At 68.2% G+C, this 55,913-nt stretch carries 52 protein-coding genes and 2 tRNA genes (2 of these 54 only partly in view); 18 read left to right on the forward strand and 36 right to left on the reverse strand.

All coding sequences use genetic code 11. The annotated features are described in order from the left end of the window. Both LC068_RS04380 and LC068_RS04385 read left to right on the forward strand, forming a co-directional pair. Positions 1-623 carry the 3' portion of a stage II sporulation protein M gene (locus LC068_RS04380; protein WP_226634831.1) on the forward strand. 382 nt of this gene lie to the left of the window's left edge, so the window shows 623 of its 1,005 coding nt (coding positions 383-1,005); its start codon lies beyond the left edge, outside the window; it ends in the stop codon at positions 621-623. Continuing rightward, on the forward strand, positions 620-1,486 hold the full coding sequence (locus LC068_RS04385) for an RDD family protein (protein ID WP_226634832.1): 867 nt from the start codon (positions 620-622) through the stop codon (positions 1,484-1,486). Before LC068_RS04380 ends, LC068_RS04385 begins: the two co-directional genes overlap by 4 nt. Before the next feature lie 12 nt (positions 1,487-1,498). Here the strand turns inward: LC068_RS04385 and LC068_RS04390 are convergent, their stop codons facing one another. From LC068_RS04390 to LC068_RS04405, 4 genes are all read right to left on the reverse strand, one after another. Beyond that, positions 1,499-2,374 (reverse strand): hypothetical protein, encoded by an 876-nt coding sequence (locus LC068_RS04390; protein ID WP_226634833.1) that lies wholly within the window; start codon positions 2,372-2,374, stop codon positions 1,499-1,501. A 165-nt stretch (positions 2,375-2,539) separates the two neighbouring features. Further along, on the reverse strand, positions 2,540-3,886 hold the full coding sequence (locus LC068_RS04395) for an alpha/beta hydrolase (protein WP_226634834.1): 1,347 nt from the start codon (positions 3,884-3,886) through the stop codon (positions 2,540-2,542). A 14-nt stretch (positions 3,887-3,900) separates the two neighbouring features. Then, the gene (locus tag LC068_RS04400) at positions 3,901-6,981 is read right to left on the reverse strand and encodes a TonB-dependent receptor domain-containing protein (protein WP_226634835.1); all 3,081 of its coding nucleotides are present in this window, start codon (positions 6,979-6,981) and stop codon (positions 3,901-3,903) included. Positions 6,982-7,019: 38 nt separating this feature from the next. Continuing rightward, entirely contained in the window at positions 7,020-8,375 is a 1,356-nt protein-coding gene (locus LC068_RS04405) for a dicarboxylate/amino acid:cation symporter (RefSeq protein ID WP_319002476.1), read from the reverse strand. A gap of 238 nt (positions 8,376-8,613) precedes the next feature. Between LC068_RS04405 and LC068_RS04410 the strand changes: the two genes are divergently transcribed. Both LC068_RS04410 and LC068_RS04415 read left to right on the forward strand, forming a co-directional pair. After that, a complete protein-coding gene (locus tag LC068_RS04410) occupies positions 8,614-10,419 on the forward strand; it encodes a sensor histidine kinase (RefSeq protein ID WP_226634836.1) in 1,806 nt (601 codons plus the stop codon). After that, the gene (locus LC068_RS04415) at positions 10,416-11,753 is read left to right on the forward strand and encodes a sigma-54-dependent transcriptional regulator (RefSeq protein WP_226634837.1); all 1,338 of its coding nucleotides are present in this window, start codon (positions 10,416-10,418) and stop codon (positions 11,751-11,753) included. Before LC068_RS04410 ends, LC068_RS04415 begins: the two co-directional genes overlap by 4 nt. 21 nt (positions 11,754-11,774) lie before the next feature. Here the strand turns inward: LC068_RS04415 and LC068_RS04420 are convergent. From LC068_RS04420 to hppD, 12 genes are all read right to left on the reverse strand, one after another. After that, positions 11,775-11,859 (reverse strand) — tRNA-Leu (locus LC068_RS04420). Positions 11,860-11,918: 59 nt separating this feature from the next. Beyond that, positions 11,919-12,740: a hypothetical protein gene (locus tag LC068_RS04425; RefSeq protein ID WP_226634839.1), complete on the reverse strand. Its 822-nt coding sequence runs from the start codon at positions 12,738-12,740 to the stop codon at positions 11,919-11,921. Between the two features lie 30 nt (positions 12,741-12,770). Beyond that, positions 12,771-13,556, reverse strand: coding sequence for a hypothetical protein (locus LC068_RS04430; protein ID WP_226634841.1), 786 nt, complete (start codon positions 13,554-13,556; stop codon positions 12,771-12,773). 33 nt (positions 13,557-13,589) lie between these two features. After that, positions 13,590-14,327 (reverse strand): hypothetical protein, encoded by a 738-nt coding sequence (locus tag LC068_RS04435; RefSeq protein ID WP_226634844.1) that lies wholly within the window; start codon positions 14,325-14,327, stop codon positions 13,590-13,592. Next, positions 14,324-15,334: a fumarylacetoacetate hydrolase family protein gene (locus LC068_RS04440; protein ID WP_226634846.1), complete on the reverse strand. Its 1,011-nt coding sequence runs from the start codon at positions 15,332-15,334 to the stop codon at positions 14,324-14,326. The genes LC068_RS04435 and LC068_RS04440 overlap by 4 nt, the downstream gene beginning before the upstream one ends. A 37-nt stretch (positions 15,335-15,371) precedes the next feature. Then, positions 15,372-16,094 (reverse strand): hypothetical protein, encoded by a 723-nt coding sequence (locus tag LC068_RS04445; RefSeq protein ID WP_226634848.1) that lies wholly within the window; start codon positions 16,092-16,094, stop codon positions 15,372-15,374. 48 nt (positions 16,095-16,142) lie between these two features. After that, on the reverse strand, positions 16,143-16,412 hold the full coding sequence (locus tag LC068_RS04450; RefSeq protein ID WP_226634850.1) for a hypothetical protein: 270 nt from the start codon (positions 16,410-16,412) through the stop codon (positions 16,143-16,145). Continuing rightward, positions 16,409-16,903, reverse strand: coding sequence for a methyltransferase family protein (locus LC068_RS04455; protein WP_226634851.1), 495 nt, complete (start codon positions 16,901-16,903; stop codon positions 16,409-16,411). Before LC068_RS04455 ends, LC068_RS04450 begins: the two co-directional genes overlap by 4 nt. Then, positions 16,903-17,265, reverse strand: coding sequence for a cupin domain-containing protein (locus tag LC068_RS04460; protein ID WP_226634852.1), 363 nt, complete (start codon positions 17,263-17,265; stop codon positions 16,903-16,905). The genes LC068_RS04455 and LC068_RS04460 overlap by 1 nt, the downstream gene beginning before the upstream one ends. A gap of 3 nt (positions 17,266-17,268) precedes the next feature. Continuing rightward, the gene (locus LC068_RS04465; RefSeq protein ID WP_226634854.1) at positions 17,269-18,324 is read right to left on the reverse strand and encodes an isoaspartyl peptidase/L-asparaginase family protein; all 1,056 of its coding nucleotides are present in this window, start codon (positions 18,322-18,324) and stop codon (positions 17,269-17,271) included. A 23-nt stretch (positions 18,325-18,347) separates the two neighbouring features. Continuing rightward, complete coding sequence (locus LC068_RS04470; RefSeq protein WP_226634855.1) at positions 18,348-18,521, reverse strand: hypothetical protein; 174 nt, start codon at positions 18,519-18,521, stop codon at positions 18,348-18,350. Continuing rightward, complete coding sequence (hppD, locus tag LC068_RS04475; RefSeq protein ID WP_226634857.1) at positions 18,514-19,617, reverse strand: 4-hydroxyphenylpyruvate dioxygenase; 1,104 nt, start codon at positions 19,615-19,617, stop codon at positions 18,514-18,516. Before hppD ends, LC068_RS04470 begins: the two co-directional genes overlap by 8 nt. Positions 19,618-19,837: 220 nt before the next feature. Here hppD and LC068_RS04480 point away from each other — a divergent pair, with 220 nt between their 5' ends. From LC068_RS04480 to LC068_RS04490, 3 genes are all read left to right on the forward strand, one after another. After that, complete coding sequence (locus tag LC068_RS04480) at positions 19,838-20,413, forward strand: YqaA family protein (protein WP_226634859.1); 576 nt, start codon at positions 19,838-19,840, stop codon at positions 20,411-20,413. 42 nt (positions 20,414-20,455) lie between these two features. After that, positions 20,456-20,992, forward strand: coding sequence for a disulfide bond formation protein B (locus LC068_RS04485; RefSeq protein WP_226634861.1), 537 nt, complete (start codon positions 20,456-20,458; stop codon positions 20,990-20,992). Between the two features lie 85 nt (positions 20,993-21,077). Continuing rightward, positions 21,078-21,602 carry a demethoxyubiquinone hydroxylase family protein gene (locus LC068_RS04490; RefSeq protein WP_226635460.1) on the forward strand — a complete coding sequence of 175 codons (525 nt, stop codon included), beginning with the start codon at positions 21,078-21,080 and terminating at the stop codon, positions 21,600-21,602. Here LC068_RS04490 and cobT read toward each other — a convergent pair. Both cobT and ppa read right to left on the reverse strand, forming a co-directional pair. Then, positions 21,599-23,473, reverse strand: coding sequence for a cobaltochelatase subunit CobT (gene cobT / locus LC068_RS04495; RefSeq protein ID WP_226634863.1), 1,875 nt, complete (start codon positions 23,471-23,473; stop codon positions 21,599-21,601). The genes LC068_RS04490 and cobT overlap by 4 nt on opposite strands. Positions 23,474-24,382: 909 nt before the next feature. Beyond that, the gene (ppa, locus tag LC068_RS04500) at positions 24,383-24,931 is read right to left on the reverse strand and encodes an inorganic diphosphatase (protein ID WP_226634865.1); all 549 of its coding nucleotides are present in this window, start codon (positions 24,929-24,931) and stop codon (positions 24,383-24,385) included. 125 nt (positions 24,932-25,056) lie between these two features. Between ppa and LC068_RS04505 the strand changes: the two genes are divergently transcribed. Beyond that, a complete protein-coding gene (locus LC068_RS04505) occupies positions 25,057-25,767 on the forward strand; it encodes a DUF599 domain-containing protein (protein ID WP_226634867.1) in 711 nt (236 codons plus the stop codon). Between the two features lie 238 nt (positions 25,768-26,005). On the opposite strand, the gene LC068_RS04510 is transcribed toward LC068_RS04505, so the two are convergent. Then, a complete protein-coding gene (locus LC068_RS04510) occupies positions 26,006-26,887 on the reverse strand; it encodes an N-formylglutamate amidohydrolase (RefSeq protein WP_226634869.1) in 882 nt (293 codons plus the stop codon). A gap of 137 nt (positions 26,888-27,024) precedes the next feature. Between LC068_RS04510 and cpdR the strand changes: the two genes are divergently transcribed. Further along, positions 27,025-27,381 (forward strand): cell cycle two-component system response regulator CpdR, encoded by a 357-nt coding sequence (gene cpdR / locus LC068_RS04515; protein WP_209116704.1) that lies wholly within the window; start codon positions 27,025-27,027, stop codon positions 27,379-27,381. 75 nt (positions 27,382-27,456) lie between these two features. After that, positions 27,457-27,531 (forward strand) — tRNA-Val (locus LC068_RS04520). Positions 27,532-27,647: 116 nt separating this feature from the next. Here LC068_RS04520 and cydX read toward each other — a convergent pair. From cydX to LC068_RS04535, 3 genes are read right to left on the reverse strand one after another with little or no spacing between them, the layout of a single operon-like run. Further along, entirely contained in the window at positions 27,648-27,794 is a 147-nt protein-coding gene (gene cydX, locus LC068_RS04525) for a cytochrome bd-I oxidase subunit CydX (RefSeq protein ID WP_209116706.1), read from the reverse strand. A gap of 17 nt (positions 27,795-27,811) precedes the next feature. Further along, positions 27,812-28,960 (reverse strand): cytochrome d ubiquinol oxidase subunit II, encoded by a 1,149-nt coding sequence (gene cydB, locus LC068_RS04530; RefSeq protein WP_226634871.1) that lies wholly within the window; start codon positions 28,958-28,960, stop codon positions 27,812-27,814. 26 nt (positions 28,961-28,986) lie between these two features. Then, positions 28,987-30,558: a cytochrome ubiquinol oxidase subunit I gene (locus tag LC068_RS04535; RefSeq protein ID WP_226635461.1), complete on the reverse strand. Its 1,572-nt coding sequence runs from the start codon at positions 30,556-30,558 to the stop codon at positions 28,987-28,989. A 133-nt stretch (positions 30,559-30,691) separates the two neighbouring features. Here LC068_RS04535 and cydD point away from each other — a divergent pair, with 133 nt between their 5' ends. Both cydD and LC068_RS04545 read left to right on the forward strand, forming a co-directional pair. Next, a complete protein-coding gene (cydD, locus tag LC068_RS04540; RefSeq protein WP_226634873.1) occupies positions 30,692-32,296 on the forward strand; it encodes a thiol reductant ABC exporter subunit CydD in 1,605 nt (534 codons plus the stop codon). 8 nt (positions 32,297-32,304) lie between these two features. Continuing rightward, the gene (locus tag LC068_RS04545; RefSeq protein WP_226634876.1) at positions 32,305-33,981 is read left to right on the forward strand and encodes an amino acid ABC transporter ATP-binding/permease protein; all 1,677 of its coding nucleotides are present in this window, start codon (positions 32,305-32,307) and stop codon (positions 33,979-33,981) included. Here LC068_RS04545 and LC068_RS04550 read toward each other — a convergent pair. Continuing rightward, positions 33,916-34,653 (reverse strand): Crp/Fnr family transcriptional regulator, encoded by a 738-nt coding sequence (locus LC068_RS04550; RefSeq protein WP_209116714.1) that lies wholly within the window; start codon positions 34,651-34,653, stop codon positions 33,916-33,918. The genes LC068_RS04545 and LC068_RS04550 overlap by 66 nt on opposite strands. A gap of 90 nt (positions 34,654-34,743) precedes the next feature. Between LC068_RS04550 and LC068_RS04555 the strand changes: the two genes are divergently transcribed. Together LC068_RS04555 and scpA are read left to right on the forward strand one after the other, a co-directional pair. Next, complete coding sequence (locus LC068_RS04555) at positions 34,744-36,141, forward strand: methylmalonyl-CoA mutase family protein (protein WP_226634878.1); 1,398 nt, start codon at positions 34,744-34,746, stop codon at positions 36,139-36,141. Further along, positions 36,138-38,285 (forward strand): methylmalonyl-CoA mutase, encoded by a 2,148-nt coding sequence (scpA, locus tag LC068_RS04560; protein WP_226634880.1) that lies wholly within the window; start codon positions 36,138-36,140, stop codon positions 38,283-38,285. The genes LC068_RS04555 and scpA overlap by 4 nt, the downstream gene beginning before the upstream one ends. 9 nt (positions 38,286-38,294) lie before the next feature. Here the strand turns inward: scpA and LC068_RS04565 are convergent, their stop codons facing one another. The 5 genes from LC068_RS04565 to LC068_RS04585 are packed head-to-tail and all read right to left on the reverse strand — an operon-like array spanning position 38,295 to position 42,047. Next, positions 38,295-38,696, reverse strand: a complete 402-nt coding sequence (locus LC068_RS04565; RefSeq protein ID WP_226634882.1) for a hypothetical protein — start codon at positions 38,694-38,696, stop codon at positions 38,295-38,297. A 21-nt stretch (positions 38,697-38,717) separates the two neighbouring features. Next, the gene (locus tag LC068_RS04570; RefSeq protein WP_226634884.1) at positions 38,718-39,110 is read right to left on the reverse strand and encodes a hypothetical protein; all 393 of its coding nucleotides are present in this window, start codon (positions 39,108-39,110) and stop codon (positions 38,718-38,720) included. Positions 39,111-39,148: 38 nt separating this feature from the next. Continuing rightward, entirely contained in the window at positions 39,149-40,930 is a 1,782-nt protein-coding gene (gene mnmC / locus LC068_RS04575; RefSeq protein WP_226634886.1) for an FAD-dependent 5-carboxymethylaminomethyl-2-thiouridine(34) oxidoreductase MnmC, read from the reverse strand. Between the two features lie 48 nt (positions 40,931-40,978). After that, positions 40,979-41,485, reverse strand: coding sequence for a DUF421 domain-containing protein (locus LC068_RS04580; RefSeq protein ID WP_209116726.1), 507 nt, complete (start codon positions 41,483-41,485; stop codon positions 40,979-40,981). A gap of 22 nt (positions 41,486-41,507) precedes the next feature. Then, complete coding sequence (locus tag LC068_RS04585) at positions 41,508-42,047, reverse strand: type 1 glutamine amidotransferase domain-containing protein (RefSeq protein WP_226634888.1); 540 nt, start codon at positions 42,045-42,047, stop codon at positions 41,508-41,510. A 141-nt stretch (positions 42,048-42,188) separates the two neighbouring features. Here LC068_RS04585 and LC068_RS04590 point away from each other — a divergent pair, with 141 nt between their 5' ends. After that, the gene (locus LC068_RS04590; RefSeq protein WP_226634890.1) at positions 42,189-43,292 is read left to right on the forward strand and encodes a glycosyltransferase family 4 protein; all 1,104 of its coding nucleotides are present in this window, start codon (positions 42,189-42,191) and stop codon (positions 43,290-43,292) included. Between the two features lie 45 nt (positions 43,293-43,337). Continuing rightward, positions 43,338-45,482, forward strand: a complete 2,145-nt coding sequence (locus tag LC068_RS04595; protein ID WP_226634891.1) for an amylo-alpha-1,6-glucosidase — start codon at positions 43,338-43,340, stop codon at positions 45,480-45,482. 2 nt (positions 45,483-45,484) lie between these two features. Here the strand turns inward: LC068_RS04595 and ligD are convergent, their stop codons facing one another. The 7 genes from ligD to LC068_RS04630 all read right to left on the reverse strand — a co-directional run bounded on the left by ligD (position 45,485) and on the right by LC068_RS04630 (position 53,794). Beyond that, positions 45,485-48,028 (reverse strand): DNA ligase D, encoded by a 2,544-nt coding sequence (ligD, locus tag LC068_RS04600; RefSeq protein ID WP_226634894.1) that lies wholly within the window; start codon positions 48,026-48,028, stop codon positions 45,485-45,487. 3 nt (positions 48,029-48,031) lie between these two features. After that, the gene (gene ku / locus LC068_RS04605; protein WP_226634896.1) at positions 48,032-48,883 is read right to left on the reverse strand and encodes a non-homologous end joining protein Ku; all 852 of its coding nucleotides are present in this window, start codon (positions 48,881-48,883) and stop codon (positions 48,032-48,034) included. 147 nt (positions 48,884-49,030) lie between these two features. After that, positions 49,031-49,282: a hypothetical protein gene (locus LC068_RS04610; protein ID WP_226634898.1), complete on the reverse strand. Its 252-nt coding sequence runs from the start codon at positions 49,280-49,282 to the stop codon at positions 49,031-49,033. A 146-nt stretch (positions 49,283-49,428) separates the two neighbouring features. Continuing rightward, positions 49,429-50,301, reverse strand: a complete 873-nt coding sequence (motA, locus tag LC068_RS04615; RefSeq protein ID WP_226634900.1) for a flagellar motor stator protein MotA — start codon at positions 50,299-50,301, stop codon at positions 49,429-49,431. A gap of 83 nt (positions 50,302-50,384) precedes the next feature. Beyond that, complete coding sequence (locus tag LC068_RS04620) at positions 50,385-52,184, reverse strand: long-chain-acyl-CoA synthetase (protein WP_226634902.1); 1,800 nt, start codon at positions 52,182-52,184, stop codon at positions 50,385-50,387. Between the two features lie 159 nt (positions 52,185-52,343). Next, positions 52,344-52,886: a lipocalin family protein gene (locus tag LC068_RS04625; protein ID WP_226634903.1), complete on the reverse strand. Its 543-nt coding sequence runs from the start codon at positions 52,884-52,886 to the stop codon at positions 52,344-52,346. A gap of 59 nt (positions 52,887-52,945) precedes the next feature. Further along, positions 52,946-53,794 carry a DUF1206 domain-containing protein gene (locus LC068_RS04630; protein WP_226634904.1) on the reverse strand — a complete coding sequence of 283 codons (849 nt, stop codon included), beginning with the start codon at positions 53,792-53,794 and terminating at the stop codon, positions 52,946-52,948. A gap of 129 nt (positions 53,795-53,923) precedes the next feature. Between LC068_RS04630 and LC068_RS04635 the strand changes: the two genes are divergently transcribed. Both LC068_RS04635 and LC068_RS04640 read left to right on the forward strand, forming a co-directional pair. Beyond that, a complete protein-coding gene (locus LC068_RS04635) occupies positions 53,924-54,886 on the forward strand; it encodes an ABC transporter ATP-binding protein (RefSeq protein ID WP_226634905.1) in 963 nt (320 codons plus the stop codon). Next, a complete protein-coding gene (locus LC068_RS04640; protein ID WP_226634906.1) occupies positions 54,883-55,650 on the forward strand; it encodes an ABC transporter permease in 768 nt (255 codons plus the stop codon). Before LC068_RS04635 ends, LC068_RS04640 begins: the two co-directional genes overlap by 4 nt. A gap of 10 nt (positions 55,651-55,660) precedes the next feature. On the opposite strand, the gene LC068_RS04645 is transcribed toward LC068_RS04640, so the two are convergent. Continuing rightward, positions 55,661-55,913 carry the 3' portion of a hypothetical protein gene (locus LC068_RS04645; RefSeq protein ID WP_226634907.1) on the reverse strand. Its footprint extends 134 nt past the window's final position, so only the last 253 of its 387 coding nucleotides appear in the window; its start codon lies off the right edge, out of view; the stop codon is at positions 55,661-55,663.

The following is a 55,913-nucleotide window of genomic DNA, read 5'->3' on the forward strand; positions in this document are numbered from 1 at the left end:
TCGTCGCCAGTGGACTGGTGTGGGCCGAGCCCGACTGGTTCCACGCCTTCATCCCGGCGGACATGTCACAGGGGCGTGGGCCCGAGGCCTCCACCGAGGCGTTGCGGGAGACCCTGGCCGGAACCGAGAGCGGCGAGGGGCTGTCCGCCTTTGCCGCCTTCCTCTTCACACACAATGCCCAGGTGGCCCTGCTGGCCTTCGCCTTGGGTTTCGCCCTCGGCCTGCCGAGCGCCATGCTGATCCTCTACAACGGCGCAATACTGGGCGCTTTCGCGGCGCTCTTCATCAGCCGTGGCCTGGGCGTCGAGCTGGGCGGCTGGCTGGCCATCCACGGGGTCACCGAACTCTACGCCGTGACCCTGGCCGGGGCCGCCGGCCTGCGGATCGGCTGGACCGTGGCCTTCCCCGGGGCCCGTCACCGGCTGGATGCACTGGCTGCATCAGGGCGGTCCGCCGGTCTGGCGATGGGCGGGGTGATCGTCATGCTGATCGTCGCCGGCCTGCTGGAAGGCTTCGGCCGCCAGCTGATCGCCGATACCGGTCTGCGATATGCCGTGGGCGGTGCCTCTGCCCTGTTCTGGCTGGCGTATTTCTACATCCCCCGACCGGGGGCCAGACGATGAAGACCCCTTCCGCCCAGCGCGTCTTCATCACGCCGGAAGGGGTCGATCTGCGGCTCCAGATCGCGTCCGTGGGTCAACGGGTCGGCGCCCTGGTGATCGACGTTGCGATCATTCTCCTGGTTCTCATCGCGCTGACCATCGGCGCATTACTGCTGGGCGTCGGCGCGGCCGTCGGTGCGGGACAACTGGGCACCGAGATAATGGCGGTCATCTGGCTGCTCGGCGCCTTCCTGCTGAGGAATTTCTACTTCTTTGCCTTCGAGCTCTCCGCTGCGGCGGCCACGCCGGGCAAGCGCATGCTCGGTCTGCGCGTAGCGTCCCGCGACGGGGGTCCGCTCAAGGCGGAATCCGTCTTCGCCCGAAATGCCATGCGCGAGCTGGAGCTGTTTCTGCCGATAACCCTTCTGCTTTCAGGGGTCGGAGGGGATCGGGTCGACGGCTGGACAGCCTTGCTGACCCTCATCTGGGTGTCGGGTTTCGTCCTGCTGCCCCTTCTGAACAAGGATCGCCTGCGCGCCGGCGATATCGTCGGAGGGACCTGGGTCATCCGGGCGCCGAAGCAGAAGCTGGTCAGGGACATGGCGGACGAGAGCATCCAGCATCGCGCCGCCTATGTGTTCACCACCGCCCAGCTCGACGCCTACGGGGTGCACGAGCTTCAGGTTCTGGAGACCGTCCTGCGCCAGAACCAGCCTGCGACGCTGAGGGTCGTGGCCGAGCGGATCGAGGCCAAGATCGGCTGGAAGCGAACCGCTGACCACCATCCGCGTGACTTCCTCAGCGCCTATTACGCGGCTCTGCGCGAGCGGCTGGAGCAGCGGCTGCTGATGGGCGTCAGACGCCGTGACAAGCACGACGTCTGACGGCGGCTCACCCTAGTCGAAGATCGAGGCGATCTGGTCCGGCACCATGCCTTCCTTGCTGGACCGCAGCTCGAAGTAGAGCGCCGAGACGCCGGCTGAACTGAAGACGCTGACGAGGATCGCCACGACCGTATCGACCAGCGCAAACAGCGCGAGCTGGTCGGTCGCGCCTGCCGCGCCGCCAGCCATACCCAGGAAGGTCGCTCCCAGGCCCAAAACCCACGCGACGATGAGATAGACGATGATCAGGACAAGGATCGCCCAACGATGGTTGCGCGTCAGGTCGCGGCTACGCCCCATGCTGGAGAGCACATCCCGCTTCTCGCCGACGATCACCGGAGCGGTCACCACCCAGATGATGCTCAGGATGATGCCGGGCACGACCAGCAGGATAAAGCCGAGCATTGTGCCGATGCTGATCAGGATCCCGGCGCCCAGCAGCGGCAGAAAGCGGCCAAATCCGGTCGCGAGGGCATCCCCGAAGCTGGTCTTCTTGCCATTGAATCCATTGATCGCTGCCTTGAGCACCGTGCCCTGCAGAAGGATGCTGCCGACCCATGCCACGACGGCCCCCAGGATATTCGCCAGAACGGACATGCCCGTGGGGAACCCGTAAGGGTTGCTACCTGCAATCTGCAGATTCCACAGGCCCAGGAACAGGTTCGGAATGCCCACCAGAAGGATGGCGGCACCGAAAAAGATCACAGCGTTATTCCCGATCGCCGAGAAGGTCAGCTCCAGCACATTGCTCATCTCGAAGCGTCTGCGCGAGGACGCCGGCAGGGGCTCGGCCGTCGACATGATCTGGACCGCGCGGTTGTTGTCGCCGACGAGGAACACCACCCTCTGTCCGACTTCAGGCCGCATGCCGACCTCAAGGTCGGCCATGCCGAACCCATAGACGACCTTGTCGTCGCCGCGGATCTCGCCTGTGTCCGCGTCCAGTCTCTCGATCGTACCCTTCAACTTCAGTCCCCCTCCACGTTGATGGAGGAAGCCTAGACTACCCGGACTTGCGGTGGCTAGCCGTGCCGCGACACCCCAAGGGGAATTCTAGCCTTGGGGGACGAACCGGCACGAACGGGCGCTGAAGCGGTCGCGGCAGGCCTGCTGGAAGCCGGCGGGGTCCGGCCGCTCTCCGGTGTCAATCCAATGCTCCAGCGCGGCCAGCACGGTCAGATAGCCGGCGTCCTCAAGCTTGCTGTGCTGGTCCTCGTCGGTCGCGACCTGCACCAGCAGATCCGAGCGCCCCGCCGTGGCAACGGTCTCCGCATAGACGGCCTCGGCGGCATAGGCGACCGTCGGGTCGTGCAGGGCATGCAGCGTCAGGGTCGGCGCCACGATCTGGCCGGTCAGGTCGGCATCGTGGGCCAGCATGGCCACGGCCTCCGGATCGGCGGTGAACCGCTCGACCCCGGCGTTGAGGGCGGCATCATCCGAAGACCCGCTGTAGACCGTCTGGCTGTTGTCGAACGGATTTCGACCCCCCAGCCGGACCTGCACCAGATCCTGAAAGGTGAACGTCGCCCAGTTCATATGGGAGATCAGCTCGTCTTCCTCGAGACCGGTGATGGCCAAAAGCTCGCGTTTCCGGCGGCTCTGCTGGGCGGTCCGGTCCCGACCCGACAGGCCGATCCCGGTGCAGTCGACGATGCGACGGCGCAGCTCGGCGCGGGTCATGCGTGCCCCGGCCGGCAGGCCCTGCCACACCGGATACTGCGGGTCCGTCACCGCCGGGTGGTTGCCGCAGATGTACTGATAGACGGCCCGGAGGTCCGCGCGGAACTGATAGGCCCGGGTGCCCCCGTTGAGCACCCCATTGGTCAGCAGCACCCCGTCATAGATCAGCGCCCCGGTCTCGTCGGTGCCGTACAGTTCGGCGGTCTTGGCGGCGACATTGCCGCCCCAAGACTGGCCGTGCAGCAGGGTCCGCTCCGGACGCCCGTACAGGCTCCAGAACAGGGCGCGGCTGCGATCCACATCCTCGGCCGCCGACCGGACGCCGTATCCGCCGCGGCGATAGGACGAGCCGATCCAGGCGTAGCCTTCGCGCACCATGGCCGAGAACCGGTCCAGATCCTCGAGCGAGTCGCCCTGCTCCGGCTCGCCCAGCCGCGGGCCGCCGTGGGCATGCACGATCAGATGGCCGTTCCAGTCGTCGGGCCGGGCGATGATCAGCCACGCTCCCGCTTCATCGCGCACTGAAAGACAGGTGACGCCCGCCCCGACCGACCGCGGACAGTCGATGGAGGTGGGCTGCGGATCCTGTGCCGGATGCGAACCGGCCGCTACCGGCGCACACCCCAGGGTCAGCCCGACAGCCAGCGCCGCCCCGGCCAGCCGACGCCCCCACCCGAAGGGGGAACGCCGACCGACAGGAGAGACGTCAGGGGAGGACATGACCGGCACCATGATCAGAAGGTCTTCGACACGCTGGCGTACCAGTAGCGGCCATAGGGGCGATAGACCGACCCCAGATAGCCGCCCTCGGCCAGCGGCGGGCCTTCATCCGTCAGATCGCGGACACCCAGCCGAACCCGTGCGCCCGAGGCCGGTCCGAAGTTCTCGAACTCGTACTGGCCATAGAGGTTGAAGGTCAGCTGGTCCTCGACCACCCACGGCTCGCCCGTGTCGCTCAGCAGGGCCGGCTGCTCGATCTCCGACGTGTAATGCGCCGTGACGCCGACGCGCCAGGGCCCCTTGCTCCAGTTGACGTTGGCCATGGCTCGCCACTCCGGGCGACCATCCACGGCGATCAGCTGGCTGGTCAGGGGCAGCGGCGTCAACGGGTTGATGGTCCCGGCCTCGCGCGCGGCCACCAGTTGATCCACGATCGGACCGGCCGGTCGCGAATACTCCAGCATCTTTGAGGCATTGAGGCTGAAGTTGAAGGTGCCCCACGCCGTCCGGCGCTTGGACCAGCGAATGCCGAAGTCGACCCCTTCGACCGTCTGCGGCAGCAGATTGACGAAGCTGTCGTTGATCGACACGACCGAGCCTGCGGAGGCCAGCCCGGTGCCGTCGAACAGGGCGTCGTCATCCGCGTCCGGCGCAGCGCGCACGACGTTCGGGTTCGAGCTTCCCTGCACCCGCAGCAGATAGTCCAGCGCCAGCGCGGTCTGGGCGCCCAGCAGGCCGACGATCTTCTCCTGCTCGATGCTCCAGTGGTCGACCGTGAAGGTGAAATCCCCCCATTCGAGCGGCACGAAGGTGGGCTGGAAGACGAGACCGACGGAACGGTTGGTGCTCTCCTCGGGCTCAAGGTCCGGGTTGCCGGCGATCAGCAGCGAGGCGCTGGCCGTGCGGCCACAGTCGTTGAAGTTGGCGATCGTGTTCTGCCGCAGGTCGGCTTCACAGCGGATGTAGTCGGTGTTGGTGGCAAGGCGCGCGTACTGGGTGGCGTTGACCTGCTCCAGGTTCGGCGCCCGGAAACCTTCCGAATAGGAGGCCCGGATCCGCACCCCGTCGACGATGTCCCAGGCCAGGGCGATCTTCGGCTTGGCCACCGAGCCGAAGTCCGAATAGTTCTCGAACCGGCCGGCCAGCTGGACATCCAGGCTGCGCACCAACGGGATGTTCATCTCGGGCGATACGACCGGCACCGCGAACTCGATGAAGGCGCCGAACACGTCGCGGCTGCCCTCGGTATCCGGGTTGGGGCTGACGGCGGCGACATTGGACTGGTTGACCTCGCCCGACACCATGTCGGTAAAGGTGAAGGTGCCGTCCAGGTTCTCGTCCCGGTCGTCCATCTGGGTCTCGTGGCGAAACTCGACGCCGAAGGCCACGCCCACATTCCCGCCCGGCAGGGACCACAGGTCGCCACGGCTCATCTTGAAGTCCGCCAGCGTCAGGGTGGTCTCGGACACCCGCTCCATCTGGAAGACGATGGCGTTGATCGCCGCGGGCGACGACACCCTGCAGTCGCCATAGCTGGTCGTGTCCACACAGCCGCCGTTGAACGGGTTGTAGGCGTCGGGCGTGGACAGGGCGAGCGACTGCTGCAGCGCCGTCGAGTTGATGTTCGGCGAGCTGTCCTTGGCGCGGGCGGCGGAATACAGCACGGCCGTCTCCCAGTCATAGCCGGCCCATTCCCCGCGCAGACCGCCCAGCAAGCGGGTCTGATAGTTCCTGACCGTGACCTCCTGGAAGCCGGCGTCCACGAAGCGGTAGTTGCCCATGTAAACGGGCAGGCCCTCGTTCGGCACAAAGGTCAGGCCCGGCAGGCGGTTGGGGTTGGGCGATCCGTCGGCGAAGGTCACCGGCCCGAACGGATTCCAGTAGTTGCTCGCCGGAATCCACAGGTCGTTGAGGTTGATGACGGGCGGCTGCACCGCACGGCTTTCGGCGACATAGAGTCCCGCCTCGCCGAAGAATTCGATCGAGTCCGTCAGCTCGTAATAGCCCGAGGCGAACAGGTTTACCCGCTCGATCGCCGACCGCACCGTGGTGTCGACCCGGGTGTCATAGCGCATCTCGCGGTTGGTCGAGTTGTAGGCGGTGACGCCCGAGACCAGACACAGGCCTCCTGGCAGCGGGGCCCCGTCACAGCCGAAGGCGGCCGGCTGGATACGGAAGGTGCCGGAAGTCGCGGCGATGCGCGTGCCGAAATAGCGGGGGCGGGTCGAGGAGGTGAAGCCCGGCAGCTGGAACCGGCCCCACGGCGTGTGAGAGGAGCGTCCGTCCGGCACGTCCGTGGTCTCGAAGCCCGGATACTGACCGAACAGGGGGCGCAGGTCGTCCGTCCGCGTGAAGTCCTGCTCGTCGGCCCACAGCTCTGACCGGTCGGTGTAGCTGGCGTAGAGCGAGATGTTGCCGCGATCGAGGTCCTTGCCAGCGAACAGGTTCAGTTCCAGCTCGGTAAAGCCGGTGCCCTCGGCCCCGCCGTACTGGCTCTCGAAGGTCACGCCGTCGAAGTCGTCGCGCATGACGGTGTTGACCACACCGGCCACGGCGTCGGCGCCATAGATGGCGGCCGCGCCATCCAGCAGCACCTCGACCCGCTCCAGGCCCGCGACCGGAATGGCGTTGGAGTTGTAGCTCAGCACCGGCACCGTGCCCGTGTCCGATGTGCCCTGGCTGGTCGGGTGCTGGACCATTCGGCGCCCGTTGATCAGCACCAGGGTGTTGCCGACGCCCAGCGAGCGCAGGTTGACCGAGTTGACGTCGCCCCGGGCCGAGTTGCTGGTCTGGGGATTGTTGGCGGCATCGAACAGCACATCGCCCATCTGCGGGATGGAGCGGAACAGGTCGTCGCCCGACACCACGCCCGCGTCCTGGATGGCCTCGCGGTCCAGGACGACCACCGGCAGGGCCGCCGTCGTCGAGGCCCCGCGGATGTTCGAGCCGACCACGACAATGTCGTCGACCTGGGTCACGGGGTCCTGCGGATTCTGCGCGGCCGGGGCCGACTGGGCCAGCGCCCCCGTCGCGAACAGCGATGCGGTCAGCAGGGCCGAGCCTGCCATCAGCACCTGGCGTGTCGTCTTCAACATGGTGTCCTCCCTCGATTTTCTTCTTGTTTCTTCGGCGGTCAGTCGTCCGCCAGAACCAGATCGTCGCCCGGCCCCGCGGCCGGATCCGGCGCAGCGGCAAGCGGCTGTGGCCGGCCGTTCAGCGCCTCTCTCAGGGCGTCGGCGTCCAGCGCCTTTTCCCAGCGGGCGACGACGACGGTGGCCACGGCATTGCCGATGAAGTTGGTCAGGGCCCGGCACTCGCTCATGAAGCGGTCGATGCCCAGGATCAGCGCCATGCCGGCGACCGGCACGTCGGGCACGACCATCAGGGTCGCCGCCAGGGTGATGAAGCCCGCGCCCGTGATCCCCGCCGCACCCTTGGAACTCAGCATGGCGACCAGCAGCAGGGTGATCTGCTGCCACAGGCTCAGCTCGATGTTCAGCGCCTGGGCGATGAACAGGGCGGCCAGCGTCATATAGATGTTGGTGCCGTCGAGATTGAACGAATAGCCGGTGGGCACCACCAGACCGACGACCGAACGGGCCGCGCCGGCGCGCTCCATCTTGGCGATCAGACTGGGCAGGGCCGCTTCAGAGCTGGAGGTGCCGAGCACCAGCAGCAGTTCTTCCTTCAGGTAGCGGATCAGCTTGAAGATCGAGAAGCCGTTGGCGATCCCGACCAGTCCCAGAACTCCCAGCACGAACACCAGAGAGGTCAGGTAGAAGGTCCCGATCAGCGCCGCCAGATTGGCGATCGAGGCGATGCCGTAAGCCCCGATGGTGAAGGCAAAGGCCCCGAACGCCCCGATGGGCGCAGCCTTCATCACTATGGCGACCAGCTTGAACACCGCGAGGCTGATGGTCTCGAACAGGTTGATCACCGGCTGGCCGCGGTCGCCGATCAGCGCCAGGGCAATGCCGAACAGGATGGCGATGAACAGCACCTGCAGGATGCTGCCCGAGGTGAAGGCCCCGACCAGGCTGTCGGGGATGATGCCCATCAGGAAGCCGGTCACGGTGCTTTCATGCGCGGCCTCGGCATATTGGGCGACGGCGCCGGAATCGAGGGTCGCCGGATCAATGTTCAGTCCGTGGCCCGGCCGGACCGCATTTGCGACGATCAGGCCGATGATCAGGGCGAGGGTCGAGAAGACGAAGAAATAGCCGAACGCCTTGGCGGCAACCCGACCGACCCGGCCGATGTCCCGCATCCCGGCAATGCCCAGCACGATGGTCAGGAAGATCACGGGGGCGATCACCATCTTGACCAGCTTGATGAAGCCGTCGCCGAGGGGCTTCAGGCTCTCGCCGGTCTCCGGCCAGAAATGGCCGATCAGGGCCCCGAGCGTGATGGCGACCAGCACCTGGAAATACAGGTGCTGCCAGAAGGGGCGACGATGCACGACCGGCGCCGAATCCTGATGGATCTGGATCAAACCTCAACCTCCCTCGACGGATCATTGCCGCCGCTACGCCCGGACCCCGTTGGTCGGGATCACAGGCCATGAGTATCGAAAGCGATGGCCCGCCCCGGCAAGCGTGACGGGCCGCCGCAATAAGGACATGATTTGGCTTGGTTTTCGATGGGGCACGCCACGAGGGGGTGCGATTTTGTGCGAAAACTTGCACACGACCTGTGGCCATTTGTGCGAAAATCCGCATGCTTGAGCCATGCCCCTGTCCCGACTGTCGGTCGCAAACCAGTGGCGAGTCTTCGCGCTCGCATGGATCGTGCTGGGCGCCGTGGCGGTGGCCGTGGCCGGCTCCATTGCGCGGCTGGATGCGGAGGCGGCGACGCAGCGTCAGGCGGAGACCGCTGCGATCCTGCACGGGGCCGTGCTGAAGAGCGAACTGGAACGGCAGCAGGCCGTGCCCGCCGTCCTGGCCATGGACCCCGAGCTGCTGGCGCTGGTCACCGCGCCGTCGGCCGAGCGCCGCGACCGGCTGAACCCCAAGCTCGAACAGCTGGCCGGGGAGGTTCGCGCCGCGGCCCTCTATGTGCTCGACGCCGACGGCACGGCGTTGGCCGCCAGCAACTGGCGCGAGCCGACCAGCTTCGTCGGGTCCAACTATCGCTTCCGGCCCTACTATGGCGAGGCCATGCGCGACGGCGATGCCGCCTTCTTCGCCCTGGGCACGGTCAGCGGGCGACCCGGACTCTATCTGGCGCGCCGCATCGACGATGCCGACGGCGCGCCAGCCGGCGTGATTGTGGCGAAGGTGGAGTTCGATGCGCTCGAGGAGACGTGGCGCAGCTCGGGCGAGCCGACCTATGTGACCGACGCGGACGGCGTAGTGCTCATCACCACCACGCCTGAATGGCGGTTCCGCACCACCCGACCCCTCAGCGAGGCGCGCCGGCGGCAGCTGGCCGAACAACAGACGATCGGCGAGCCCCTGCAGGACATGCCGTTCGCGGCCCTGGAACCTGACCTGATCCGCATCCGGCGCCCCGAGGGCACGCGGCTCTATGCCCATGAGATCGACACCAGCATGGGGCTGGGCTGGACGCTGCACCTGTTGTGGCCGGCGGACCAGATGATGTCGCGCGCGGTCGGGGCAGCTCGCGTCTTGGCCCTTCTGAGCGTCGCCCTGCTGGCGGGTCTCAGCGGGATCCTGCTGCGACGGCGACAGCGGGCCCGCAACCGGGCGGCCGAGGAGGAGGCGGCCCGGATCGAGCTGGAGCGTCAGGTCGCCCTACGCACGGCCGAACTGAGCGCTGCCAACCATCGCCTGAACCATGAAATGGAAGAGCGCCAGAATCTGGAGCGCAACCGCCAGATCCTGGAGGAGGAGCTGGTGCAGGCCAACAAGCTGGCGACCGTGGGCCAGATCGCCGCCGGGGTGGCGCACGAGATCAACCAGCCCCTGGCCGCCATCCGCACCCAGGCCGACACGGCCGGCATCTATGCCGAGCGGGGCGATGCCTCGGCCGTTCGGCGATGCCTCGACGCCATCGCCGGCCTGACCGAGAGGGTCGGCACGATCACGGATGAGCTGAGGGCCTTCTCCCGCAAGACGCGCTCCGAGGTGGTGGCGGTGGATGTCGAGGACGCCATCGACGGCGCCCTCCTTCTGGTGTCTGCCCGTCTGAAGGAGCGCGGCATCCGGCTGGATCGATCCGGCCTCACCCCCGGCCTGCAGGTGAAGGCCGAACGCAACCGGCTGGAACAGGTCGTGCTGAACCTGCTCCAGAATGCCATCGAGGCGCTCGCCGGGGTGCCCTCGCCCGCCATCGTCCTGTCGTCGCGCCGGCAGGGGCGGAAGGTCGTTGTGCGCCTGACCGACAATGGGCCGGGCCTCAGCGACGAGGTCCGCGAGCGCCTGTTCACGCCTTTCGTCACCAGCAAGGCCTCGGGTCTCGGGCTGGGGCTGGTCATCAGCCGGGACATCGTGGCCGGCTTCGGGGGTGAGCTGACCCATGAACCGGGGCCGTCCGGCACCGTGTTCCAGATCGTGCTGAAAGCCGCCTCATGAGCTTTACGTCCCTGAATGCCGTAGCCCTGGTCGAGGACGACGATGCCTTCCGCGCGGCCCTGGCCGAGCGGCTGGAGCTGGCTGGCTTCGAGGTCTCGGCCCATCCCTCGGCCGAGGCGGCGCTAAGGTCCGTCGGGGCGGGCTTCGAGGGTGTGGTCGTCACCGACCTCAGGATGCCGGGCATGGACGGCCGCCAATTTGCCGACCGGCTGAATGCGCTCGACCCCGATCTGCCGGTCGTCCTGATCACCGGCCATGGCGACATCGCTGATGCCGTCGAGGCGATGAAGCGCGGAGCCTATGACTTTCTCGCCAAGCCCTTCGCCCCCGAGCGGTTGATCGAAACCCTGCGGCGCGCGCTGGAGAAACGCGCCCTGATTCTCGACAACCGGCGCCTCGCCACCCTGGCCGCCGAGACCGAGGAGTCGATCCCCCTGAGCGGCGACAGCCCTGCCATCATCGCCCTGCGCGGCGCGATCCGTCAGCTGGCCGACGCCGAGGTGGATGTGCTGATCGAGGGCGAGACCGGCTCGGGCAAGGAAGCGGTGGCGCGGGCAATTCACAACGCCGGACGACGGCGGCCTCGGCCCTTCGTCGCCGTGACCTGTGCCGCCCTGACGGACGCCGGGGTCGAGGCCCAGCTGATGGGGCAGGATGCCGGCTATGCCGCTGGCGTCACGCGGCGGCGCGAGGGACAGATCGAGCAGTCGCATCAGGGCAGCCTGTTCCTCGACGAGATTGATCTGGCGCCCCGACTGGCGCAGCTGACCCTGCTGCGGGTGCTTGAGGAACGCGAGGTCCTGCCGCTGGGCGCCACCGAGCCGAGGGCGCTGGACCTGCGGGTCCTGGCCGCCACCCAGAACGATCCGGCCAAGGCCGTCGCGCGCGGGGACCTGCGCGAGGACCTCTATTATCGCCTGAATGTCGTCCAGCTGCGCGTGCCGCCTCTGCGCGAGCGCGCCGATGACGTCCAGACCCTGTTCGCGCGGTTCCTGTCGCGCGCAGCCGCCCGGATGGGGCGCCCCCTGCCCCCGATCGACCACGCCGTGCGGCGGCGCCTGATCGAGCATGACTGGCCCGGAAACCTGCGCGAACTGTCGAACTTTGCCAATCAGGTCGCCGTGGGCCTGACCGACGGGCCCGGAGCGGACGAGGTCGACGAGGGCCTGGCCCAGCGCGTCGCGCGCTATGAGGCCGAACTGATCCGCGAGGCGCTGAGCACCCACCAGGGCGACATCCGCAAGGTCACGGAGGCGCTGCACCTGCCGCGCAAGACGCTCTACGACAAGATGGCCCGCCACGGCATCCAGCCCGCCGACCACCGGCCGCGCTGAGACGCTCATTCATCTGTCAAATGGTGCGGGTGGTCGGGCTCGAACCGACACTCCTTTCGGAACCGGATTTTGAGTCCGGCGCGTCTACCAATTCCACCACACCCGCGTGAGGTCCGGCGGATTTAGCGGATCACCGCCGGGTGCGCCACACCGTTCTGGGCCTGCCTACCGGAGGATTTCGACCCGTTCCACCACGATGACGGGCCGTACAAAGCCCTGCGGCATGTAGATGATGCGGCCGTCCAGTGCTTCAGCTGGACCATCATACTCGTACCGGGCGCGTCCCTGTCGTGCGACCAGCCTCGCCCCGAGGCCACCATCTGCAGGGCGTTCGAAATCGATCTGGCAGTCGCGCACCCCGCCCTGGGCCGTGAGAATGCAGCTGTAGAGAATCCTGGACTCCCGGGTTGGGCGCCCGCCGCTGTAGTCGAAGCCTCCAATCTCCCATCCGGGCAGAAGAAAGGCGTCGGCCATCGGCAAACTGTCGCGCGGATCTTCGGTGCGCCTTCCGCAGGCGGTCAGAACATGGTCGATGCCTGAACTGTCTGACGGCAAGGGGATAGCCATGCGCCGCGGAGCCCTGCCCTCGCTCGCAGGAATACGCACGATGTAGGCCTCTGCCCCCTTCAGGCTGCGGGCGAAGCGGTCCGGATAGACGCTCGTTGCCCCGGGCGACCCTGCCACAGCCTTCCAGCTGGATGTGACCAAAGAATCCGCCGACGTGCCCGTGTCCAGCACGCGATGGCCGTAGTCGCTGATCTCGCTCTCGTCCGGCGCAGGGACGCCGAGGACAACAAAATCCAGATCATCGTCACTACACTGAACCGCGATGCCGACCCCACCCTCATAGATCACGCTGGCGACGGTGATGCCGCGTTCGGTATCGGTCTCAACGTCCCAGCCGTCCTGGGCCGTGGCCGGCGCGGCCGTCGCAAGGACGGCGAGGGCTGCGGCCACTCCAGAACACCCCCGCTTTTCACCCGTCATGCCTGCTCTCCCCGCCAGCAAAGGCCAAGCCTAGTCGATACGAACACTGGCCGAAAAATGGATTCGCGCACGCGGCACCGAAGCATCGGGATCTCCGTCCACCTGCACCCTCCAGCGCCGCGCCACGTAACGCCCGTATTCACCCGCCACAGACGACCCGCTGGGATGCTCGGACTCGACCTCACAGTCTTCCAGACGGCCGTCGGGGCGCGTGGAGCAACTGATGACGGCGACACCGGAACCGCGCATGTCATCCCGGGGCGGCGGAAGGGGCCGGTCACGCCAGTCCAGAGGCGTATCCAGGTCGATGCCTTCCAGCAGGAGGTCACGCGGATCCTCCAACGGACGCCCGCAGGCTGTGAGAACCTCGTCCAGGTTGCGGGACGTGGACGGCAGCTCGACCTCGTAGGCGCGAACAGGCCCGTCTGCTTCGTCTTCCAGAATTGCCAGCTGGAGTGCACCCCCGGCGCGCAGGCTGCGCGCAAACGGGGCCGGCAACAGGGCCACGGCCGTGGTTTCGTCCGTGCCGACTGCCCACCGCTGGAAATCCTCTTCGCCTCCCCGGAGGGCCACGCGGATGGGACGCTCTCGAAGCATGGCCTCCTCGAACGTGAGGCCCGGTTCGGGAAGTCCGCTGATCACGGCATTGAAGGACCCGTCCTTGCACTGGAACATCATGCCGAGGCCGTTGCTGAACTGGACATAGGCCATTTCCGCCCGGCCGCGCCGGTCACGGACGATATCCCAGTCATCGCCGGTATCCTGGGCCAGAGCGGGTGTGGCCTGGGCCGATCCCAGGCAAAACGCGAGGGCCACGAGCCACGGCCGTGACGCTGTCGGGCCCATCGCCTATTCCACCATCGTCGTCAGGCGTATGGCCACCAGGCGGCCCGGCGGTACTTCCCCGCGGACACGCGACTCTTCCAGCGAACGGACGCTGGCCTCTCCATAGCCGTAGCCAGCGGGGCTTTCCGCCTCGGCTTCGCAATCGGTCAGACGACCGCCTTCAGCGGTCATGCAGGTGACATAGGCCCAGCCCGACACCCGGTCGCGCGCCGCGCGAGGCGATATGATCACCCGGCCCTCGCGCAGGAAATCGTCTTCCTGGGACAGGCGCAGGGGTTCGGCCTCGTCCCTCTCGTGGAAGAGAGGCTGTCCGCAGGCCGTAAGCACGCCCTCCATTCCGGAGGTATCCGCAGGCGGGGTCAGGGTGAACTGGACCGCGCCGTCGCCCTCTCCGAACTGCAGCGTGGCCGACCGGGTGTTGACGAACCCCCGCATCAGTTGGGCCGGGCGCTCGGCGATCAGGTAGCGGCCATTGTCAGACGGGGTCCAGGCGGCCCAATGAACGCGACCGTCCCCGAACTTGGTGGCAACGTCGATCTGCGGCGCCCGGATCTGCAGCCCCTGAACCAGCAACTCGGGCGTGCCGGATTGACAGCGCGCGATCACGGCGATGCCCTCGGGGAACACGGCATAGGCCAGTTCCAGATCATCCGTGCTCTGATGGGTCCAGGTCTCTGGCTGCTGCGCCAGCACTGTCCCCGCCATGAGCGAGGCCATCAGGGCACCGACGATCATTTTCATCCCAGAGGCTCCACGGTCTGCTCGATCGTTCCGAAGATCGAATGATGTTTTTCGTCCAGCATTTCGATGCGAACGGTGTCGCCGTGCTGAAGGAAGGGGGTCTCGGCCTTGCCGCGCAGGATGGTCTCGACCGTCCGCACCTCGGCGATGCAGGAATAGCCGAGGCCGCCGTCGCTGATCGGCTTGCCCGGACCGCCGTCGGCGTCACGGTTCGAGACCGTGCCCGAGCCGATGATCGAGCCCGCCACCAGCGACCGGGTCTTGGCCAGGTGGGCGATCAGGGTGCCGAAATCGAAGGTCATGTCCTCGCCGGCATCGGCCTGGCCGAAGGGTTTGCCGTTCAGGGTGACGGTCAGGGCGCCCTTCAGCTTGCCGTCCTGCCACCGGTCGCCGAGCGAGTCGGGGGTGACGAACACGGGGGTGAAGGCGCTGGCGGGCTTGGACTGGACGAAGCCGAAGCCCTTGCCCAGTTCGGCCGGGATCAGGTTGCGCAGGGAGACATCATTGACCAGTCCGACCAGCCGGACATAGCCGAGGGCCTCGTCGCGGGACACGCCCTGGGGCACGTCACCGGTCACGACCACCACCTCGGCCTCAAGATCGCAACCCCAAGCCGGGTCGGCCAGCGGAATGGGATCACGCGGGCCGAGGAAACCGTCGGATCCGCCCTGATACATCAAGGGATCGGTCCAGAAGCTCTCGGGCATTTCGGCGCCGCGCGCCTGCCGGACAAGGGCGACGTGGTTCACATAGGCCGAGCCGTCGGCCCACTGATAGGCGCGTGGCAGGGGGGCGGCGGCCTCCCGCTCGTGGAAGCGGCCGCGCGGAACGGCCTCGTGCTCCAGACTTTCGGCCAGGGCACGCAGGCGCGGTTCGCACCGCTCCCAGTCGTCCAGTGCGGCCTGCAGGGTCGGGGCGATCAGGAAGGCGTCGGTGAACCAGTTCAGGTCTTTCGACACCACGACGAGGCGGCCGTCACGGCCATGTTTCAGGGATGCGAGTTTCATGAGCCACGATTAGGCGGTTTGGGACGCGAGGAAAACCTCAGTCTGCCGACAGCTCGCTGTGCGCCGCCCGCATCTCGCCGGTCCGGGCGTCCTTGTCCCGCCACCAGTCGTTCAGGTCCGCGATGGCGGCGCGGATGGCATGGTCCCGTTCACGAGGCGACAGCTGGCCTCCCGGGGGATGAGTGTGGTGGCCGCCCCCGCCGTGACCGGTCCCGCTTCGACGCGCGTCCCGGTTGCCGTTGATGACCGTGATCTGGGTGACCGTGGGCGACGATGACTCCTCGACGTCATGGTCATCGTCTGCGTGATCGTCATGGTCATGGTCGCCATGATCCTCATGCGATTCCGGGCAGGCATGGGCATGCGGAACATGGCGGCGCCCTTTCAGCGCGCACTCGAGGCTGTCGAGCCCCGGATTCAGGCCTTTTGCGATCGAAAGGGTCGCGCCCAGCCGCTTGTGAATGACGCGCTGGACCTCCTCGGCCTTGCCCACGAGGGAGCCCCCGTCTGCCTTCATCGCTGCCTTGAGCGCATCGTCGATGGCTTTCCAGATGCTGTCGGCGGCGTCGGGGTCGCGACGGGTCTGGCCGTTGCGGAGCATCCAGCCGAGGAAGAACAGCAGCGCCCCGAGCGCGACCAGCAGCGCGAGGAACAGCGGTTCCAGCCCCAGGAATACGGGCGGATCGACGGGCTCGAAGACCCCTCCCCCCTGAAAGTCGCTCGCATAGACAGCCACGGTCGCCTCCTCAGCCCGGGCCATGATGGCAGGGTCAGCCCGGTTGGCAACGGGAAAGGTTAACGGCGGGGATCAGCGATCCGGTTCGACCACCGCCCGGGCCTCGGCGCCGTGGCGGGTGCCGGGCAGGCGCACCTCGACCTCGATGGCGATCGCGCCTTCGGGCTGGTGCGCCCAGATGTAGCGACGCTCCACCTCGACCTCGAGGCCCCCGGCGGTCAGGCCGCCATAGGTGTCCCCCCAGGGAGCGATCCGCTTCATCTCGGCCCAGCTGAGGGCGCAGGCGGCGTCCAGCTCCTCGATGGCCAGGGCGGACAGGTCGTCGGTTCGATGATCGGTCACAGCCAGCGCCTCACGCGTTTACAATAGGCCTCATAGTCGGCGCCGAAGGTGCGGGCCAGATAGGCCTCTTCCTTGCGGATCACGGCCCAGTCGATAACCACCAGACAGGGCACCAGCATCAGCAGGGCGACCGGCGAATCCATCGCTATCGCCAGCCCGGCATAGGTGATGGCGAATCCGACGTAGATCGGATTGCGGCTGAACCGATAGGGCCCCTCGGTCGCGAGTGCCGTCGACGGCTTCCACGGTTCGACCGCAGTGCCCAGCCGCCGGAACAGGCCCGCCGCCATACCGTCCAGCAACAGGCCACCGATGATGAGCACCATGGCGACGCCCCGGCGGACCTCGGTCGTCAGGCCAAGGCTCATATCCTCGCCCGCCGGCAGGCCGATCTGCGCGCCATAGCGATCCAGCATCCAGGCGAGGCCGAGGAAGCCGAAATAGATCAGCGGCGGCGGCACGGCCACATTGGGGTGATCATGCTGTGCCATCAGATTCTGGCTCCCATGGGGGCGGTGAATTCAGAGGTCGGGGCATCGCCGGTGTTGATGACTTCGGACGGCTCGAAGATCATGACCTCCGCCTCCTCGTCGGCGGCTGTCCGGTGTTCCACGCCACGCGGCACCACGATGAACTGGCCGGGATCAAGCGTGACACTGCGGTCCCGGAACTCGACCCGGAAGCGGCCCTTCCACACCAGGAACATTTCCTCGGCATCGGCATGGCTGTGCCAGGGAAAGGTCCCCTGGACCTTGACCAGGCGGACGTCCTGTCCGTTCAGCTGGGCTGCGATGCGCGGCCGCCAGTGGTCGTTGAAGGCGGCGAATTTCTCGGCGAGGTCGATGGCCTGCATCCGTCAGTCGTCCTCGTCGGCATAGATGGCGACCAGACGGTTACCACCTTCGGCCACACGGCCCCGGTACATGCCCGAGGTATTCATGGCGAAGCCGACAGAGCCATCGGTGCCCATGACGATCACGCCGCCGTCGCCCCCGATTGATCCGACATCCTCGATCTCCGCATCGGCCGCGCTCTGCACGTCGGCGCCGGCGCCAGTGCGGTGGCACACATCCCGGGCCACGGTCGCGCGGATGAAGTACTCGCCCGAGCCGGTGGCCGAGACGGCGCAGCCCTCGACGTTCGAGGCATAGGTGCCCGCGCCGATCACCGGCACATCGCCCACCCGGCCCCAGCGCTTGCCCGACATGCCGCCGGTCGAGGTCCCGGCCGCCAGCCGCCCCTCGCGATCCAGCGCGACCACGCCGACGGTGCCGAATTTGCGCTCATCCAGCGGCGGGGCGACCGCGGCCATGGCGCCCTCCGCAGGCGCACCCGCAGGGCGAGCCGGCACGGGCAGGCCCTCGCGCTCCAGCTGGCGGACCAGGCCCCGCCAGCGCCGCTCGGTGAAGAAGAAGGCGGGCTCGACCTCTTCCAGCCCCTGATCGCGCGCGAAGGTCTCGGCCCCCTGGCCGATCAGGAAAACGTGGGGCGAGTTTTCCATGACCGCACGCGCGGCACTGATCGGATGGCGGGTGCGGGTCAGGCCGGCGACGGCCCCCGCGTCCCGCGTGGTGCCGTCCATGATCGCCGCGTCATGCTCGATCCGGCCGTCGGCGGTGAAGACCGCGCCCCGCCCGGCGTTGAACAGGGGGTCGTCCTCAAGCACCTGGATGACGGCCTCGACCGCATCCAGCGCCGAGCCGCCATTGTCCAGCACCTCGGCCCCGACCTGAAGTGCGCCGTCCAGCGACGCGCGATAGGCGGCGTCCTGCTCGGGCGTCAGGCTGCCGCGCTCGATCACGCCGGCGCCGCCATGAATGGCCAGCGACCATCCGACGTTGTCCTGCGCCAGGACGGGCGAAGCGAGCGCCACAGTCAGAGCAGTCGCAACCGCCGCAAGCCAGGTCTTCATTGGTCAGCCTCCCCCACTGGGCTTCATCGTTCGTGGTGCGCCCGCTTCCACAGCTGATAGCCGACCACCGGCACCAGCCCCATCAGTGTGGCGACCAGCACCAGCGGCCAGAAGCCGAGGTGGGGCGCGGCCAGACCCGCCGTCACCCCTGCCGCGACCGGTCCCGTGAACGGGACCCAGGCGGGCGGTCTAGGCATCCACCTTGATCACGCCACGCCGGATCTGGTCCAGCTCAATGGAGTCGAACAGCGCCTGGAAATTGCCTTCGCCGAACGCCTGGTTGCCCTTGCGCTGGATGATCTCGAAGAAGATCGGGCCGAAGGTGTCCTGAGTGAAGATCTGCAGCAGGATGCCGTCCTCGTCCGAACCGTCGATCAGGATGCGGTTCTCGCGCATGCGGGCGACATCCTCGCCGTGACCGGGCAGGCGTTTGTCGATCAGGTCGAAATAGGTCTCGATCGTGTCCTGGAACGGGATGCCGCGACGCTTCATCTCCTCGACGGTCTCGAAGATGTTGTCGGTGGCGAGGGCGATGTGCTGGATGCCCTCGCCGTTGTAGCGCTTCAGGAACTCCTCGATCTGGGAGTTGTCGTCCTGGCTCTCGTTCAGGGGGATGCGGATGGCGCGGTCGGGCGCGATCATCGCCTGGGACAGCAGGCCGGTCGCCTTGCCCTTGATGTTGAAATATTTCTGCTCCTCGAAGGCGAAGACGTCGCCGTAGAAGCCCGACCAGGTGCGCATTTGGCCCCGGCGCACATTGTGGGTGAGGTGGTCGAGGCAGAACAGGCCCACCGAGTTCTTGCGCTCGGCCTCTTCCCAGCCCTCGATCTCGTCCCAGCCGTCATAGAGCGAGCCGCTCTCGCCATACTGATCGACCAGATAAAGCAGCGAGCCGCCGATCCCCTGCAGCACATAGGCGTAGCCCTTGCCCAGCGCGCCGCCGTCATGGCCTTCGGCCGGCTTGGCGCCGCGCGCCACGGCGCCTTCGTAGGCGGCCTTCGCGTCATTGACGCGGAAGGCCATGCCGTTGGCCGACGGGCCGTGCTCTGTCGCGAATTCGCCCGCTTGGCCCTTGGGGCTGCGGTTGACGAGCAGGGTGATGTCGCCCTGCTTCAACCGGACCACATCGTTTTCCGCGTTCACATGGGTCTGGGTGAAGCCCATCAGCTCCAGCCGCGCGATCATGGCCTTGGGCTCGGGGCCCGTGAACTCGACGAATTCGAAGCCATCGACGCCCAGCGGGTTCTCGGCATTGATCTGCTGGGCCGTGGGGGTTTGGGTCGCGTCGTCCATGGTCGCGTCTCCTGATCCTGAAGGTTTGCGGCGACACGCTTGGCCGCCTTTGGCGCGGAACCTAGTCATCCGGCCCTCATTCGCCAAGCCATGGCGGGCCGACCGGTTCCGCATCGTCCAATCCGGCTGGCGGATTGTCGCGCAGGAAAGGCCGCGGGGTGCGCCCCTTGCCTACGCCTGCTAGAGGCTGGTTCGCAGACAGAACGGAACCGCACGCTTCATGCTTCGCAAGCTTTATGACTGGGTCTTTGTCCAGGCCCGCAGCCGCCATGCCACCAAGGTGATGGCGGTGGTGTCCTTCACCGAAAGCTCCTTCTTCCCCATTCCGCCGGACGTGATGCTGGCTCCCATGGTGCTGGCGCGGCCGGACCGGGCCTATTTCTACGCGACGGTCTGCACCATCGCCTCGGTGCTCGGGGCGCTGCTGGGCTATGCGATCGGCTATTTCCTCGAGCCGGTCGGCATGTGGGTGCTGACGGTGCTGGGCAAGGCCGACACCTTCGAAGCCTCGCGCGCCCTGTTCCAGGAGCACGGCGCCTGGGTGATCCTGGTGAAGGGGCTGACCCCGATCCCGTTCAAGCTGATCACCATCGCCTCGGGCATCTTCCAGTTCTCGCTGCCGCTGTTCATCGCCCTGTGCGCCCTGACCCGGGGCGCGCGCTTTTTCCTCGTCGCCTTCGTCCTCAAGCGCTGGGGCCCGCCCATGCTGGCCGCCATCGAAAAGCGGCTGGCGACCTTCACCCTCATCGGCATTCTGGCGGTGGTCGCGGTGGTGGTTGCGGTCAAGCTGCTCTGAGGCACATCGACGGGGCGCAAAAGGCCCGCTAAGAGTCGCGATATGAGCCTTTATCGCGTCGTGACACGCTGGTGGACCCTGTTTGCGCTGGCCGCATCGCTCAGCCTGCTGGCGGCGGCCCATGCCTTTGAGCGGTTCGCCGGGCTGTCGCCGTGCAACCTCTGCCTCAAGCAGCGAGAGGTGTACTGGCTGGCCGTGGCCATCGCCCTGACCGCCAGCCTGTGGACCCTGATCAGCCGGGCCAGCCGGGGCACTCCGCGCGTCGCGGCCTTCCTGCTGTTCATCGTCTTCCTGACCGGCGCGGTCACCGCCGGCTTCCATGCAGGCGGCGAGGCCGGCTGGTGGGAGCTGCCGGCCCTGTGCTCAGGCGGTGGCGGCAGCGAGATCAACATCGAGCGCATGGCCGCCCTTGCGCTCGGCACCGCCGAAGCCACGCCCGTCGTCGCCTGCGACGCCGTGACATGGCGCTTCCTGGGCCTGTCCATGGCAGCCTGGAACACCCTGATCGCGGCAGGGCTGGCCGTCATGAGCCTGCTGGCCGCCAAACGTCCGAAGGATGCCCGTGCGCCCCGAGGCTGACCCCGAGACCGACCCGCTCAACGATCCGGCCATCACCGGACGCAAGGGCACGCGGACCGTCCCCCTGCCCCGCCCCGGCGCCGGCATGACCCGGGCGCGGCGTGCCGAAATGCTGCGCGTCGACCACGCCGGCGAATACGCCGCCGTGCAGATCTATCAGGCCCAGCGCGCGGTCTTCGAGGGCCGCAAGGGCAAGGCGGCGATCAGCGAGGACCTGACCGAGATGGAGGGCCATGAGGCCGTCCACCTGTCGCGGTTCGAGGCCCTGCTGACCGAGAATCGGGTCGCCCCGACCGCTGCCCTGCCCCTGTGGCACCTGGCCGCCCGGGCGCTGGGCGCCGGCACCGCCCTGCTGGGCGAGAAGGCCGCCCACGCCTGCACCGAAGCCGTCGAGTCGGTGATCGAGCAGCACTATGCTGACCAGATCGCCGAACTGGCGGATCGCGACCCCGAACTGGCCCGCGAACTGGCGCAGTTCCGGGCCGAGGAAATGGCCCACCACGACCACGCCGTCGAACACGGCAGCCGCGATGCGCCCGGCTATCGCCTGCTGTCCTCGGTGATCAAGGCCGGCTGCCGCGCCGCCATCAAGGTCAGCGAGCGGCTCTAGGCCGCCCGCTTGAGGCGACGCCGGGCGGCGCGTTCGGTCTTTGGCTTGACGTCGAAGAGCTCGGCCAGTTTCTCGATCATGGCGCCGGCCAGCTGGTCGACGTCGGTGATCATCAGGGCGCGCCGATAGAAGCGGGTCACGTCGTGGCCGATGCCGATGGCCAGCAGCTCGACGTCGGACTTGTCCTCGATCATGCCGATCACCTGACGCAGGTGCCGTTCGAGATAGTGGACGGGGTTGGCGGTCTGGGTGGTGTCGTCGACGGGGGCACCGTCCGAGATGACCATCAGGATGCGCCGCGCCTCGGTGCGGGCCAGCATGCGGTCGTGGGCCCACGTCAGGGCCTCGCCGTCGATGTTTTCCTTGAGCAGGCCCTCGCGCATCATCAGGCCGAGATTACGCTTGGACCGGCGCCAGGGGGCGTCGGCGGTCTTGTAGATGATGTGGCGCAGCTCGTTCAGGCGACCGGGGTTGGCCGGGCGGCCGGCGCTGATCCAGGCCTCGCGCGGCTGGCCGCCCTTCCAGGCGCGGGTGGTGAAGCCGAGTATCTCGACCTTGACGCCGCAACGTTCCAGCGTGCGGGCCAGGATGTCGGCACAGACCGCGGCCACCATGATCGGCCGGCCACGCATCGAGCCGGAGTTATCGATCAACAGGGTCACGACCGTGTCGCGGAAGGGGCTTTCGCTCTCGGCCTTGAACGACAGGGGCGCGGTCGGATCGGTGATGACGCGGGTCAGGCGGGCGGTGTCGAGCACCCCCTCCTCCAGATCGAACATCCAGCTGCGGTTCTGCTGCGCCAGCAGGCGGCGCTGCAGCTTGTTGGCCAGGCGGGCGACGACGCTCGACAGCTGGGTCAGTTGCTGGTCCAGCAGGGCCCGCAGGCGGTCCAGTTCGGTCGGGTCGCACAGTTCCTCGGCGCCGATCACCTCGTCATAGGCAGTGGTGAAGACGCGGTACGCCGAGGGGTCGCTGCCGCCGTCGGCCTCGGTGCGGCCGGGGCGCATGCCCTCTTCGGTGTCGGAGGCCTGATCCGACTCCTGGCCGTCGGCCTCGGCGGGGGCGCCGTCCGGGCGGCTCTCGCGCTCGCCGTCCGAGCCGGAATCCTCGCTGCGGCCCTCGGGGGAGTTGTCCTCGCTGTCGCCGGTATCGGGATCGTCGCTGTCGTCCTCGGACTCGGAGGGCGACTCGTCGGCGGCCTCGTCCTCGCCTTCGCTGTCGTCGGCGTCGTCGGACTGGCCGTCGCCGGGATCGAGATCCAGCGCCTTGAGCACCGCCTGCATCTCGCGACCAAAGGCGGCCTGATCGTCGACGGCGGCCGCCAGACGGTCGAGCGCGGGGCCGGCGCGGGTCATCAGATCCTCGCGCACCAGATCGAGGGCCGAGGCGGCCGCCGGCGGCAGGGGGCGTTCCCCGAGGCGTTCTGCGAGCAGCAGGCCGACGCCCTGGTCCAGCGGCACCTGATCGGCGGTGGTGGCGCGGCTGAGGCCCGAGCGCTCCAGGCGGGTGACAAGGGCGGCGTCCAGATTGGCGCGCACCCCGGCCATGGCGCGGGCACCCAAGGCCTCGACCCGGGCCTGTTCGGCGGCCTCGAACACCTCGGCGGCGCGCGTGTCGGCCGGCGCCACGGTGCGGTGCACGTCGGCGTCGTGATTGGCCAGCCGCAGGGCGAGCCGGTCGGCCTGTCCGCGCAGGGCGGCGCTCTCCGGGCCGGAAGGGTCGCGCGGCGGATGCGGCAGGGTCAGGACGCCGTTCGACAGACGCGGCGCGTCCGAGGCGAAGACCACCTCGAGCTCGTCCTGCTCGGCCAGCGCCCGCGCCGCATGGGCCAGGGCGCGCTTGAAGGTCTCTGTCGGGGTATCCGGCGGCATGGTCCTGACCTAGCCCCGACCACGCGCGGGGGAAAGGGGGCGGGACCGGGAATTGAGACGGTGAAAATAGACCGTCTGAATGGTCTGAAAGGTCTGAATTCCACTCCTCCCCCATCGGGGGAGGGGAACCATCCGAAGGATGGTGGAGGGGGCCGACGTCATCAGATGCACAGATCCTTCCCGCGAATGGCGGCGCTGCCCCCACCCCCCCGGCGCAGAGCGCCGCGGTCCCCCTCCCCCGATGGGGGAGGAATGGTCGCGGATGAGCGGAAGCCCCCGTCCGTTTTGCGGCGGGTTGGAGGGCAGGCGGAGCGCCGGGCCTTCGCCCGGGTGAGAACAAGAAATACCGTTTCGACGAAGGCTGACGCTCCGCGCGGTGGTTTTCCGGAAGCTTGCGTCGGGTGGCGGTGTTATCGCCTTACCGCAGCGCCTCCGACGGGCGGGCGGGGCCTGCGCCCCGTCCCGGAACGGCCGAGTATCCCCCTCGACCCATGCCTCGATCCCGCACCCGGAGGCGGAGATCGAGGGTGCTCAGGCCCTGAGGCCCGACCCCGCTCCATCGCTCCCGCCGCTCACAAGGTCGCAGGCCTTACGAGCCCTCCGTGCGACAGGACGGGAGGAGGTTTGCACTGGCCCGGGGTGAGGCGGGAAGAACGTTGCGGGAAACGGTGGGGGTGTTGAAAGGGCGGGGGAATTCCGGGGCGCCTGTGATGGCCGAGGCGCTCGACCCAACGGTCCTTCTCCCCTCGGGGGAGAAGGTGGGCCGCGAGAGCGGCTCGGATGAGGGGGCGGTTGAGAGCCAGCGCCCACGCTTCCGGTATCGTGTCAGGCGTCCCCCTCATCCGTCAGGCTCCGCCTGACACCTTCTCCCCCAAGGGGAGAAGGCTCGGATAGGGATTCGTCGTCGCCTCAGCCCTTCTTGGCCTTGAGAGCTTCCTGATGGGCGCGGATGCCCTGGGCGATCAGTTCGGCGGCCTCGCCGGCGTCGCCCCAGCGCTTGACGGCGGTTTCCTTGTTCTTCTCCAGGTCCTTGTAGCGGGTGAAGAAGTGCTGGATCTGGTCGATCATGATGGCCGGCAGCTGACGGTAGCTGGCGACGTCGGTGTAATAGGGGTGGAGCGCGTCGACCGGCACGGCGAGGATCTTTTCGTCCATGCCCTTTTCGTCTTCCATGATCAGCACGCCGATCGGGCGCGAGCGGATGACGCAGCCCGGCACCACCGGGGTCGGGTTCAGCACCAGCACATCACACGGGTCGCCATCGGCCGACAGGGTGTGGGGCACGAAGCCGTAGTTGGCCGGATAGTACATCGCCGTGTGCAGGAAGCGGTCGACGAACAGGGCGCCCGAGGCCTTGTCCATTTCATATTTGACCGGCAAGCCCCCTTGCGGGATTTCGATGATGACGTTCAGGTCCCACGGGGGGTTGGGGCCGACGGGGATGGCATCGATGTTCATGATGTCTATTGTGCACTTGCGAAACGGGGAGGCGGGCGTGATAGGCAAACCCGGGCCCGGTAGCAAGCGTTCCGCGCGGTATCGGGCGCGAAGCCACGGAGGCGACGGTGCAGGGAGCTGACGGCATGACACCCTGGGACTGGGCGGCGCTGGTCCTGTTTGCCGTGTGCTGGCTGGGCTATGAGCCCGCCCTGAGGCTGCTGTCGCGGCGGTTCGGCACCCTGAACCAGGACATGCAGCTGGTGCGGCACATCTGGATGTCGGCCATGGTCCGCCGCGAAATCCGGCTGGTCGACAGCCAGCTGATGGGCCATTCGATCAATACGGCCTCGTTCTTTGCCTCGACCAATCTGCTGCTGATCGCGGCGGTGGCGGGCATATTGTTCGGGGGAGAGGCGGCCTTGCGGGGCTTTGCCGCCGTGGGGGCCGAGGCCGTGCCCCTGCCGCTGCTGGAAGCCAAGCTGGCGCTGATCCTGATCTGTCTGGTGCGCGGCCTGCTGGATTTCATCTGGTCGATCCGGCAGCTGAACTACACGCTCGCCGTGATCGGGGCGGCGCCGGAAACGGACTCCCCGGAACGCGACCTGCTGGGCCGGGCCGCCGGCGACCTGCTGAACCCGGCGCTGGCCTCGTTCAGCCAGGGGGTGCGGGCCTATTATTTCGCCCTGGCGGCGGCGGCCTGGTTGATGGGACCGCTGTGGCTGGCCCTCGGTGTGGTGGCGTCCTTCAGCCTGCTGATCTGGCGTCAGGAGGGCTCGCCGGCCGCCCGTGCCATCCGCCGGGTCCGCGCCGCACTGGAATCCGATTCCGGAAACCCCGCCCCGCCCCCGCAGTGAGTGAGCAGATGCGGCCGTTAATGGGACAGTTTTTTGCGCTTAACCGGTTACATCGGGGAAAATGACCGTTCGGACGTTACATTTCGTGACAGGCGGTGAAAAATCGCCGCTTGACGGATTGTGCACCGCAACCTAACTTGACTGTGACGCCTTCGGGCGTCTTGCCCTTCCTGGGCGTTTCCTCCCTATAGACTTTCATGCCGCGCCCCCGGGCGCGGCATTTTTTCTGTCCGAAGGGTTAGGAGACCAGACCGGGGGCCTCGCGCACCAGGCTGTCGATCAGCCGCTCCACCAGCCCCTGACAGCGCGACCATCCCGGGCCGGGGGCGATGCGGGCCTCGTCCAGATAGAGGGCGCGCGAAATTTCGATCTGCAGGGCGTGGAAGCCTTCGGCCGGGCGGCCCCAGGTCTGGGTGGTCCAGCCGCCCGCATAGGGGTGGTTGAGGGCCACGCGCAGGCCCTCGCCGCCCAGCAGGGCCGCCACCCGCCGCGTAAGCGCCGTCGCACAGGCCGAGCCGTGCCGGTCGCCCAGCACCATCTGGGGGCCCACGGGCGAGGGCCGCCGCGCCGGGCGATTGAGGCCGGGCCCCGGCATGGAGTGCCAGTCGATCAGGATCGCCATCCCATGCGCGGCGTGCGCCGCCTGCATCAGGCGCGCGAGCTCGGCATGATAGGGCGCATGGCCGGCCGCGAGGCGCGCCTCGACCTCGGCGCGGCTGAGAGCGCGGTCATAGAGGGGGCGGCCATCGCCGGTCAGGCGCGGCACCACGCCATAGCCCGCGACGGCGCGGGGCCCGCCCGCGGCCTCCGGCGGAAGGTCGGCGATCAGCGCCGGGTCGAGGTCGGCGGGATCCCGGTTGAGGTCCAGCCAGGCCCGGCCATGGGTGGCCAGCAACAGGGGCACGCCGCAGGCGGGAGCGCTCTCGATCAGCCGGTCGACCAGGGCGTCCTCGGCGCTGCGGATCGAGGCCTCGGACAGGGCCGGATCGAACCCGGCCGAAGCGGGATAGTGGCGGCCCGAGTGGGGCGAGGCGAACACCAGCGGGCTGATCGCCCTGCCCGCCGCCGGGATCAGCCGGAACGGGGGTTCGGTGCCCTGCTCACCCTCGCCTGCCGTCATACGCCCTCCCCCGGCCCGGCCGTGATTCCCTGTGGACACGGATCATTGATTTTCATGGCCGGTTTACGCTTGTCGCCTTAACCTTTTCCCGGGTTTAGTGAAACGGTCGTCCGGGTGGACGGCGTCGGGGACATTCGATGGCACGCATTCTTCTGGCGGAAGACGACAGCTCGCTCCGGGGCTTCCTGACGCGGGCGCTGCAACGCGCGGGCCATGAGGTCGTCGACTGCGAGAATGGCGATGACGCCATCGACGCCCTGGACCAGGGCCCGTGGGACCTGCTGCTGACCGACATCGTCATGCCGGGCGCCGACGGAATCGAGGTGGCCCGCGTGGCCGCCGCCCGCCAACCGGGCCTGCGCATCATGTTCATCACCGGCTTTGCCGCCGTGGCCCTGACCGCCGCCCAGAGCACCCCCCAGGCCAAGGTGCTGTCCAAGCCCGTGCACCTGCGCGACCTGGTCGGCGAGGTCGAGAAAATGATCGCCGCTTAACGCTTGCAGTTTCAAGGCGAGCCGGGTTATACCGCGCGCCTTCCCGCCCCGGGGATGCCCCAGGGCCGTCACGGCGGACGCGTAGCTCAGCGGGAGAGCACTACGTTGACATCGTAGGGGTCACAGGTTCAATCCCTGTCGCGTCCACCATTCTTCCTCCCGAACAAATCACCGGTTTCGCGCCCCCTGCGGGCTGACGTCGCGTTGCAGACAGCAAAAGGCCGGCCCGGGTGAGCGGGCCGGCCTTGTCGTTTCAGAGTGTCAGATCAGGTCGGGTCGCCCTGGTCTTCGGGACCGGGCACGGACTCGCCGGCGTCGCCCTCGTCGAACAGGCGGAACTCGTGCCAGAGGCCGTTCAGCACGCCGAAGCCGACGGCGAGGCCGAGGCCGAGGATCCAGGTAAAATACCACATGGTTCAGGCCTTTCGGATCAGTAGAGGTCGGGGTTGGTGGACAGGGCGGCGGTCGTCGAGCGGCCCCACAGCACCCGGTAGACCCAGGCAGTGTAGAGCAGCACCAGCGGCAGGAAGATGATCGTCACCAGAAGCATGATGAACAGCGTCAGATGGCTGGACGACGCGTTCCACACCGTCAGGCTGGAGGACGGATCGATCGAGCTGGGCAGGATGAAGGGGAACATCGACAGGCCGACCGTGGAGATGATCCCGACCGCGCCCAGCGAGGAACCAAGGAAGCCCAGAGGCTCGGACCGGCGCCACAGGCCCAGCAGGGCCGCCGCCGTGCCGAGGAAGCCGAGCGCCGGAGCGATCATCATCCAGGGATAGCGGGTGTAGTTGTCCATCCAGGCGCCGCCGGCCGCCTCGACCGTGGTGCGCAGGGGGTTGGAGAAGCCGTTGGGATCGACTGTGCCGACGATGCGGAAGCCGAGGTCGCCGAAGGCCACCCACAGGCCACCCACCGCGAACAGCACCAGACCCAGCAGGCCCGCGACGGTGCCGATGGCAAAGGCGCGCTTCTGCACCGGGCCGCGCTCGGCCTTGAGGCCCAGCCAGGTGGCGCCATGCAGGACCAGCATGGTCACCGACAGCAGACCGCACAGCAGGCTGAAGGGGGTGAACAGGCCCAGCAGGGTGCCGTCATAGAAGGCGCGCAGTTCGCTGTTGAGACGGAAGGGGGCACCGATCAGGACGTTGCCGACGGCCACGCCGAACACCAGAGCCGGGACGAAGCCGCCGACGAACAGCGCCCAGTCCCACATCGACCGCCAGCCGGCCGAGGGCCGCTTGGAGCGGTATTTGAAGGCCACGGGCCTGAGGATCAGGGCCGACAGGACCAGGAACATGGCCAGGTAAAAGCCCGAGAAGCTGACGGCATAGACGAAGGGCCAGGCGGCGAAGATGGCGCCGCCGCCGAGGATGAACCAGACCTGGTTACCTTCCCAGGTGGCGCCGACGGTGTTGATCACCATGCGGCGTTCCTTGTCCGTCTTTGCGACGAACGGCAGGAGGGCACCTACGCCGAGGTCGAAGCCGTCCGTGAGGGTGAAGGCGATCAGCAGCACCCCCAGCAGGCCCCACCAGATGACGCGGAGGGTAGCGAAGTCGAGAGGCAGTTCCATGTTGGATCTCCGGGTCAGACAGGATGTCAGGCAGTGGCGGGTTCGGTTTCACTGGCAGGGGCGCCGGGCTCGGACGCAAGGTCCGGGCTGGAGAAGGGCCCCTTGCTGATGGTGCGCAGGATCAGGCCCACCTCGATCACCGCCAGGGTGCCGTACAGGACGGTGAAGCCGATGATGGTGCCCCACAGCTGCGGGACCGTCAGGCTGGAAGCGCCCAGGAAGGTCGGCAGGACGCCTTCCACCGCCCAGGGCTGACGGCCCACCTCTGCCACGATCCAGCCCAGCTCGGCCGCGATCCACGGCAGGGGGATGGCCAGCACGGCCAGCCGCAGGAACCAGCGGGTGTCGTGCTTGCGCAGGGTGCACAGGATGAAGGCCGTGGCGAACAGGCCGATCATCAGGAAGCCGATCCCCGCCATGAAGCGGAAGGTCCAGAACATCACCGGGACATTGGGCACGGTCGCCCAGGCGGCGTCGCGGATCTGCTCGGGCGTGGCGTCGCGCGGATCCTCGACGAAGCGGCGCAGCATCAGGCCATAGCCGAGGTCGTTGCGGTGAGCCTCGAAGTCGCCGCGGGCCGCGGGGTCCTCGGGATTGGCCTTGATACGTTCGAGCGCGTCATAGGCCTGGACCCCGGATTCGATACGGGTCTCGGCGACGGCCACCAGCGGCAGGATACCTTCGACCTGACCGGTCAGGCTGCGGGTCGAGATCAGGCCCAGGACATAGGGAATCTTGATCTCATAGTGGGTCTTGTGGTCGGTCATATTGGGCAGGCCGACGGCGGTCAGCCCGGCGGGAGCGGGTTCGGTCTCCCACATGGCCTCGATGGCGGCGAGCTTCATTTTCTGGTTGTCGGTCAGGGCGTAGCCGCTCTCGTCACCCAGCACGACGACGGACAGGGAGGAGGCCAGGCCGAAGGCGGCGGCGACCGTCATCGAGCGCTTGGCGAAGCCGATGTGACGGCCCTTGAGCAGGTACCAGGCCGAAACGCCCAGCACGAAGACCGAGGCGATCACATAGCCGGCGGAAACGGTGTGCACGAACTTGGCCTGGGCCACCGGGTTGAACAGCACGGCCATGAAGTCGGTGACTTCCATCCGCATGGTGTCGGGGTTGAAATCGGCACCGACCGGGTTCTGCATCCAGCCGTTGGCGATCAGGATCCACAGGGCCGACAGATTGGTGCCGAGCGCCACGAGGAAGGTCACGAACAGGTGGGCGTGGGGCTTGAGCTTGTCCCAGCCGAAGAACATCAGCCCGACGAAGGTGGCCTCAAGGAAGAAGGCCATCAGGCCCTCGATCGCGAGCGGCGCCCCGAAGATGTCGCCGACGTAGTGGCTGTAATAGCTCCAGTTCATGCCGAACTGGAATTCCATGGTCAGACCGGTGGCGACGCCCAGCACGAAGTTGATGCCGAACAGGGTGCCCCAGAAGCGGGTGATGGTCCGCCAGATGGGCCGGCGGGTCATCACATAGATCGACTCCATGATGACCAGCATGAAGCTGAGGCCCAGCGTCAGGGGCACAAACAGGAAGTGGTAAAGCGCCGTCAGTGCGAACTGAAGGCGGGATAGATCAACGACCGCCAGATCGATCATGGAACCAGGCACTCCCTATAGCTGTCATGGCCGGAATGGCCGGGTGCGGGATGGCCGTAGGACAGTGACCCGAGTCGCGCCTTGATCTGGATCAAGGGCCGGACGGGCCGGAATTCTGTATAGAGCGCGCGTGACCTCCTCGGCCCCCTCCCCCACCCACCTGCGACACTGGCTGCGCGACACCGCGCGGCCGGAAAGACGGGCGCTGGGGATGGCCGCGCTGATGACGACGGCCGATGTGCTGCCGGCGGTCGGCTTTGCCGCGGGGCTGGCCCTGACGCTGACGGCCTGGCCCGACCGGACGACCTCGATCCTCATGGGGATCGTCATCATGCTGGCGGCGCTGGCGGTGCGGGGGGTGTTGTCGCAACGGGCCCTGATGACGGCCGCGGGCGCCGCTGCCCGGATCAAGGGCGCCGTGCGGCGCGGCGTGGTGACGGACCTGTTCTCGGGGCGCCGGTCGTCGGAAACCGGATTGATCGCCGCGGTCGAGGGGGTGGAACGGCTGGACGGGCATTATACACGGTTCGAGCCCGCCCGCATGGCAGCGGTCATGGGGCCGATCGTGGTGCTGGCGGCCATTGCGCTGGCCAGTCCGGTCTCGGCACTGATCCTGACGGCGACCCTGATCCCGTTCGCCTTCGGCATGTGGCTGGCCGGAACGGCGGCGGCGGCGGAAAGCCGCACCCAGTTCGCGGCGCTGGAGCGCCTGTCGGGCCTGTTCCTTGATTGCATCCGGGCCCTGCCGGCGGTGGCGGCCTTCGAGGCGACCGGGACGGTGGTCGGCGACGTCGAGCGGGCCTCGGACGGGCTGGCGGCGCGGACCGGCAAGGTGCTGCGCATTGCCTTTCTGTCGTCGGGAATTCTCGAGTTCTTCTCGGCCCTGTCGGTAGCCCTGGTCGCCGTCTACTGCGGGTTTCAGCTGCTGGGCCTGATGCCGGTGCCGATCCCCGAGCCCCTGGATCTGGGGCGGGCCGTCTTCGCCCTGGTGCTGGCACCCGAAGTCTATGCGCCGCTGCGCCGGATGGCCGCGGCCTATCACGACCGGCAGGCGGCCGAGGCCGTGGTACCGACGCTGGAGCGAACCCCTGTACCGCCGGCCCTGCCCACGCCGCGGCTGGCCCGCAGCCCCGCCCTGAAGTTCCACAAGGTCAGCATCGCCTATGACGGGGCGCCGCCGGTGATCTCGGACTTTGACCTCGAGGTGCGGCCCGGACAGGTGATCGCCCTGACCGGGGCCAGCGGGACCGGCAAGAGCAGCCTGTTACACCTGTTCCTCGGCCTGTCGCCGCTGACGGGGGGCGAGGTCGAGGTCGACGGCCACCGCCTGTCGCACACGGGCGACTGGTGCGGACAGGTCGGCTGGATGGGTCAGGCGACGGTCGTGGTGCCGGGCACCCTGGCCGAGAACATCGCCCTGTCACAGCCGGAGGCCCCGCGCGAGCTGATCGCGGCCATGGCTGAACAGGCGGGCCTGTCGCTGGACCTCGACCGGTCGATCGACGGGCGCGGCGGCGGTCTGTCGGGCGGCGAGCGGCGGCGGCTGGCGCTGGCGCGGGCCATGCTGAAGCAGGCGCCGCTGTTTCTGCTGGACGAGCCGACCGCCCATCTGGACGCAGCGGCCGAGGAAGCCCTGATCCCCGCACTGGCCGCGGCGACGCGCGGGCGGACCTGCCTGATCGCCACCCACTCGCGGGCGGTCATGGCGCTGGCCGACCGGGTGGTGGCGCTGTGAGGCCCGCCGTGCCCCCTCTGGAAGCCCTGATCCGGGCCGAGCTGCGACACCAGCGGCCGCGTCTGGTGATCGCCACGGTGGCGGCCATCGGGGTGACGTGTGGCTCGGCCCTGCTGCTGGGGCTGTCGGGCTGGTTCATCACGGCCTCGGCGCTGGCGGGTCTGGCGGGACCGGCGGTGGCACATGCCTTCAACTATATGCTGCCCAGTGCCTTCATCCGCCTGCTCGCCATCGTGCGGACGGGCTCGCGCTACGTCGAGCGGGTCGCGGGACATGAGGCGGCCCTGCAGGGTCTGGGGCGGCTGCGGCCCCGGCTGTATGCGCGACTGGCCGAGGGCGGTCATGCCACGCGGGCGCTTGCCGTGGGCGAGGCCTCGTCGCGGCTGATCGAGGATGTCGACGCCATCCAGACCCGCTTCATCCGCGTCGCCGCGCCCTGGGCGCTGGGTGCAGGACTGGCGGTTTCGGCCGGCATGGCGGCCCTGGCCCACTGGACGTCGGCCGTGGCCCTGCTGGTCGGGGCCGGGGCCCTGGTGCTGGGCAGTCGCTGGATTGCGGAGCGGTGGGTGCGCCCCGCCGCCGCCCTGCGGCAGGAGGCCCTGGGGCAGTTGAAGGCGCGCCTGACCGATCTGGAAGCGGCCGTGCCGGAAGTCCGCGCCTGGTCCCTCGAAGGCTGGGCGACGGAGGAGGTGGCCAGGGTCGCCGATCAGGCGGACGCCGCCGGGCGGGTGCTGGCCGAGCGGTCGGGTCATCTGATGAGCTGGGCAGGCGCCGTCACTGGCCTGAGCCTGGCCGCCGCCACGGGCCTGCCGCTGTGGCTGGCGCCCGCCACACCGCCCGCGCCACTGATCGCGCTGGCGGCGCTGGCGACGGCGGCGGGCATGGAAGCGGCGCTGGGACTGGTGACGGCACTCCGGGACGCAGGCGCGGCGCGCGCCGCCGCTGCACGGCTGGAGCCCCTGATGGGGGCAGACCCGGATCGCGCGGTGCAGAGGCCGGAGGGCGACTCGCTGCAGTTCTCGCCCGCTGGTCCGACGTTCGTCGGAGGCTCAAGGGTGCGGATCGCCGGGCCCTCGGGTGCGGGCAAGACCACCCTGATCGAGCAGATGATGGGGCTGCGCCCGGTCGAGCCGGGACAGATGTCGGCCGGAGGGCTGGACCCCGCCCTGCCCGACGTCGATGTGCGGCGCCTGTTCGCCTATGCGGCGCAGGATGTGTCCCTGCTGAACGGGACGGTCGCGCAGAACCTGCGGCTGGCAGACCCGAAGGCGCCCGAGGCCCTGTTGTGGGAGGCGCTGGAGGATGCGGCGCTGGCCGAGCGCATCGCCGGGGCGTCAAAGGGGCTGGATACACCGATCGGGCCCGGTGGCGCCTTCCTGTCCGGGGGTGAGCGGCGCAGGCTGAGTCTGGCGCGGGCCTATCTGAGGGGGTCGCCCTGGCTGGTGCTGGACGAACCGACCGAAGGGCTGGATGCGCGTACCGAGCAGCAGGTGCTGCACCGGCTGAAGGCGCGGCTGGACCGCACGGCGCAGGGACTGGTGATGATCAGCCACCGGCCCGCAGGGGTGGCGCTGTGCGAGGCCGTGATCGAGGTCGACGGCGTGACGGAAGCGGGTGCCTCAGCCCTCGCCGTCGGCGAGCAGGGCCAGCCGGTCGGGCCGCAGGATGCTGAGGTCGGACACTGACTCCAGCCGGATCAGGCCGGACGCCTTGAAGCGGCCCAGCACCCGGCTGACTGTCTCGATGGTCAGGCCCAGATAGTCGGCGATCTCGGTGCGGCTCATGGGCAGGCGCAGACGCCCCTCGGCGTGGGGCCGCATGGGATCGCGATCGGAAAGAGCCAGCAGGAAGGAGGCCAGCTTCTCCTCGGCCGTCTTGCGTCCCAGCAGCAGGATCTGGGACCGGGCCTCGGCCAGTTCGTGGCTGGCGCGCTCCAGCAGGGCAGCCTCAAGCGCCGGGCTCTGACGCACGAGGGCGCGATAGTCGGCCATGGCGAAGCGGCAGGCGGTGACGGGCTCGATCGCCTCGACCGAGCCGGTGTGGGTTGCGCCCGCGGCCAGACCGACGAAGTCGCCCGCGAACAGGAAGCCGGTGATCTGGCGCCGCCCGTCGGCCATCAGGGTCTGGACCCGCGCCGAGCCGGCCGTGATGTTGAACATATGCTCCGCGCGATCGCCCTGGTTGACCAAGGCCTGCCCCGGCGCGAACTGGACCTGTTCGGCCAGGGCCGACAGCCGCGCGAGATCCTCTCCCTCCAGACTGGCGCAGAGGCTGAAGGCCCGTGCGCCACAGGTGCTGCAGTCGCGCGCGAGCGGGCGGCTGGTGCACGTCGGGGGTTTGAGTCGAACCTGAAGCATCAAGGATTCCGGCGGGAGGAACCCTTCTCATAGGGAACCCCGACCGCAGAGACAATTGCGACACGCCCTCGCCTCGGCCATAGAGACCCCATGTCGCATTCGTCCTTTACGACCCCCTCCCCCGCAGACTGGCGCACCCTGGCCGAGGCCGCGCTGAAGGACCGGGGGCTGGAGACCCTGGTGCATCTGGATGCGGACGGGCTGGATATCCGCCCGCTGTATGCCGCCGCGAACGGGCGCGAGGCGGTTCGCGCAGCCAGAGCCACCGACGCCGACGGGCGGGCGTGGGACCTGCGGGTGCTGCTGGAAGGCGATGAGGCCGTCGCCCTGAACGCCCAGGCGCTGGCCCAGCTGGAGGGCGGCGCGGCCTCGCTGGTCATCAAGGGCGCGGTGACGGAAGACTCCGACACCCTGGCACAGGCACTGGCAGGCGTTCAGCTGGAGCTGGCCGAGGTGGCACTGGATGCCGGTCTGGACGGCGCCACGGCCGCCGATGCGCTGGCGGTGGCGGCCAAGGGCTCGCCGCGCGCGAAACTGGCCTTCCACATGGACCCGGCCTCGGCGTTTGTCGCCCGGGGTGGCGGGGCGCGGCCATTGGCCGACTATCTGGAGTTGGCGGGCAATACAGCGGCGCGCCACGCCGAAGCCTATCCCGATGCGCGGGCCTTCATGGCCTCGGGCCGGGTGGTGCATGAGGCCGGAGGCACGGCCGCGCAGGAGCTGGGCTTTTTGCTGGCCAGTGCCGTGGCCCTGACGGAGGCCGCGGGCCGCGCGGGCCTGTCGCCCGAGCAGACCTTCCGGCGGATGGTGCTGGGGGTGTCGCTGGACCAGAGCTATTTCGACGGCCTGGCCAAGGTGCGGGCGCTCCGCCTGATGTGGCGGACCTTTACCCGGGCCTGGGACGCAGAGGCCGAGGCGGTGATCGAGGCGCGGTCGTCGCGGCGAATGCTGGCGGCGCGCGACGCCTGGCCGAACCTGTTGCGGCTGACGGCGGCCGGGTTCGCGGGGGCCGTGGGCGGGGCCGATGTGATCGTGCTGGACGCCTTCAGCCGGGCGGCTGGCCTGCCCGATGCCTTCGCCCTGCGTCAGGCGCGCAATACCCAGCTGATCCTGATGGAGGAAGCGCATCTGGGGCGGGTCGACGATCCGGCGGCCGGGTCGTGGTTCCTGGACACCCGCACCCGCGATCTGGCCGAGGCCGGCTGGGCCGCCTTCCAGCAGATCGAGCGCGAGGGCGGGCTGGTGGCCTCGATCGAGGGCGGTGGCATCCAGAGGCGGGTCGCCGAGGCGGCCGAAGCCCTGACGGCACGCTATGCCCGGGGCGATGCCCAGTTGATCGGCGTGACCCGATACGTCGACGAGGACCCGCGCCCGGTCGAGGTCTCCCCCCTGCCCGAACCGGACACCGGGACGCCAGAGCATACGTGTGCCGCGATGGCGCCCTTGCCGCTGGCCGTGCGACTTGAGACCGGGGAGGCCGCCCGATGACCCGCCCTGACTTCACCCGCATCGCCTTCGAAGACCGCGCTCCCGGCGCAGCCGCGGACCGCGCGCCGTGGGAGACGCCGGAAGGGATTTCGATCGCGTCACGCCATGACGCCGGAGGGCTTGAGGGCCTCGACTTCATCAACGGCCTGCCCGGGATCGCGCCCTATCATCGCGGCCCCTATCCGACGATGTATGCCCAGAACCCGTGGACCATCCGCCAGTATGCGGGGTTCTCGACGGCCGAGGAATCCAACGCCTTCTACCGGCGCAATCTGGCGGCGGGGCAAAAGGGGCTGTCGGTCGCCTTCGATCTGGCGACGCACCGGGGCTATGATTCCGACCATCCGCGCGTGGCCGGTGATGTCGGCATGGCGGGGGTGGCGATCGACTCCATCCTCGACATGCGGACCCTGTTCGACGGCATTCCGCTGGACAAGATGAGCGTGTCGATGACGATGAACGGGGCGGTGCTGCCGATCCTGGCTCTCTATGTCGTCGCCGCCGAGGAACAGGGGGTCGCCCCCGCCCAACTGACCGGGACCATCCAGAACGACATCCTCAAGGAGTTCATGGTCCGCAACACCTATATCTATCCGCCCGCGCCCTCGATGCGGATCATCTCGGACATCTTCGCCTGGACGGCCGAGCATGCGCCGAAGTTCAACTCGATCTCGATCTCCGGCTATCACATGCAGGAGGCCGGAGCCTCGGCCGACCTGGAGCTGGCCTATACGCTGGCGGATGGCATTGAGTACCTGCAGGCGGGCGTGGACTCAGGGCTGGACGTCGACCGGTTCGCCCCGCGGCTCAGCTTCTTCTGGGCCATCGGCATGAACTACTTCATGGAAGTGGCCAAGATGCGGGCCGGGCGGCTGCTGTGGGCCGAGGCCGTGTCGAAGTTCGGCGCCAAGAACCCCAAGTCGCTCAGCCTGCGCGCCCACTGTCAGACCTCGGGCTGGTCGCTGGCGGCCCAGGATGTGTTCAACAACGTCAGCCGGACCATGGTCGAGGCCATGGCGGCGGCGGGCGGCCAGACCCAGAGCCTGCACACCAATGCGCTGGACGAGGCGCTGGCCCTGCCGACCGATTTCTCGGCCCGGATCGCGCGCAACACCCAGATCCTGTTGCAGCAGGAAACCAGCCTGACCCGTGTGATCGACCCGTGGGGCGGCAGCTATTACGTCGAGCGGCTGACCCACGAACTGGCCGAACGGGCCCGCGCCCACATGGCCGAGATCGAAGGCCTGGGCGGCATGGCCAGGGCGATTGAGGCCGGCATTCCCAAGCTGCGCATCGAGGAGTCGGCGGCCCGCATCCAGGCGCGGATCGATACGGGCCAGCAGACGGTCGTGGGCGTGAACCGCTACCTCTCGGATCAGGTCGATGACATCCCGGTGCTGAAGGTCGACAATGCGGCCGTGCTGGCGGCCCAGATCGAGAAGCTGAAGCGGCTGCGCGCCGAACGGGACGAGGAGGCGACCGAAGCGGCGCTGGAGGCCCTGACGGCCGGGGCGAAGGGCGACGGCAATCTGCTGGCCCTGTCGATCGATGCGGCCCGGGCCAAGGCCACCGTGGGCGAGATTTCAGATGCGCTGGAGGCCGCCTTCGGCCGCCACGTGGCCTCGGTGAAGACCGTCAGCGGCGTCTATGGCAAGGAAGCCGGCAAGGACGCCAAGGTCAGCCGCGCCCGCGACATGGTGGCAGCGTTCGTCGAGAACGACGGCGGTCCGCCGCGCATCCTGATCGCCAAGCTGGGCCAGGACGGGCACGACCGCGGCCAGAAGGTGATCGCCACGGCCTATGGTGATCTGGGGCTGGAGGCCACGGCCGGATCCCTGTTCCAGACGCCGGCGGAAGCCGCGAAGGAAGCCGTCGAGAAGGGCGTTCACGCCGTGGGCGCCAGCTCGCTGGCCGCCGGGCACCTGACGCTGGCGCCGCAGCTGATCGCCGAGCTGAAGAAGCTGGGGCGCGAGGACATCATGGTGGTGGTCGGCGGGGTCATTCCGCCCGCCGACGTACAGCCCCTGCTGGATGCCGGCGTGGCAGCCGTCTATCCGCCCGGGTCGGTAATCGCCGACACGGCGATCGATCTGATCGACAAGCTGAACCAGCGGCTGGGCTATGCCCAGAAGCCGAAGGGCTGAGGCCCGGCCCTAGGGCCGGTAGCGCGACGGCAGGGCGGCGACCTCTTCCTCGGTCAGCTTTTTGACAACGCGGGCACGGCAGCGGTTCGAAGACCCGGCCACGTAAACATCCACCGACAGGGAGTCGGAGACGCAGGTGCGCGCGCTCGACCCGACAAGCGGCGTGAAGGCCAGGGTGTTGGCGCTCTCGATGCCGGAGCAATAGCTGGTCGTCTGGATCTCATACACGTCGCCGCCCAGCGCCTTCACATAGATCGACGGCGATTGACCGGCGCGGAAGTTGATTATGCGGTCCGACATGAAGCAGGTGTCCGACGACCGTGCGTTCATGGCGGTGTCTGGCCCGGGCGCGCAGGACGCGGCCAGCAGGAGGGCGGGGATCGACAGGGCAGCAGCGAAAGCGCGGGTCATGGGTCTCTCCGGAACTTGGGGTCAGGTCTGCGGCGGACCGCCGCTGATACGCGGGCCAACCCGGGCGCTGCAGTATTCGACGGGGCGGACGTCGCCGCGCACGGCAATCCGGGTGGCGTCGCCGGGGCACAGGCGGGTGAGGCCGGCGGCATCCGGCTCAAGCGCGAAGCCGAGCGAACTGTTCAGCCCGTTGCAGGCGCCATAGACCTCCAGCGGATAGGCGTCGCGCCCGACGTTCAGATAGACCGTCTGGCCGGGACCGTCGCTGAAGCCCCGTACCTGCGACGGCGAGAAACAGGTCTGATCGTTGAAGGCCGTGGTGTCGCCGGACGGAGTGGTGGGCGCGCAGGCGGCGAGGGCCAGCACGGCGCCGGTGAGGGCGAGCGGGAGCGGCATGCGGTTCAACTGGGTCATGGCCCGACAACGTCCCTCGCGCGCCCCGGTTTCGCAAATCACGATTGGGTTCCCTGTAAACGCGAGGGCCGAAGGCGGTGCGCCATGGCCATTGGCAGGGGCGAGGGACGCCCGAGGACCTGTGCCGCGACATGCTCGGCCAGCAGGGGCGCGAGGCAGAATCCGCGCGAGCCCAGACCTCCGAGGACGTACAGACCCTCCTCCACCCGGCCGGCGACGGGCAGCCGGTCGGGCGTGGTCGCGCGGACAGCCGCGCGGGACCGCAAGGGCGCCTGACCGGCCTCCTCCGCCCGTCGCGGCAGACAGCCGGCAAGGGTCTCCAGATTGCGCCGGGTGTCTTCGGGGCAGACCTCCAGCCCCTCGTCGTCGCGATCATGGGTGGCGCCGAACAGCAGGCCCTCGCCGGTGGGGATGGCATAGCCACCCCAGGCCAGGGGCGCGGGTGCGGTGACTCCCTCGGCCACCTCAACCTGACCCCGCACGGGCTGGAGCGGCAAGAACAGGAGGCTGCGGGTGCCGGCGCCGGTCGCCACGATCACACAGGCCGCCCGGCGGATGAGGGCGCCGTCCCCATCGAACAGGGCCCAGCCCTCCCCGTCCCGAGCGATGCGGGCGACGGAGGCGCGGGTCACACCGTGGGGCAGCCAGGCCGCGAGCACCCGGGCCGGGCGAATGACCCGGGCGTCGGCCATTCGCAGGGCGGGGAACTCTATCCGTTCGCCGATGTGGTCGGAGACTTCGGCCGGGGTCAGGACCTGCATATGGCCGGGAGACCAGATCGTCTGTTCGGCGACGCGGCGGTGGCGCTCGACATCCCTATCCCGGCCGGGGAGTTGCAGGACGCCTTCGGCCACTACGGCGCCGTCGATCTGCCCATAAAGCTGACCCGCGCGCTCCAGCGCCTGGGCGAACCCTGAGGCGAGATCGGGATCACCGACGTCGAGGCGCGGCGTGACGAGGGCGGCGTCAAAGCCCGAGGCGCCCGCGCCCGGCCCCTCGGCATCGATGACCTCGACCGTCCGGCCCTGGGCGGCAAAGGCCCGGGCGAGGGCGGCGCCGGCGATGCCCGCGCCGAGGATGACGATGTCGTCGGGAGTCGTCGGCCCTGCTGACTCGCCGGCAAAGGTCCCCTCCAGCCGCTCGCGCTTGCGGCCATGGCCGGGGCGTTTTTCGACGGTGAAGCCAACCTCCGCCAGTCCCCGCCGGACAGCGCCGGCGACCGTGAAGGTGGCCAGACGCGCACCCGGCCGACTGAGCGCCGCAATCCGGGCCATGATGCCGGGCGCCCACATGTCGGGATTGGTGGCCGGTGAGAAGCCGTCGAGGAACCAGGCGTCGGCCTGTCCCGACCAGCTGGACAGCCCCTGCTCCACCGGACCGACCGCCAGATCGAGGGTGGCGTTGAACGCCGGCAGGTCCATCCGGTGCAGGCCCGGCGTGGCGGCGGGCCAGACGGCCAACAGGGCCTCGACTGCGGGCGCCAGTTCCGGCCAGGCCGCGAGCGCCCGGGTCGCCTCGTCTCGCGACAGGGGGAAGCCCTCGACCGAGAACAGGCTGAGCCGCGCGCCCGGCGGCGCGTGGTCGCGCCACAGCATGAGCAGGGCAGCCATGTTGAGGCCGGTGCCGAACCCCAGTTCGGCGACGCAGAAATGTTCGCGTCCGGCGAAGGCGCCCGGCAGGCCGCAACCTTCGAGGAAGACTGCCCGGGTCTCGGCCAGACCGTCCTCGGGCGAGAAATAGATGTCGCCGAACCGGCCGGAGCGCGGGGTGCCGTCGTCGTCCCAGACCAGATCGGCAGAGGTGTCAGAGCCGGAATGCATGCGGGCTCCGTAGCGCGTCGAAGCGCCGCTGTCGCGGGCGGTCGTGCGTCAGGGCTCCGGCGGGTCCTCGCGACGGGCCAGCACCGACATGTCGCCGTTGCGCTCAAGGTAGGCACAGTCCACGCGGCTAAGGTCGGAATGACCCTGGGCGCGCAGTGCCATGTCCAGATCCCCCTGACCGAGGCCGGCGCGGCGCATCGCGGCCTCGTCGATCTGACCGTCGCGCACCAGCTGAATCCGCCCGCCCTTGAGCAGGAAGCTGAGCCATGACCAGCGGGCCGAGGCCCGGGCCAAGAGGGCATGGAGGGCAACCAGCAGCAGGCTGGCGATGACGGTCGGCAGAAAGGGCGCGCTGCCGGTCATGGCCCGCCCGAGATTGGAGCCGACGATCACGGCGAAGATGATGTCGAGCGGTGTCCACTTGCCGAAGGCGCGCGACGAGGCGAGCCGCACGGCGAGGATGCCGACGGCGAAGACGAGCACGCCCCGGATGGACATCTGCCACCAGGTGATCGTGCCGTCCTCATAGCCAATGACGGCGTGAAGGGTCTCCATCTCGCCTGTCCCCGGGCGCCGCTCAGGCGGCGCCGAACACCTTGATGATGCCGTCGCAGAAGGCGGGCAGGTCGTCGGGATTGCGCGAGGTGACGAGCTTGCCGTCAATCACCACCGTCTCATCGACCCACTCGGCGCCCGCGTTCATCAGATCGGTCTTGAGCGAGGGCCAGGAGGTCAGCTTGTGCCCCTTGGCGATGCCGGCGTCGATCAGCGTCCAGGGACCGTGGCAGATGGCAGCGATCGGCTTGTCGGCCTTGGCGAAGGCACCGATGAAGCTGATGGCCTTTTCCTCAAGCCGCAGGGCGTCGGGGTTGATCACGCCGCCGGGCAGGACGAGGCCGTCGTAATCGTCCGCGCTGACATCGCCGAGCGTCTTGTCGACGCCGACCTTGCGGCCCTTGTCATGGTGTTCGAAGCCCTGAATGTCGCCAGCCTCGGGCGCCACGATGTGGACGGTGGCGCCGGCCTTGCGCATGGCGTCGACGGGCTTGTCCAGCTCGACCTGTTCGAAGCCGTCGGTGGCGAGGACGGCGATGGTTTTTCCGGAAAGGGCGGACATGGGCTGCTCCGTGTCTGGTGAGGGGGTTGAGGGGGGTTAATCCCGGGCAGCCCGCGCCGTTCCCGTGTACGCTTTCCGACATTGGAACCGCTCGCCTCTGGCGCGCTTTGAGCAAGGGTCACAACCACCCGGACCCACCCCATGAAAATCGCCCAGGTTTCCCCTCTGTATGAAGCGGTCCCCCCCACGCTTTACGGCGGGACGGAGCGGGTGGTCGCGCACCTGACGGATGCGCTGGTGGATCTGGGTCATGAGGTGACCCTGTTCTCGTCCGCCGAGGCGCAGACCCGCGCCCGTCTGGTGCCCGTCCGTGATCAGGCGATCCGGCTGGACCCCGCGCCGCTCAAATCCGACATGGCGGCACACATGGCCATGCTGGCCAGGGTGCGGGACATGGCGGACCAGTTCGACGTCATCCACTTCCACACCGACATGATCCATTTCCCGTTCTTCGAGGACCGGGCCGGGCGGACGGTGACGACCCTGCACGGTCGTCTGGACCTGAAGGACCTGCCCGCCGCCTATGACGCCTGGCCGCAATTCCCGCTGGTCTCGATCTCGGACGACCAGCGTCGCCCCCTGCCCTGGGCCAACTGGGCGGGCACGGTCCAGCACGGCATGGACGCCGAGCTGTATCGTCCCAGCGACCGGTCGTCGGGCTATCTGGCCTTCCTCGGCCGCATCTCTCCGGAGAAGCGCCCCGATCGGGCGATCGAGATCGCCACGCGGCTAGGCATGCGCCTCAAGATCGCAGCCAAGGTCGACGCGGCGGACTCGGTCTATTTCGAGAGCCGCATCCGGCCCCTGCTGGACAATCCGCTGATCGAGTTCGTCGGCGAGATCGGTGATGGCGCCAAGTCCGAATTCCTGGGAGGGGCCGATGCGCTGCTGTTCCCGATCGACTGGCCGGAGCCTTTTGGCCTGGTGATGATCGAGGCCATGGCCTGCGGCACGCCCGTCATCGCCTGGCCCAATGGCGCGGCGCCCGAGGTGATCGAGGACGGCGCGACCGGCTATCTGGTCAGCAGCATCGATGAGGCGGTGGACGCCGTGCGCCGGGCCATCACGCTGGACCGGTCCGCCATCCGGGCGCGGTTCGAACTGCGCTTCTCGGCGACCGCCATGGCGCAGCGCTATCTGGACATCTATCGAGAGCTTCTGGCCCGCACGCCCTATGCGCCGCCGGGCATCGAGATGCCCTTGCCGGGCGCGACATTGAAGATGCCTTCGGCCGCCGTAGCCTGATTTCGATCTTGTGCGTTAGACGGTCTCACGCAGGAGACCCGCTCTATGACTGACGCCCAGACCGGGTCGACGGACACCCCCGAACCCGAGGTCGCCGTGCTGGGCCGATTGATGCCGCTGAAGGAAGGCGATGCCTTCCTCGTGGCCGATCCGCTGGGCGACATGAGCGGTGGAGCGGATGGCTTCTTCCTCAGGGACACGCGGGTCCTGTCGCGACTGCGGCTGCTGATCGGCAACGCGGCGCCCTCGCGGCTGAGCTCGGCGCTGTCGGATGACAATGTCTTCTTCGTCTGCCAGGGGACCAACCGGCCCCTGCCCCCGATGGGCGGCCGCTCCGCTCCCGCCGGAATTATCCATCTCGAACGGCGCCGGTTCCTCTGGCAGGAGCGGATGTACGAGCGCATCCGCCTGACCAACCATGGGGTGGACGAGGTCATCCTGCCGCTGGCCATCGAATACGGCGCGGACTTTCGCGATATTTTCGAGGTGCGGGGCTCAAGCCGTCCCGCCCGCGGACTGAGTGAACCGCCGGTCCGCGACGGGCGCCGCGTGCGCTTTTCTTACAAGGGCCTGGACGACGTGACGCGCCGGACCTGCCTGTCCTTCTCCGAGCCGCCGGCCTCGATGAGCGCGACACGGGCCGCATTTCAGCTGACCCTGCCGCGCGGGCGGCGCTTTGACCTGTATATCGAGGCGGGTGCCGACACCTGCGAAGCGCCCGACCGGGAACGCTGGCGGCTGGCGTCGATCCAGGCGCGGCTGGCCATGCGGGCGCGGCGGCGGCGCGGGGGCGGCGTGCGCGGTCACCGCAGCCCGCGCTTCAACCAGTGGCTGGACCAGTCGCGGGCGGACGTGGCCCTGCTGACTACGGACCTGCCGACCGGGCCCTATCCCTATGCAGGGGTGCCGTGGTTTTCGACGCCGTTCGGGCGGGACGCCATCATCACGGCCTGGCAGATGCTCTGGCTGGATCCCAGTCTGGCGCGGGGCGTGCTGACCTATCTGGCGGCCCGCCAGGGCACGACCACCGACGCCTTCCAGGACGTCGAGCCCGGCAAGATCATGCATGAGACGCGGGGCGGCGAGATGTCGGCGCTCGGCGAGGTGCCCTTCGGGACCTACTACGGCGGGGTCGACACCACCTGCCTGTTCGTGGCGCTGGCCGGAGCCTATGCGCGGCGCACCGGCGACCGGGGGCTGATCGAGGCGCTGTGGCCGAACCTGCTGGCGGCGGCCGGCTGGATGGAGGCCCGGGGCGAGGCCAACGGTCTGGGGCTGATCGACTATCAGCGCGCCCGCGACACGGGCCTGTCGAACCAGGGCTGGAAGGACAGCGAGGATTCGATCTTCCACGCCGACGGTCGCTTCCCCAAGGGGCCCATCGCCCTGCTGGAAGTGCAGGGCTATGCCTATCAGGCTTGGCAGGCCATGGCCGCCATGGCGGAAACGCTGGGGCAGGACGTAGCGGAGTGGACCGACCGGGCCGCACGCCTGAAGGCCGTGGTCGAGCAGCGCTACTGGATGGAGGATCAGGGCTTCTATGCCATCGCGCTGGACGGCGATGGCGCCCCCTGCCGGGTGCTGGGCTCGAATGCCGGGCACCTGCTGTTCTCGGGACTGGCCGAGCCGGAGCGGGCCGCAGATGTGACCCGCACCCTATTGTCGGCGCGCTTCCGGACGGGCTGGGGCCTGAGGACACTGGCGACGCGCCAGCCCCGCTACAATCCCATGTCCTATCACAACGGCTCTGTCTGGCCGCACGACACGGCCCTGTGCGTGGCCGGCATGGCCCGCTATGGCGAGCGGGACGCCGTCGCGCGGGTGCTGGACGAGCTGTATTCGGCGGCGGTCAATTTCGACATGCGTCTACCCGAGCTGTTCTGTGGGTTCAGTCGTGAGACGGGCGAGCCCCCGGTGCCCTATCCGGTCGCCTGCATGCCGCAGGCCTGGGCCGCGGGCTCGGTCTTCCTGTTGCTGCAGGCCAGTCTCGGGATCGACATCGACGCGCCCGGGCGCCGGGTGCGCGTCGACCGTCCCCGCCTGCCCGGCGGGATCGACCGGCTGACCGTCACGGGGCTCGAGATCGGGGACAGCCGACTGGATCTGGTGTTCAGTCATGTCGACGGGCGCACCACCGTCCGCCCGCTCCATCGCAGCGGGCCGCCGCTGGACATCGTCGCGACGTCCTGAGGTCAGAGATCGGGCAGGGTCTGGCTGGCAAAGCCCCAGCCGGCGAGGGCCTTGTCCTCCGACCGCTCGATGAGGGTCTCGACATCGGCGATGGAGAAGGGGTGTGCGTCTGTCATGCCCCGCAGTTCGTCCCAGTTGACCGGCACGGCCACCGGGGCGCCGGGGCGTGCCCGGGCCGAGAAGGGCAGGACCGCCGTACTGCCCCGCTGGTTGCGCAGCCAGTCGATGAAGATGCGGCCCTTGCGCTTGGCCTTGCTCATGGTGGCGACAAAGCGGTCCGGCTCGGCCAGGGCGAGAGCGCCGGCGAAGCGGCGGGCGAAGTCCTTGTGCGCCTCCCAGTCGTGGCCGGGGGTCAGGGGGACGACAACGTGCACCCCCTTGCCGCCCGACAGCAGGGCGAAGCTGACCAGACCCAGGTCGGACAGGCGACGGCGGATGTCGCGGGCCGCGCTGACCACATCGCCGAAGTCGAGCCCCTCGTCGGGGTCGAGGTCGAAGATCATCCGGTCGGGTGCCTCGATGTCATCGGTCCGACAGGCCCAGCCGTGAAACTCGATGGTGCCCATCTGGACGCAGGCGACCAGGCCTGCCGCATCCTCGATGTAGAGATAGTCCTCGGTGCCGCCGTCCTTCTCGCGGATCGGGACGGCATGGACATGGGGGCCGAAGCTGCCGCTGTCGTGCTTCTGGAAGAAGCATTTGCGCGCCCTGCCCTGCGGACAGCGCACGAGACTGATCGGGCGGCGCGCGGCGAACGGCAGCATGAGCGGCGCCACCGCCGCATAATAGTCGGCCAGCTGGCCCTTGGTCTGGCCGCTGCCGGGAAAGATGACGCGGTCGGCGCTGCTGACCTTGACCGGACGGGCGGCGGCAGGCCGCGCGGCGCGGGCGCGCTCGGGCTTCACGTCGGCGGCGGGCTTGTCGTCGCGCAGTCCAAGGAAGCTGCCGTGGCGGACATTCCCGTCGGCGGTGAATTCGGCAAAGGCGACTTCCGCGACCAGACGCGGCGTCAGCCAGGTGACGCCTCGCGCGCTGGCCCGGTCGACCTCGGCGGGCGGGGTCTTGCGCTCCAGCCGCTGCATGCGCCCGGCCAAATCTTCCATGGTGTCCTGGGTGAAGCCGGTGCCGACATTGCCCTTGTAGATCCAGTCGTCGCCGTCCTTCTGGGCCAGCAGAAGCGAGGCGAACGGGCGGCCGCGGGCCGAGGAGGCCTTCCAGCCGATGATGACGAACTCCTGCCGAAGCGTGCATTTGACCTTCACCCAGTCGCGGGTGCGGCGCGAGCGATAGGGCGCGTCGATGCGCTTGGAGATGATGCCCTCCTGCCCCGCCTTGCACAGCGAGGCGTAGAGCGTCTCTCCCGCCCCGATCAGATGGTCGGCGACGTGGATCGGGGGCTCGGCCGCGCGCAACAGGGCTTCCAGCCGTTCCTTGCGTTCGACATTCGGGAGTGGCGTCAGGTCCTCTCCGTCCAGCGACAGGAGGTCGAAGGCGTGAAAGGCCAGGGCATCGTCGGCGGTCTGGCTGCCCTTCCCCCGTTTGAGCACCGCCTGCAAGGCGGAGAAGTCCGGGTTGCCCTTGGAGTCGTAGGCGACGATCTCGCCGTCGATCAGGCAGGGCGGCAGGTCCAGTCCCTGAATCACCTCGACCAGAGGGCCGAACTTGTCGGTCCAGTCCTTGCCGTTGCGGGTGAAGACCGACACCTCCTGGCCCTTCGCAGAGACCAGGGCGCGATAGCCGTCGAACTTGATCTCGTGCATCCAGTCGTTGCCGGTGGGCACGGCATCGACGAGGGTCGCGAGCTGGGGTGACCGGAAGGCAGGGGCCTTGGCGGTGCTGCGCTTCTGGGACTTGCGCGCCTTTTTCGTATGGTCGGCGGCACGGGCCATTTCACGGGCGAAGGCGTCGTCGCCCTTGCCGGCCAGCGGGTGCTTGCCCTCGGTGTCGGCGGCGATCTCGGCCATGGTCCGGCCGGTCAGCACACTGGTCAGGGCCGTCTCGACCAGACCGTCGCCGGGCGCGGCATGGGCGTCGCTGATCTTGCGCAGCAGCCAGTTCTCGCGCTTTTCGCCTTTTCGCGGTTTGAGCCGGATCAGCAGCCACTCGCCCTTCATCCGCTGGCCGTGGACGATGAAGTGGAGGTGGCCGTCCTCAAGGTCGTCGGCGGACTTGCCCTCGATCGGCTCCCAGCGGCCCTCGTCCCACAGCATGACCGTGCCGCCGCCGTATTCGCCCTTGGGGATGATGCCCTCGAAGCGGCCATAGGACAGGGGGTGGTCCTCGGTGCGCACTGCGAGGCGTTTGATGTCCGGATCGGTCGAGGGGCCTTTGGTCACCGCCCAGCTTTTCAGGACGCCGTCGACCTCGAGGCGCAGGTCCCAGTGCAGGCGGGTGGCATCGTGCTTCTGGACCAGAAAACGGTCGCCCGTGCCGGTCCCGACCTCGCCGCGCGGCTCGGCGGTGCGGTCGAAGTCGCGCTTGTGATTATATTCCGCGAGCAGGTCGTCGGCCCGGGTCTTCGCCTTTGACCGCGCCTTCGTCGCCATGGATCAGGCCCGCTTCTTCGCCGGCGTCTTGCGGGTCGAGGCCTTGCGCGGGGCGGGCTTGCCTTTGCTGTCTCCCACCGACTTCTTCAGCGCCGCCATCAGGTCGATGACATTGCCGCCGGTTGCCGCGGCGGGCTCTTCCACATCCTCCAGCACCTTCTTGCCCTTGGCTTTGGCCTTCTTCTCGACCAGCTTCTTGAGGGCGTCGACGTAGCGGTCGTGGAATTCCGAAGCGTCAAAGGGCGCCGTCTTCTGCTCGATCAGCGAACTGGCCAGATCGATCAGGTCCTTCTCGGGCTTGTCCGTGCCGATGCCCTTGAAGAAGGACTGGCCCTGCCGGACCTCGTCGCCATAGCGCAGGGTCTCCAGCAGGATGCCCTTGCCGCAGGGCTTGAGGGCCACGAGCTTCTCGTGACCGCGCACCGACAGCTGGCCGAGCGCGATCTTCTTTGCCGCCCGCAGGGCCTCGCGCAGCACGATAAAGGCCTCTTCGGCCAGGTCGTCGGCGGGCACGACGTAATAGGGCTTTTCGAAATAGAGGGGGTCGATCTCGTGGGCCTCGACGAACTGGACGAGGTCGAGCGTCTTCTTGCTCTCGATGCGGACGGCCTCGATCTCCTCATCGTCCAGCAGGACGTAATTGCCCTTCGACACCTCATAGCCCTTCACGATTTCGTCGCGGTCGACGGGGCCAAGGCCGGACACGACCTTTTCATACGAGATCGGCTTGCCCGAGGGCTCGTGAATCTGGCGAAAGCTGATCGACGCGCCGGATTTCACCGCCGCGTAGATCTCGACCGGAATGGAAACCAGGGCGAGGCGGATATTGCCCTGCCAATAGGCGCGCGCGGCCATGAACGACTCCCTTTTCGCGGAGTCAGAACACCTGAGCGGGCGGGCGGTTCGATGCGGCTCCGCCGAGCCTGTCGCGCAAAAGAAAAGGGCCGCCCGTGAGGGCGACCCTTTCCCGATCCGGTCCCGAAGGACCGAAAATCGAAGTGCTTAGTGAGCAGCTTCTTCGGCAGCCGGAGCCGGAGCGGCTTCGGTGGCCATGGCGTCGCCAGCGGCTTCGGTGGCTTCGGTGGCAGCAGCGCCAGCTTCCATGGCGGCGTCTTCCGCGGTGGCGGCAGCGTCTTGAGCGGTGTCAGCGGCTTCAGCAGCTTCTTCGGCCGGAGCGGCTTCGTCGGCGGCCGGGGTGCAGGCGGTGATGGCCAGAGCGGCGGCCGAGGCGGCGATCAGAGCAACGATACGCATGTGTTTCATCCTTCAGAAGGTTCAACGGGGTCATGAATCCCCGCACAGGAGTGATAACGGAAATGTGAGTCGAACCGCAAGCGAATTCTCACGGGTTCGTGATCATCCGTGAGCGGCGCGTGTGGATAACGCCGCCGCCGTCAGCCTCAGCCCGCGTCGGCGGGCGCGTTGGCCAGGTTCTCTTCCATCTCGCTGAACGAGGGCTGGGCCCCCGACGGGATGTCGCCGCGGCCGATCTCGACCGAAATCTGGGCGGCATTGCCGTGCAGGTGGGCGACCAGAACCGACTGGATGATCTTGTAGAAGGCGCCGTCGCCGTCGACGATCTCCTTCAGGCGGGTGGCCATCGGGCCGACCAGTCCATAGGCCAGGAAGACGCCGAGGAAGGTGCCCACCAGGGCGCCGCCGATCATGCCGCCCAGGATTTCCGGCGGCTCAGTGATCGAGCCCATGGTCTTGATGACGCCCAGCACGGCCGCGACGATACCGAGCGCCGGCAGGCCGTCGGCCATGTTCTGGAGGGCGTGGGCGCCGGCCAGCCCTTCGTGGTGGTGCTTTTCCAGCTGCTTTTCCATGGCGTCCTCGATCTGGTGCGGATCCTCGAGGTTCATGGTCATCATACGCAGCGTGTCGCAGATGAAGTCGGTGGCGAAGTGGTCCTTCATGATCTTCGGATACTTCTGGAAGATCGTGGACTCGGCGGGCTTTTCAATATGGCTTTCGAGGGCGATGACGCCCTTGGACTTCATCGTCTTGGTCAGCTGGAACAGCAGGCTGAGAAGGTCGACATAGTCCTTCTTTTTCCACTTGTTGCCGGCGAACACCTTGCCGAAGCCGCCCAGGGTGGCCTTGATCGTCGAAACGCTGTTGCCGATCAGGAAGGCGGCGACGCCCGAGCCCAGAATGGCCATCAGCTCATAGGGCAGCGAGTGCAGGATGACCGCCATCTTGCCGCCGGCCAGGATGTAGCTGCCGAACACCATGCCGAACAGCAGGACGATGCCGATGATCTGAAACATGGAGGGAAGGCACACCTGTGGCGAACGAGAGGCGCCAACCCTGCCCGTTAATGCTTAAGGCCGCGTTGCCATGAGGCAGATGATCAGAGCCGCGTTTCGCCGTCGAGGATGCCCTTGCGGGCGGCGGGGGTCAGCTTTGTGTAGCCGGCCTTGCCGCCGCGCACGAACAGCGGGCCGTCGACCTTGTCCGGGTCAAAGCCGTCGCTGACCAGATCGACCTTGCGGTATTTGAAGGTGCCGGTGGTGTCGACGGCCTTCATGATGCGGACGAACTGGGGCTGGGCGTAGGACGGCAGATTGGCCTCGACATACTCGGCGAAGGCGGTCGCGCCGAAGCGGCCCTCGACCACGAGGGCGACCATGCCGGCCTTGCCCTCCTGACCCGGGACGGGGACGCCGTAGGCGATGACTTCCTTGACGCCCGGCGCCTCGGCCAGCCGCTGTTCGACCTCGGCGGTCGAGACGTTCTCGCCCTTCCAGCGGAAGGTGTCGCCGATCCGGTCGATGAAATAGAAATAGCCCTCGGAGTCCTGACGCATCAGGTCGCCCGTGCGGAACCAGCGGTCGCCGGGCTTGAAGACGTCGGTCAGGATCTTCTTTTGCGAGGCGGACTTGTCGGCATAGCCCGAGAAGTCGTGGCGGGTGTCGTCGCCGATCATGCCGATGGCCTCGCCCACCTCGCCGACATCGGCCAGACGGCAGCGCCCGTCAGAGCCGCGCACCGGGGTTTCGGTGTCGAAGTCGAACTTGACGAGGCGGATGTTGACCTTGCCCTTCACAAACCACGGCACCCGGCCGATGGCGCCCGCACGGCCGTCGAAGTTGAACACCGAGACATTGCCCTCGGTCGAGCCGTAGAATTCCAGGATCTCGGGGATGGCGAACCGGGACTTGAACTCGGTCCAGACATCGGGGCGAAGGCCGTTGCCATAGGCGAGGCGCAGGCTGTGGGCGCGCTCGTCCTCGTGCTCGGGGCAGTTGACCAGATAGCGGCACAGCTCGCCGATATAGACGAACAGGGTGGCGCCGGACTTCTTCACATCGGGCCAGAAGGCGGTGGCCGAGAAGCGCTTGCGCAGCACCAGCTTGCCGCCGTTCAGCAGGGCCGGGCCGATGCCGACCAGACCGCCGGTCGAGTGATAGAGGGGCAGGACGTTGTAGGTGACGTCCTTTTCGGTCGCCGCCGTGCAGCCGGCGAAGGCGCGCATATAGGTCCGGGCGCGCGAGTGGGGCACGCGCGCGGCCTTGGGCAGGCCGGTGGTGCCCGAGGTGTAGATGTAGAGGGCGGTCGAGCGGTTGGTCAGGCCCTCACGTGCGCTGGCGGCCGGACGCACCGAGGAGGCGCTGCGCAGCGGGGTGTCGAGGTCGCGACGGTCGCTGACCTCATCCTCGTCGGCGAGGCCGAGCACCCACAGCATCAGATTGCGGTCGGTGTGGGGGCGGGCCTCCTCGAGCGCGCGCCAGCAGTCCTGATCGGTGATGATCTGGGAGGCGCCCGAAATCTCGATGCAGTGGCCCAGCGCCGGGCCGGTCAGGTTGGTGTTGATGAGGGCGGTGGCGACGCCGACCTTGGACAGGCCGAACCAGGCGGCAAGGTATTCGGCGCGGTTCATCATCACGAGGGCGACGGTGTCGCTGCGCTTCAGGTTCCGGCCCCGGGCCCAGTGGGCGAACCGGTTCGCCATGCTATCGAACTCGCGATAGGTCAGGCTGCGGTGCTCGTCCTCGATGGCGATGCGGTCGGGGAAGCGGTCGACAGCCTCCTCGAGGTCGTCACAGACCAGCGTCGGACTGTCGAGGGTGATCGGCTTGATCCGGTCAAGCAGGCGACGCAGTCCGGCGGCGAACTTCAGATCCCGACGGATGTTGGCCAGCAAGCCCATGATCGCGCCATCTCCCTTGAGCGTCTCTTTCCTCCGGTGATGACGGGCCGGAGGCAGGAGGTCAACCGCGAGGGGAATCCGGGAGCCCGCGTTAACGCACTTTCGCGCCGGGCGTGGCCCCCCTGCCCCGGTGACGCAGGGTCAAGGAGGCGGTGCGCCCTACTCCGCCGGGGGGAATTCCAGCTTCGAGACATCATAGCCGAGGTCGGCCGCGCGCCGGACCAGGGCCTCGCGTTCGGCATCGGTCGGGATCTCGCGCGTGTAGATGAACAGCTTTTCGAAGGTCGGGTCTGCCGAGATGAACCAGCTATAGTCGTCGGCCCGGTCGAGGATCCAGTAGTCCCAGGTGACGAAGCCCGCGACATAGCGGACCCGCAGCCGGGTGTTGGTGCCGGGATCGAGGATTTCGCCCCGGCCGCCGATGGCCTTTTCGCGACCGTCGGGAGTACCGACCTGACAGGTGTCGCGCACATCCACGCGGGTTTCGGTAACGAGGGTGTAATTGGAGGCGCCCGCCACGCAGCCGTCGGTGATGCTCATCGGCAGGCGGGCGATCTCGAGCCAGCGCCCCGAGTAGAGCCGCTCGGCGTCGACCGGCTTGCGGGGCTCCGGCGCGCGCCATTCCGACGGCGGCGGGGCGGTCACGCAGGCCGCCGTCGAGAGCAGCAGGGCAGAGAGGGCGAACAGGCGGACGGGCGACATGGCAGGCTCCGATCAGCGACGGGTGTGCGAGATACGACCGGGCGCGCGCGGGGGACGCATCAGGTGAGGTCCAGATCGCGCGGCGGGCGGATGCGCCGGAACCGCCCCTCGACGAAGGCATAGGCCCCGAAGGCCATCAGGCCGAGCGCCGTGGCGCTGAGCAGCCAGGGCCCGGCAGGCAGGGTCTCGACCGACTCCAGCGCGCCGCCGAAGGTGGTGATCTCGCTGGCCCGGTCCCGGAATCCCGCCCACATCACCAGACCGGCCAGCGGAAAATAGGCCAGGCCGCGCGCGACATAACCGACATGGGCAAGGGGCACGACGCGCTTGCAGATTGTCTCCGAACAGCGGAGGTCCCGACCGAAGTCATTGCGGATGCCCCGCACCACATTGCCGATCCCGACGCCGAGGATGACCAGCCCCACCCCGATCAGCAGGATCTGGCCGAAGGGCAGCTCCATCAGGGCGCGCGCCTTCTCCTGGTTCTCGGCCGCGTCGCCGGCGGTCGGATTGGCATAGACCTCGTCCAACACCTCGAAGACAGTGGAGGCGAGCAGGCCATAGACCACGCCGCTGATCCCCTGCCCCACCCGCTTGGCGATGGCCTTGAGGTCACGGCCTTCATTGTCGGCATCGAAGACCGCCTGCAGCACGCGCCACAGCACGAAGCTCCAGAGGCCCGCGCCGAGCGTGAACAGCCAGACGCGGCCGAAGGGCTGGCGGGCCAGACTTTCGACCACGCCGGTCGAGCCGGCGGTCTGACGCGTCAGATCGTGGGCGGTCAGCATCAGGATCACGCCGATCGACACATAAACGAAGCCGCGCGCGCCATAGCCGAAGCGGGCCAGCGCCTCGAGGATGACCGGCGTGTCGGGGCGCTTCCGCCACAGGTGGCGGGCGCGGGACATCAATTTGTCGGTGTGGTGTTCAGCCCAGCTCGTATCCATCGGCACATCAACTCCTGATACGGCGACAGGCTCCGCCTTGTGAGAAGACAGGGCAGCGCCTATCTGCCCGACCAGACTGAGGGGGACGGAATGCAGCCGGTCATTCACATCGACGGCCTGACCAAGACCTATGCCAGCGGCCACAAGGCGCTGAAGAAGGTCGATCTGGACATCTACAAGGGCGAGATCTTTGCCCTGCTGGGGCCGAACGGCGCGGGCAAGACCACGCTGATCAGCACCATCTGCGGAATCGTCACGCCCAGCACCGGATCGGTGCAGGTGGACGGTCACGACATCCAGTCCGGCTATCGCCACGCGCGCGAACTGATCGGCCTGGTGCCCCAGGAACTGACCACCGATGCGTTCGAGACCGTATGGGCCACGGTGACCTTCAGCCGGGGCCTGTTCGGCAAGTCGCCCAATCCGGCCTACGTAGAGCAGATCCTTCGCGACCTGAGCCTGTGGGAGAAGAAGGACGCCAAGCTGATGACGCTGTCGGGCGGCATGAAGCGGCGGGTGATGATCGCCAAGGCCCTCAGCCATGAGCCGGAGATCCTGTTCCTCGACGAGCCTACAGCCGGCGTCGACGTCGAGCTGCGCCGGGACATGTGGGCGCTGGTGCGCGGCCTGCGCGAGCGCGGCGTGACCATCATCCTGACCACCCACTACATCGAGGAAGCCGAGGAGATGGCCGACCGGGTCGGCGTGATCCTGGGCGGCGAGCTGATCCTGGTCGACGAGAAGACCAGCCTGATGAAGAAGCTGGGCAAGAAGACGCTGACGCTGAACCTTCAGGACACGATGGAGACAGTGCCCGCCGAACTGGCCGAGTGGCAGCTGACGCTGAAGGCCGACGGCAATGAGCTGGAATATGTGTTCGATGCCAATGCGGAGCGCACGGGCGTGCCCTCGCTGCTGCGGGCGGTCAGCGACCTGGGGATCGGGTTCAAGGATCTGAATACGGCCCAGAGCTCGCTGGAGGACATCTTCGTGAGCCTGGTGCACCGGGACAAGCCGGTCGAGGGGACCAGCGGCAAGGGAGGCGCGGCATGACGTTCAATGCTTATGGCGTGTGGGCCATCTATCGCTTCGAAATGGCGCGGGCGCTGCGCACCTTCTGGCAGTCGATCGTGACGCCCGTGATCACCACCGCCCTCTATTTCGTGGTGTTCGGCTCGGCCATCGGCAGCCGAATGACCGAGATCGACGGGGTCGCCTATGGCGCCTTCATCGTGCCCGGGCTGATCATGCTGAGCCTGTTCACCCAGTCGCTGTTCAACGCCAGCTTCGGCATCTACTTCCCGAAATTCACGGGCACCATCTACGAGATCCTGTCGGCGCCCATATCGCCGTTCGAGATCGTGCTGGCCTATGTCGGGGCGGCGGCGACCAAGTCGATCGTGCTGGGTCTGGTGATTCTGGCGACGGCGGCGCTGTTCGTGCCACTGCGGATCGAGCACCCGCTGGCCATGATCGCCTTCCTGCTGCTGATCGCCGCGACCTTCTCGCTGTTCGGATTCATCATCGGCATCTGGGCCCAGGGGTTCGAGCAGCTACAGATGATCCCGATGCTGATCGTGACGCCGCTGACCTTCCTGGGCGGGTCCTTCTATTCGATCGACATGCTGCCGGGCATCTGGCGGACGATCTCGCTGTTCAACCCGGTGGTCTATCTGATTTCGGGCTTCCGCTGGGCCTTCTACGGGGTCGGCGATGTGAGTGTGGGGCTGAGCCTGACCGCGACCCTGGCCTTCTTCTTCATCTGTCTGGCGATCGTGGCCTGGATGTTCCGGACGGGCTACCGGCTGAAGGCCTGAGGCCCGGGCCTCAGGCCGGGGCCTTCATCGGGATATAGCCGCGCTCGACCATGCGGCGGAGGCCCTCATAGGCCTCGGCCAGCTCCTCATAGGCGGTGCGATAAGCGGTCAGGCGGGCGACCTGGTCCGGCGTGGACGGCGCGCCCGACTCGGACTGACGCAGGGCCTCGGCCACCCATTTGGCCCGGGCGGTCGCCGCGGTGACGGCGAGGCGCTGGAAATGGGCCGGGTCGATCGACGCCAGCATCTGTCCCACCACCTCG

Source organism: Brevundimonas poindexterae (assembly GCF_020524625.1).
Taxonomy (GTDB): domain Bacteria; phylum Pseudomonadota; class Alphaproteobacteria; order Caulobacterales; family Caulobacteraceae; genus Brevundimonas; species Brevundimonas poindexterae_A.

Excerpts from the sequence above, each read along its gene's own strand:
- LC068_RS04465 (WP_226634854.1), bottom strand. The coding sequence starts at position 18,324 with ATGAAGACCTGGCTTGCGGCGGTTGCGACTGCTCTGACTGTGGCGCTC.
- LC068_RS04595 (WP_226634891.1), top strand. The coding sequence starts at position 43,338 with ATGACTGACGCCCAGACCGGGTCGACGGACACCCCCGAACCCGAGGTC.
- LC068_RS04410 (WP_226634836.1), top strand. The coding sequence starts at position 8,614 with ATGCCCCTGTCCCGACTGTCGGTCGCAAACCAGTGGCGAGTCTTCGCG.
- LC068_RS04385 (WP_226634832.1), top strand. The coding sequence starts at position 620 with ATGAAGACCCCTTCCGCCCAGCGCGTCTTCATCACGCCGGAAGGGGTC.
- LC068_RS04550 (WP_209116714.1), bottom strand. The coding sequence starts at position 34,653 with ATGCTTCAGGTTCGACTCAAACCCCCGACGTGCACCAGCCGCCCGCTC.
- LC068_RS04390 (WP_226634833.1), bottom strand. The coding sequence starts at position 2,374 with ATGGCCGACCTTGAGGTCGGCATGCGGCCTGAAGTCGGACAGAGGGTG.
- LC068_RS04625 (WP_226634903.1), bottom strand. The coding sequence starts at position 52,886 with ATGTCGCCCGTCCGCCTGTTCGCCCTCTCTGCCCTGCTGCTCTCGACG.
- LC068_RS04590 (WP_226634890.1), top strand. The coding sequence starts at position 42,189 with ATGAAAATCGCCCAGGTTTCCCCTCTGTATGAAGCGGTCCCCCCCACG.
- LC068_RS04485 (WP_226634861.1), top strand. The coding sequence starts at position 20,456 with ATGAGCCTTTATCGCGTCGTGACACGCTGGTGGACCCTGTTTGCGCTG.
- scpA (WP_226634880.1), top strand. The coding sequence starts at position 36,138 with ATGACCCGCCCTGACTTCACCCGCATCGCCTTCGAAGACCGCGCTCCC.
- hppD (WP_226634857.1), bottom strand. The coding sequence starts at position 19,617 with ATGGACGACGCGACCCAAACCCCCACGGCCCAGCAGATCAATGCCGAG.
- LC068_RS04440 (WP_226634846.1), bottom strand. The coding sequence starts at position 15,334 with ATGAAACTCGCATCCCTGAAACATGGCCGTGACGGCCGCCTCGTCGTG.
- LC068_RS04610 (WP_226634898.1), bottom strand. The coding sequence starts at position 49,282 with ATGCGTATCGTTGCTCTGATCGCCGCCTCGGCCGCCGCTCTGGCCATC.
- LC068_RS04415 (WP_226634837.1), top strand. The coding sequence starts at position 10,416 with ATGAGCTTTACGTCCCTGAATGCCGTAGCCCTGGTCGAGGACGACGAT.
- LC068_RS04505 (WP_226634867.1), top strand. The coding sequence starts at position 25,057 with ATGACACCCTGGGACTGGGCGGCGCTGGTCCTGTTTGCCGTGTGCTGG.
- LC068_RS04470 (WP_226634855.1), bottom strand. The coding sequence starts at position 18,521 with ATGCCTAGACCGCCCGCCTGGGTCCCGTTCACGGGACCGGTCGCGGCA.
- cydX (WP_209116706.1), bottom strand. The coding sequence starts at position 27,794 with ATGTGGTATTTTACCTGGATCCTCGGCCTCGGCCTCGCCGTCGGCTTC.
- motA (WP_226634900.1), bottom strand. The coding sequence starts at position 50,301 with ATGTTTCAGATCATCGGCATCGTCCTGCTGTTCGGCATGGTGTTCGGC.
- ku (WP_226634896.1), bottom strand. The coding sequence starts at position 48,883 with ATGGCCGCGCGCGCCTATTGGCAGGGCAATATCCGCCTCGCCCTGGTT.
- LC068_RS04400 (WP_226634835.1), bottom strand. The coding sequence starts at position 6,981 with ATGTTGAAGACGACACGCCAGGTGCTGATGGCAGGCTCGGCCCTGCTG.
- LC068_RS04435 (WP_226634844.1), bottom strand. The coding sequence starts at position 14,327 with ATGAAAATGATCGTCGGTGCCCTGATGGCCTCGCTCATGGCGGGGACA.
- LC068_RS04570 (WP_226634884.1), bottom strand. The coding sequence starts at position 39,110 with ATGACCCAGTTGAACCGCATGCCGCTCCCGCTCGCCCTCACCGGCGCC.
- cobT (WP_226634863.1), bottom strand. The coding sequence starts at position 23,473 with ATGCCGCCGGATACCCCGACAGAGACCTTCAAGCGCGCCCTGGCCCAT.
- cpdR (WP_209116704.1), top strand. The coding sequence starts at position 27,025 with ATGGCACGCATTCTTCTGGCGGAAGACGACAGCTCGCTCCGGGGCTTC.
- LC068_RS04630 (WP_226634904.1), bottom strand. The coding sequence starts at position 53,794 with ATGTCCCGCGCCCGCCACCTGTGGCGGAAGCGCCCCGACACGCCGGTC.
- LC068_RS04565 (WP_226634882.1), bottom strand. The coding sequence starts at position 38,696 with ATGACCCGCGCTTTCGCTGCTGCCCTGTCGATCCCCGCCCTCCTGCTG.
- LC068_RS04635 (WP_226634905.1), top strand. The coding sequence starts at position 53,924 with ATGCAGCCGGTCATTCACATCGACGGCCTGACCAAGACCTATGCCAGC.
- LC068_RS04425 (WP_226634839.1), bottom strand. The coding sequence starts at position 12,740 with ATGACGGGTGAAAAGCGGGGGTGTTCTGGAGTGGCCGCAGCCCTCGCC.
- LC068_RS04490 (WP_226635460.1), top strand. The coding sequence starts at position 21,078 with ATGACCCGGGCGCGGCGTGCCGAAATGCTGCGCGTCGACCACGCCGGC.
- LC068_RS04480 (WP_226634859.1), top strand. The coding sequence starts at position 19,838 with ATGCTTCGCAAGCTTTATGACTGGGTCTTTGTCCAGGCCCGCAGCCGC.
- LC068_RS04640 (WP_226634906.1), top strand. The coding sequence starts at position 54,883 with ATGACGTTCAATGCTTATGGCGTGTGGGCCATCTATCGCTTCGAAATG.
- ppa (WP_226634865.1), bottom strand. The coding sequence starts at position 24,931 with ATGAACATCGATGCCATCCCCGTCGGCCCCAACCCCCCGTGGGACCTG.
- cydB (WP_226634871.1), bottom strand. The coding sequence starts at position 28,960 with ATGGAACTGCCTCTCGACTTCGCTACCCTCCGCGTCATCTGGTGGGGC.
- mnmC (WP_226634886.1), bottom strand. The coding sequence starts at position 40,930 with ATGCATTCCGGCTCTGACACCTCTGCCGATCTGGTCTGGGACGACGAC.
- LC068_RS04555 (WP_226634878.1), top strand. The coding sequence starts at position 34,744 with ATGTCGCATTCGTCCTTTACGACCCCCTCCCCCGCAGACTGGCGCACC.
- LC068_RS04455 (WP_226634851.1), bottom strand. The coding sequence starts at position 16,903 with ATGGCACAGCATGATCACCCCAATGTGGCCGTGCCGCCGCCGCTGATC.
- ligD (WP_226634894.1), bottom strand. The coding sequence starts at position 48,028 with ATGGCGACGAAGGCGCGGTCAAAGGCGAAGACCCGGGCCGACGACCTG.
- LC068_RS04395 (WP_226634834.1), bottom strand. The coding sequence starts at position 3,886 with ATGTCCTCCCCTGACGTCTCTCCTGTCGGTCGGCGTTCCCCCTTCGGG.
- LC068_RS04460 (WP_226634852.1), bottom strand. The coding sequence starts at position 17,265 with ATGCAGGCCATCGACCTCGCCGAGAAATTCGCCGCCTTCAACGACCAC.
- LC068_RS04620 (WP_226634902.1), bottom strand. The coding sequence starts at position 52,184 with ATGGGCTTGCTGGCCAACATCCGTCGGGATCTGAAGTTCGCCGCCGGA.
- LC068_RS04510 (WP_226634869.1), bottom strand. The coding sequence starts at position 26,887 with ATGACGGCAGGCGAGGGTGAGCAGGGCACCGAACCCCCGTTCCGGCTG.
- LC068_RS04580 (WP_209116726.1), bottom strand. The coding sequence starts at position 41,485 with ATGGAGACCCTTCACGCCGTCATTGGCTATGAGGACGGCACGATCACC.
- LC068_RS04445 (WP_226634848.1), bottom strand. The coding sequence starts at position 16,094 with ATGGCCCGGGCTGAGGAGGCGACCGTGGCTGTCTATGCGAGCGACTTT.
- LC068_RS04585 (WP_226634888.1), bottom strand. The coding sequence starts at position 42,047 with ATGTCCGCCCTTTCCGGAAAAACCATCGCCGTCCTCGCCACCGACGGC.